Raw genomic sequence first — 56,841 nt, forward strand, 5'->3', positions numbered from 1 at the left:
AGAAGTCGTCGTCGACAGACTCCACCGGCAGATTGAAATGCTGCATCACACCCGGCAGGTCACAGAAACGTACGTCGACGAACTTCACGTCCTCGGTCGCCAGATAGCGCGGAAGCTCCTGCGGGTCGGTGAACATGGAGTCCTCCCACGGTGGTCCGGACATCGGCCAGGTCGGCGGCCTGACCTGCGCGGTCGGCGAGCCGTCACCTGACGGTACGACGACGTGCGGCGTCACGTCGGCCATCCGCCCGGCTTCGCCCGGGCTCAGCCGGTCACGGCGCTACTGGGCCGGTCACGGCGCTGCCGGGCCGGTCGCCGTCAATGGGCCGGTCACGGCGACGCCTGCGGGCCGGTCGTTCGACGGGTACGACTCAGACCCGGGTGGTACGCGGCGCGACGGCCGGGGGCCGACGGCGCGGGTACGGGGCGTCCGGCAGGCCCAGCAGGGCGGTGATCGCCCGCCCGCAGCGCCGGGCGGCGTGGCCGTCGCCGAAGGCCCGGCTCTGCATGGCCGGTGTCGGGTGGTCGAGCCGGTCGCGCACCGCGCGGACGATCCGGTCGGGGTCGGTGCCGACCAGGTCGCCCAGGTGCTGCGCGACGATCTCCGGCCGTTCGGTCGCGGCCCGGGTCACCACGACGGGTACGCCGAGGCTGGCGGCCTCCTCCTGCAGGCCCCCGGAGTCGGTGACGACCACCCGGGCGGCGCGGAGCAGGCCGATCATGTCGGGGTAGGGGAGCGGGTGCAGGAGGCGGACGTTCGACGCGCCCTCGACGCCGGCCCGCACCTGTGCGGCCAGGTGCGGGTTCGGATGGGTGATGAGGGCCAGCTCGACGTCGGTGTGTGTCGCGGTGACCCGGGTCAGCGCCCGCAGCACCTGGCTGATCCCGGTGCCCCAGTTCTCCCGCCGGTGCGCGGTCGCCACGATCAGTCGACGATCGGGGTCCACCCAGGACGGTACGCGGGCCAGGCCCTCGCGGAGCAGGGTGTGCACGGCGTCCACCACGGTGTTGCCGGTGACCACGACGCGGTCGGCGGGTACTCCTTCGGCCAGCAGGTTGTCCCGTGCGGTGGTGGTCGGGGCCAGGTGCAGCGCGGCGATCCGGGCGAGCATGGCCCGGTTGGCCTCCTCGGGGAAGGGCTGCGTGAGGTCGTGGCTGCGGAGGCCGGCTTCCAGATGGATCACCGGTATCCGGTTCCAGAAGGCCACCAGCCCGCCGACCAGCGCGGTGGTGGTGTCCCCGTGCACCACCACCGCGTCCGGCCGGTGGAGGGCGAACAGGCCCTCCACGGCGGTGCTCAACCCGGCGGCGAGCTCGGCGAGCGTGCCGGTGTCCCGGGCGACGCTCAGGGTGGCTGTGGCGTGGAGCCGGAACGGCGCCAACGCCTCGTCCACCCGGCCGGGTTGCTGGCCGGTGTCGACCACCGTCACCGTCAGGCGTGGGTCGTGACAGAGCAGGCGCACCACTGGCGCGATCTTGACACCCTCGGGACGGGTGCCGGCCAGGACCATGATCTGGCGGGGCCCCACTCTGTCACGACCCATCGGTCAGCTCCGGCGCGCGGCGCGGTGACGGCGCAGGAAGAAGCCACCGGCGCCGGCGACGACCGCGCCGAGACCGAGGGCGACCGGAGCGCCGGCCAGCGGGATCACCGGGATGGGCGGCGCCACGGCGTTGACGCCGCAGCTGGAGGTGCCGATGACCACCGAGGCGAGCGCGCCGCCCAGGGCGGACAGGTCCAGGGCGGTGACCGTCAGTTGCCCGGTCGTCGAGCTGGTCTGGCCGTTCAGGGTCAGGTTCAGCAGCCCCGGAACGCTCAACCCGGTGTTGGGCGCCGGGTTGGCGGGCAGGCTGAGCAGCGTCGTCGGGATGCCCAGCAGGGTCGAGACGATGCGCGCGTTGACCAGGGTCGCCGAGCCGCTCGCCGACGGGCTGCTGGTCGCGGTGCACTCGGAGTAGATGGCGTCCGCCACGAGGCTGATCGTGGCGAGCCCGTTGGTGCCCAGCGTGAGGGTCACCTCGGAGCCGGGGGTCACGATGCACGAGCCGCCGGCCCCGATGGTGATGGCGCCACCGGCACCGAGCACGCCGGCACAGGCGGCGGAGGTGCCGTCGTTGTAGGCGCGGACGGACTGCCCGAGCACACCGGCGGTGATGACGGTCTGACCGCCGAGCACGGCCAGCGGCGGGTTCGTGTTGCCCGAGATCGACTCCGTGGTGCCGTCGTTGGTGGCGCTCGCGGTGCCGGAACTCGCCAGACCGCCTCCGACGAGGCTGATCTGCAGTGCGGAGGCGCTGGACTGCGAGGTGTCGGCCATCGCTGGCGACGCGACGGCCAGGGCCATCACCAGACCACCGGCGATCGCCGTCGCAGCCCGGGCGACGCCGGACCTTACTTTGTGCATGTGAGATCTCTCTTTCTGCTTCTGACGGTGACGTCGGGGCGGTCGAACGGGGTGGGCTGCACCGGGGGTTGCGGCACGGAGACCGTGCCGCGCGGGCGGTAGTGCGGGCGCCGAACGGTGGCGGTGCCGATGGCGGTGCCGGAGCCCGTGACAGGGCCGGCGGCCGTGACAGGGCCGGCGGCCGTGACAGGGCCGGCGGCCGTGACAGGGCCGGCGGTCCTGGCAGAGCCCGTGCCGGTGGCGGCGGGTGCCGGTGGGGCGGCCACGTCGTCGGGGGCCGGGGTCTGGTCGGCGTCGCGGGCGGTCTTCTGCCACTCCGAGCGGGAGGTGAGCATCCGGGCGAAGGCGAACCAGACGGCCACCGACTGCACGTAGCTGTAGAGCCAGTGGCTGACCCCGAGGCCGAGCGCGGCGGAGACGGAGAGGTGTGGTTCGGAGCGGTTGCGGTAGACCAGGCCCCAGATCGCGAAGGGCAGGACCCCGAAGACCACGATCAGCGGCAGTACGCCCCAACCACCCGCCGTCCACCAACCCGTCAGGCCGCCCGGTGTCCGGGAGACGTACCAGCCGAGGACGGCGAGGCAGCCGAGGTAGACCGGGGTGCCGAGGAGCTGGAACCACGGTGCCGCGAGGAAGTGGGCGATCTCCAGGGTGGCCGAGTTGCTGACCCGCCGGGAGTGCAGGACGGCGGCGAGATACCGACCGCACTGCATCGACCCCTGGGCCCAGCGGGTCCGCTGACGGATCAGGGGCCGGATCCTGGTCAGCGCCTCCTGGGCGACCCAGCTCTCCGCGCAGTACTCGGTGCGGCTGCCCTGGAGCAGGATGTGCAGGCCGAGTTCGAAGTCCTCCAGCAGGGCCCCGTGCCAGGGTGTGCCGTGCTCGGCGGCGAGCTGCTTGAGCAGCGACACCCGGGTGAACTGGCCGTTGCCGCCCATCGCCACGCTCGCGGTGTAGCGGCGCAGCGACTGCATCGCGGCGATCGGCGCCCGGAACTCCATGTCCTGCAACCGGACCAGCAGCCGGGCCAGGCGGCCCATTCCAGCGGTCGGGCGGGCGCACTGGATCATGCGGACCTCGACCTGGACGGCGGCGACCGCGGTGGAGCCGAAGTAGCGCGGGCCGGCGAGCGCGGAACGGCACCGGGGGTCCAGGTAGCTGTCGGCGTCGAGGACACCGAGGATGACCCGTTCCGGGTCGACGTCCGCCGGCAGGTGGCGTTCGATCGTCTGCCACGCGGCGTTCAGCGCCGCGCCCTTGCCCAGGACGGCGTCGGGCAACCGGCGGGAGACGACCCGGACGCGGGGATCGCCGGAGAAGGACTGCAGGACGGCGTCGGTGCCGTCGTCGGAGGCGTCGTCGACACACCAGACGGTGACGTCCGGCAGGTCACGCAGCAGCCGGTGCAGGGTGTCCGCGATGACGCTGGCCTCGTTGCGGCACGGGATGACGATGTGCCAGTCGAAGCCGGTGTGGTCGCCGCCCTGGGAGCGCGGGGTCCGCAGGTGCAGCACCAGGATGCTCAGCACGTACGCGCAGAAGTAGACGCAGAGCAGGAACGCCGCCGTGTTCAGGACGGCCAGGGACTGGATCTCAACGGGCACCGGCGGACCTCCGTACCCGGCCGCCGCGTCCCACCAGGAAGAGGAAGACGATGGCGACGGCGATCAGCCCGACGGTGCTGATCGCCGAGCCGATCAGGACATGGCTGCGCTGGTAGCCGACCTCGAAGCCCCACAGCCGCATCGAGGCGACGACGGCGGCGAGGCGCATCTGGTTGACCACCACGAGCAGCCCGACGGCGAGTGCCACCGCGACCAGGCCCCGGGTCAGGGTCACCCGCCGGAAGCCGACCAGCAGTGCGGCCAGCACGAACGGCGGTATCAGCAACAGCGCCACCGAACATCCGGTGGAGACCAGGAAACCGACCCAGCGCTGGTCCAGCGGGAAGATGACGGCCGCGCCGATGGAGTCGGTGTCGGCGAGCCCGATCGCGGCGACGAGCCGCGCGTTCAGCCACGCCTCGACCACTGCCACGTCGTGCCACCGCTTGAGCAGCAGGGCGCCCAGGGCGACGCCGCAGACGGCGCCGAGCGCCGCCTGCAGCCAGCTCGCCACGGTGGACCGGGTGGTCGGCCGGTCGTTCATCTGGGTCGGCTCACGAAGGTGGCGAGCCACAGGGCGGCACCGAGCAGGACCAGCCCGATCCCCACGAGCAGCCAGGACTGAATCGCCACTCCGGTCGTCGCGAGACCTCCGCCGATCGCCGGACCTTTCGTCGGGTACATCCGCCGTCACCTCTCCGTTGGAACGCTGCCCCCAAGCGGGCCAAAGCGAACATATCGGACAGAACCGTACGTAGCGGATGTTCCTAGAACGTGACGAAAGCTCGGGACCGGGACGGGCTCCGGGCCCGATCGGCGGGGTGTGCGAAGCGGCCCGGGTCGGCGGCGCCGGGCGGCTGGGCCGGGGCAGCGCGAAGCGCCCGGCCACCGGCCGGCCGGTCGGGCCGCGCGGACGCGGGCCGACCGGCCCGGCCGGGCGCCGGGCGCTACGAGGTGACGGAGATCGGTGAGGCGGTGCGGAAGGTCAGTGGCCGACGCCCACCGGCTGGCCCTGGCGAGGCTGGTAGCTGCGCGGGGCGCCGGTACGCCGCCGCCGTGCCTCCCGCACGGTCAGCTGGACTCCCTCGGTCAGCCCGATGGTCGGACGCCAGCCCAGTTGGGCGAGGGCCTTGCTGCTGTCCAGCGCCATCCGGCGCACCTCCTGCGGGTGTGGATGCGGCGCGTAGTGCGGGTCGCAGTCCGCGCCGACCACCGAGCAGACCAGCTCGAAGAGGTCGTTGACGGTGGTCTCCCGGCCGGTGGCGATGTTGACCAGCCCCGCACCCGGGTAGTGGCAGGCGCGGGCCACCGCGTCGGCCACGTCCACGATGTGCACGTAGTCGCGGGTCTGCTGGCCGTCGCCGTAGATGGTGGGCGGTTGGCCGTTGAGCAGGGCCTCGGTCATCAGCGCCACCACGCTGGTGCCGCCTCCGGTCGGGCGCGGTCCGTAGACGTTGCCGAAGGCCAGGGCGGTGTACGACATGCCGTGTTCGCGCCGGTACCAGTCCAGGTAGCAGATCCCGACGGCCTTGCTGATGCCGTACGGGCTGGTGGCCGCCAGCGGCCGGTCCTCCCGGATGGGCAGGGCGTCCGAGGAGACGTTGCCGTAGATGGCGCTGCTCGCCGCGTGTACGAACAGCCGAACTCCGCTCCGGGCGCAGGCGTCCAGCACGTTGATCGTCCCGAAGGTGTTCACGTCGGCGTCGAACAGCGGCGACTCCCGGGCTGCCTGGAGGCTGCCCTGACCGGCGAGGTGCACCACGACCTCGGGCCTCCATTCGTGGATCACGTCGACTGCCTCGGCGGTGCGGATGTCACCCCGCAGGACATCCGACTGTGACAGCCCGCCGTACGCGGCGTCGGCGAGGTTCTCGACCCGACCGGTCGAGAAGTCGTCGAGCACTTTGACGTGGATCCCCATCAGCATCAGGCGTGCGACGACGTGACTTCCGATGAATCCGGCTCCACCGGTCACCAGCACGCGATTGGGAACCGAGCTGCCTTGCGCGGATGGCTCGGCTCCGTTCAGCGGAACTTCCATCGTGAACTCCTTGGCGGCGGGGTGGTCAGTTCTGGTGGGCATCGGCGGTGTGACCAGCCAATTCCCTACTATCAGCGGGATCATTCTGACATATCACCCGCAAAGGGATGTCGATTACGATAAACGAAAAAGCTTTGTTTTGCGGCAAATGAACTGTTTATGCTGCTGAATCGTTCATAGTGCTGTCGAGGGCATTCAGGGGGAGCGCTCCGCCGCGTGGCGAGGAGGAAAGCCACATGGAGAAACCGTCGGTCGCCGTCCCGTTCGACGAGGACCTGCGAACGGTGGCCCCGGAGCCGGTACGCCGACACGGCCGTGAGTTCCTGCTCAACGGTCATCGACGCGGCTCAGGGCAACATGCGGCACCACCGGCACGCGGTCGCGTCCGCGCGCTGGTGATCGAACCGGTGGAGACACCCGCGCGGCCGGACCGCCTCAACGACGAGTTCGACGTCGTCCTGCGGCTGCCCGTACCCGCCGACGTCGAGCAGCTCACCGCGGTCCTCCGGCGACTGCGGCCCAAACTCCTGCTGCTCAAGAACTCGCTGGACAGCATCGACGAGCCGATCGTGGCCGCCTGCCAGCAACTGGGCGTGGAGATCCTGGTGCTGGCGCGGCCGGTCTACGGGCTGCTGCCCACGCCCAGCCTGCGGCGCTTCGGCGGGCTGCCCTGGATCCGACTCCGGTCGGGACCGCACCGCCGCACCGGTGAACGCGTCAAGCGCTACCTCGACCTCGGCGTCATCGCGCTCAGCGCGATCCTGGTGCTCCCGCTGATCCTCGCCATCACCGTCGTCGTCTCGTTCACCGGGCCACCGTTCTATCGCCAGCAACGCGTCGGTGCGGGCGGGCGACTCTTCTCCATGGTCAAGTTCCGCACCATGCGACCCGGGGCGGAACGCGAGACCGGGCCGGTACTCGCCCAGCCGGACGACCCCCGGATCACCCGCGTCGGCCGCCTGCTGCGGCGTACCCGCCTTGACGAACTGCCGCAACTGTGGAACGTCGTACGCGGGGACATGAGCCTGGTCGGTCCCCGTCCGGAGCGGCCCGAGTTCATCGCCGAGTTCCGGCAGTTGCCGTACTACGACCTGCGCCACCTGGTCCGGCCCGGACTCACCGGGCTCGCCCAGCTCACCGGTGGCTACGCCGCCACGGTCGAGGAGAAGCTGCGCTGCGACCTGCTCTATCTCAACTGTCGATCGCTGCGGGTGGACCTGACCCTGCTGGCGCTGACCGCCCTGGAGTTGGTCCGGGGATTCCCTCGTGGCTAGCGCGGCCGGCACGGTCGGCGCACGCCTGACCCGCAACACGCTGAGCATGCTGGGCGCCCGGATCGTCATGGCGCTGGCCGGCCTGGTCTCGTTGCCCGTCGTCTATCAGCACCTCGGGCCGGAGGCGTTCGGCGTCTGGGTGCTGCTGACCGGACTGCTCGCCGTCGTCGCCCTCTTCGACCTCGGGCTCGGCTCGGCGCTGGTCCGGGAGGTGGCGGCGGCCGAGACCGAGGCCGGCCCCTCCGACGTGCTGCGGCGGCTGCTCGGTCTCGGTCTGACCTGGGGGCTCGTCCTGGGCGGGCTCACCTTCGCCGCCCTCGCCGCCGGCTGGCCCTGGATCGCCCACCTGCTGCGGCTCGGCGAACTGACCCGCGACGCGTGGCACGCCACCCTGTGGCTGCTGCTCGGCGTGGTGGCCGGCGGCGTGGAACTGCCCTGGCGGGCGGTCCTGGAGGGAGTCCAGCGGTACGGCGCGCTCGCCCTGGTGAACGCCGTGACGGCGGTCCTCGGCGCGGTGCTCACGATCGCGGTGGTCCGCCTCGGTGGCGGTCTGGTCGCGCTCGCCGCCGCCGCCGCGTCCACCGGCGCGATCCGGACGATCCTGCTCGCCGCCGCCGCGTACCACCGGCACCGCGACCTGACGCCCCGCTGGGGCCGCCTGGCCGGACCCGACCTGCGCCGGGTCGGCGGGTACGGCCTGCGGGTCCAGGTGTCCAGCGGCGCCGCCGCGGTGAACGTGGAACTCGACCGGCTGGTGCTCGGCGGATTCTTCGGCCCGGCCGTCGCCGGTGACGCCGACCTCGGCACCCGCCTGCTCAACCTGCTGCGCCTGCCGCCCGGCTTCGCGTTGCTGGTGCTCTTTCCCGCGGCCGTGCGACGCGCGGTCACCGGCGGGCGGGCCTGGCTCGACACCTTCTACCTGACCACGGTGCGGTACCTGGCCGTCTTCCTCGCACCGGCCGGAGCGGCGCTGATGGTCAGCGCCGACCCGCTGGTGCGGCTCTGGCTCGGACACCCGGTCTCCTGGGCCGGGGCGACCATCGCCATCCTCGCCCCGGCGTACGCGCTCAACCTGATCATGGGTGCGGCCACCATCGTCGCCCGGGTCGAGGGTCGTCCCGGCCTCGAGACCCGCTACGTCCTGCTGTCGGTCGTGCTCAACGTGGCGCTGACCGTACCGCTGCTGATGCTCGCCGGCCCGCTCGGCGTGCCGACCGCGACGGCGCTCGCGGTGGTGCTCGCCACCGGGTACTTCCTGGCCCACTTCCACCGGGCCACGGGGCGTCCGATCCGGCCGGTGCTGCGCACGCTCTGGCCGCCGATCGCCGCCGCGACCGTGGCGGGCCTCGCCACCGCCGCATTGCTCGGGCATCTGCCGGACGGGCCGGGACGGGTGGGCGCGGCGCTCGCCGTGGCCACCCGCGCCGGCCTGACCCTGACGTTCGCCGCCGCGCTGCTCGTCGGCGGCGGATACCTGAGCACCGACGAGCGGGCCCGGCTGCGCACGCTTGCCCGGCGGGCCCGCGCGCTGACCCCGGGAGTACGCCGATGAGCCTCGACGTCCGCCCCACGGCCTGCCTCAACTGCGGCGACGACCACCCGCACCGGGGTGACCTGGACGGCGTGCTGCGCCGCTGCTCCGGCTGTGGACTCGGTTGGACCGTGCCCGACCCGCACGCCGCTCCGGCCCGCTACGACCTGGACTACTTCACCGGCGGCGGCTACGAGGACTACTTCCTGGCCGCGCCCCGCCGGTTCGAGGCGGGGCGGCGGTTGCGGTGGTTGTCGTCGGTGGTGGGGCCGTCGGTGTTGGTGGAGGCGGGGTGTGCGGGTGGTTATTTCCTGGAGGCGGCGCGGGGTGCCGGTTTCACGGTGACGGGGGTGGAGGTGTCTCGGGTGGCGGCGGCGTTTGCCGTGGATCACCTGGGTGTGCCGGTGCGGCAGGGGTATTTCGAGCAGGTCGCGCCGTCGTTGCGGGCGGATGTGGTGTGTGCGTGGCATGTGTTGGAGCACGTGGATGATCCGCGTCGGTTCCTGCGGGCGGCGCGGCAGGTGTTGACGCCGGGTGGGTGGTTGGCGTTGGAGGTGCCGAACATCGCCTCGCCCGCCGCCGCCCGCCTCGGTCACCGCTGGCCCGGCCTGCAACCGGAGTACCACCCCTGGCACTTCACCCCGACCTCGTTGACCAGGCTCCTGGCCGCCACCGGATTCGAGGTGGTCCGGCAGGACACCACGGTCTTCCGGTTCTACATGCCCGTCGCATACCGGATGCGACACGCGCGGCGGCTGCTGCCGCCGGACCTGATCACCCTGCGCTCGCCGCGCCTGACCCATCGGTGGCGGGGAGACCTCCTGCGGGTGATCGCCCGCAGACCGCGCGACGGACGGAACGGCTGATGAAGCTCAGAGACGACGAACTGACCACCTGCGCGTTGTGCGGCCGGGACGGGCACGCCGCCCCGGCGCTCGACGGAGTGCTGCGCCGCTGCACCGACTGCGACTTCCGGTGGACCGCGGAGGCCGCCCCGCCTCCCGACGAACTGTACGACGAGGACTACTACCTGACCGGCGGCTACCAGGACTACTTCGCCTCCGGCCGGCAGCGCCGGTTCGAGGCGGGGCGGCGGTTGCGGTGGTTGTCGTCGGTGGTGGGGCCGTCGGTGTTGGTGGAGGCGGGGTGTGCGGGTGGTTATTTCCTGGAGGCGGCGCGGGGTGCCGGTTTCACGGTGACGGGGGTGGAGGTGTCTCGGGTGGCGGCGGCGTTTGCCGTGGATCACCTGGGTGTGCCGGTGCGGCAGGGGTATTTCGAGCAGGTCGCGCCGTCGTTGCGGGCGGATGTGGTGTGTGCGTGGCATGTGTTGGAGCACGTGGATGATCCGCGTCGGTTCCTGCGGGCGGCGCGGCAGGTGTTGACGCCGGGTGGGTGGTTGGCGTTGGAGGTGCCGAACATCGCCTCGGCCGCTTCCGGTCGTCTCGGTCACGGCTGGCCCGGCCTGCAACCGGAGTACCACCGCTGGCACTTCACCCCGGCCACCCTGACCCGGATGCTGCGCCAGACCGGCTTCGAGGTCGTCTCGTACGACACGGTCTTCTCCCGGTTCTACTGGCGACCGATGGCGCGCCTGCGGCAGGCCCGGGACCTGCTCGTCGCCGACGTCGCGGCCAGCCGCTCGCCCCGGATGCGCCACCCGCTCCTCGGCGACCTGCTGCGCGTCTTCGCCCGCCGCGACGCCTCGGGGGTGACCCGATGAGCCCCGAGCCCCGCCACCGGGACGCACCGCCGTCCCTCTCCATCCTGCTGACCAGTTGGAACACCCGGGAGCAGACCCGGCAGTGTCTGGAGTCGCTGGCCGCGACCGTGCCACCGGACCTCGACTACGAGGTGGTGGCGGTGGACAACGCCTCCCGCGACGGCTCGGCCGACCTGCTCGCCCGCTCGCCGCGCGTACACCTGATCCGCAACGCCCGCAACGTCGGCTTCGCCGCCGCCGTCAACCAGGCGTACCGGCAGGCGCGCGGCGAGCTGATCCTGCTGCTCAACAGCGACGTCGCCTTCCACCCCGGCGCACTGTCCACCATGGTGACGTTCCTGCGGGACCGGCCCGAGGCGGCCGGTGTCAGCCCGCTCTACCTCAACCCGGACGGCACCTTCCAGCAGCACTACGTGCAGCAGCCCAGCTTCCCGGCGTCGATGGCCCTGGTCACCGCGCTGCGTCGGGTCCCCGGTTTCCGGCAGGCGCTGCACACCTTCCAGATGCGCGGCCAGGACTTCAGCCGCCCCCGACGGCTGGCCTCGGGCAGTTGCATGCTGCTGCGCCGCGCCGCACTGCCCGCGCACCACATCTTCGACGAGCGGTTCCCGGTCTACTGGAACGACGCCATCCTCGCCCGGCAACTCGACCGGGCGGGCCAGCAGTTGTGGATGCTCCCGGACGCCGTGGTGACCCACGTCCGGGGCGCCTCCTGCCGGCTCCTCGGCCCGGCCATCCGCTTCCGCCACCTGCTCGGCAGCCTCGTCGGCTATCTGCGGCTGACCCAGCCCGGTCACCGGGTCGCACTGTTCCGGCTGGTCGTCCTCATCGACCACGCGGTGAAGCGGATCTGCGGACGCCACGTCCAGCTCACCCTCGCCGACCTGCGGGCCGCCCTGCGGGGCGACGTCGGCCCGCTGCCGGACGGCGACATCCGGGACTGGCTGATCGTCTTCACCCGCACCCCCTCCACGGCGGAGGCCGACCAGGCGGTGATCACCGAGTCGCTGCTCGACGACCCGGACCGGCGCCTGCTGCTGGTCGACCCACCGGCGCCCCGCCCACGCTGGCGCAGCCGGATCACCCCCATCGACGACGCCGCCTGGCACCTCACCCCGCCGACCCCGCTGCCCTTCGGCGCACGGTGGCGGACCGCCGACACGGTCAACCGGCGCTTCGCCGCCGCCGCCGTACGACGGTGGCTGGACCGCCAGGCCGGTGCCCGGCTGCTCCGGCTCGACGACGACTCGGCCCGACCCGTGCTCGGCCGCGTCGGTGAGGACGAGGTGCTGCCGGCCGCCCGGCGGGTACCGGTCAGACAGCGGGCCGGTCGTGACTGACCTGGGCAGCCGGGAATCCCGGACCGCCCCGCCCGACGCGGCGGGGGCCGCCGCCGACTGGGTGGTCTACTTCAGCGCCACGCCCTGGCACGGCGGCGCGCACCGGCAGCACGCCCTGGCGCGGCAGCTCGCCACCGGATACCGGGTGCTGTTCGTGGACCCGCCGGGGCTCCGGGTGCGGACCGGCACCACCGTGCGTCGGGTCGAGCCCGCCGTCTGGCACGCCGTGGCGCCCACCCCGGTCCCGTTCGGCCGGCACCTGCCGACGGCCAACGCGGTCAACCGGCGGGTGGCGGTGGCCGCGCTGCGGCGCTGGCTGCGCCACGACCCGGCGGGCGTACGACTGGTCTGGCTGGACGAGGACCTGGCCGCGCCCTGCGCCGACCGGCTCGACGCCGCCGCCGTGGTCTACGACGCGACCGACCTGGACTGGACCTTCACCCGCCGGTGGAACCGGCACCACCTGCGCCGCAGCCTGGACCGGGCGGTCGCCGCCGCCGACCTGGTGCTGGCCTCCTCGGCCGCCCTGCCGACCCGGATGCCGGCCGGTCGACACGCGCCGGTGGTGCTGCCCAACGCCTGCGACCCGGAGCACTTCGCCCCGCAGGGACCGACCGTGCCCCGCCCGGTCGCGGCGTCCCGGCCGCTGATCGGGTACTGCGGTGCCGTCGACACCCGGGCCTTCGACGCCGACCTGGTCGCCACCGTGGCCCGGGCCCACCCCGACTGGACGTTCCTGCTGATCGGCCCGAGCACCGCCGCCGGTCGGGCGCCCCTGGCCGGCCTGGCCAACGTTCTGCTCACCGGCCCGGTCCCGTACGCCGACCTGCCGGCGACGCTGCGCGCCTGCGACGTGACGGTGATCCCGTACCGGATCGGCGGGCTGGTGGACTACGTGCACCCGAAAAAGTGCTACGAGTACCTGGCGCTCGGCAAGCCGGTGGTCGCGACACCGCTGCCGGCGTTGACCGCGCTGACCGACGTGGTCCGCCTCGCCGCCGGTCCCGACGAGTTCGCCAGGGCGATCGCCGGGGCGTTGACCGACGCGACCGCCCCGGACCAGCTCGCCCGCCGCCGCGCGGTGGCGACCGCGAACAGTTGGGCCGCCCGGGGCGAGCACCTGCACCGACTGCTCGCGGGGCTGGCCCGGTGAACCGGGTCGTGGTCGGAGTGGGCGTGGCCACCGTCGGGGCCGCGCTCGGCACCGCCGTCTCGCTGGCCACCATGCTGCCCGGGATCATGGCGTTGGCCGCCACCGGTGCGCTGGTCTTCCTCGCCGTCTTCCTGCTCTGGCCGTGGACCGTACTGCCGGTGGGGATCGTCGGCGGCGCGGTGGCCGGCGGCCTGGTCGGCGGGGGAGACGTCCGCACGTACGTGGCGGCGCACCTGCTGCTGCTGGCCGTCGGCGCGACCGCCCTGCTGATCCGCTACGCCTTCGGCATCGGCCGGGGCGGCCGGCGGACGGCCGCCGACACCGGCATGCTGATGGTGATCGGGCTGACCGTCGCCGCCGCCTGCTACGGCCTCGCCATCGGCAACCTGCCCACCGAGGTCGTCGTCGCCGGATACCAGATCGCGATCCTCCCGCTCTATTTCTTCCTGGCCACGCACACCCTCATCACGGATCGCCGGCTGGTCGCCGCCGGGCTGCTCTACGTCGGTGTCGTGGCGGTCCTGGCCGCCATCTCGATGACCGTCCCCGGTCGGCACGGCGGGCTGCTCACCCTGCTCGCCGTCCCGCCCCTGATCTGGTACGCCGGGCGGGCCCGGGGCTGGCGCCGGGTGGCCTCGGTGCTGCTCGCCGGCTTCTTCACCATCGACGTGGTGCTCGCCTCGTACCGGGGCATCTGGCTCGCCGCCGGGGTGACCCTGCTCGTCATGCTGGTCTTCGGCGGCCGGGCGGTCCGCACCGGACTGGCCGCCGCCGCCGCCACCGGCTGCGTCGTCGCCGCGCTGCTGGCCCTCGATCCCGGCGTACGCGAGCGCGCGCAGGAGATCGCCACCGGGCTCGAACAGTCCGCCGGTTACCGCGCCTCGGAGTCCGTCGTCGGGCTGGACGTCTTCGCCCAGCGGCCGGTCCTCGGCGCCGGGCTCGGACAGTCCACCACCGACGTCTACCTGGCCGACTTCGCCCTCACCGACGTCGGCCCGGTCTACCACGCCTTCTACGTCACGTTGCTGGCCAACGTCGGCCTGCTCGGGCTGGCCCTGGTGCTCTGGCCGGTGCTGCGCGGCATCCGGTCCGGGATCGCCGACCGGGACGGCGCGGCCCTGCCGTTCGCGGCCCTGTGCTGCGGTTTCCTCGGCGCGGCGATCTTCGCCGCCCCCACCGACGGGCACTGGGAACTCGGGCTGCTGCCCGCGCTGGCGCTGCTGACCGTCCGGGCACGCCGGACCCGGGATCCCGGGCTGCTGCCCTCGCCCACGCGGATCCCCGAGGCGGTGTCGTGATGGTCGACGCGACGGCGATCGTGGTGACGTACAACTCGGCGGGGCAGATCGCCGCCGCGCTCACCGCGCTGCGGCAGGCCGGCCTGCCGGTCCGGCTGGTCGACAACGGCTCCACCGACCGGACCGTCGCGCTGGTCCGGTCCGACTTCCCCGAGGTCACTGTCGTGTCCGGCCAGGGCAACGTGGGCTTCGCCGCCGCCGTCAACCGGGCCGCCTGCGGTGTCCGCAGCGAGGTGCTGCTGCTGGTCAACCCGGACTGCGTGGTGCCGCCGGAGACCGCGCGGGCCCTGGTCGGTGCGGTGCTGGGCCGCCCGGACGTCGGCGTCGCGGGGCCACGACTGCACGACGCCGCCGGCCGGGTGGCGGTCAGCGCGCATCCGTTCGAGACGCTCGGCACGGTGGTGGCCAGCCGGTTCGGCGGGCCGCTGGTGCCGGCGCAGGTACGCCGGTGGCTGGGCGGACGGCACCGCCGGGCGGCGTACGAGGCGTGTCAGCGCGGCGCCGAACCCACCCCGGTCGACTGGGTCTCGGGCGCGTGCCTCGCCGTGCGGACCAGCCTCTTCACCGCCGTCGGCGGGCTCGACGAGGCGTACTTCATGTACTACGAGGACGAGGAACTCTGTCTCCAGGCCCGCCGTCGCGGTGCCGAGGTGCTCTATCTGCCGTCGGTGGCCGCGATCCACAGCGGCGGGGCGAGCAGCAGCGACCCGGCCTGGATCTGGCCGCACCTCTACCGCAGCATGCTGGTGTTCTTCAGCCGTCACCGACCCCGGTCACGACAGGCCGTCCGGGCCGTCGTCCTGCTCCGGGCGCTGCTGGGAGTGGCCCTGGCCACCGTACGGCTGTCCCTGCAACCACGGGCCGGCATCGCGCGGATGCGGGCCTGGACCCGGGTGGGCCGGATCGCGGTCACCCGTCTCCACATCGGAGGAAACCACTGATGCACGTACTGATCACGGTCGTCGGAGCGCGCACCGAGCACTGGATCGACCTGTTCGACTCGCTCTGCGAGCGACCCGACCTGCGGCTCACCGTGCTGGCGGCCGACGTGTCACCGACCACCCGCCGGGAGTTCGAGCGCCTGGAGCGGCGGCATCCCGGCTTCCGGGCGCAGATCCTGCCGCACCGGCTGGGGGAGGGCCGGACCGGTCACATGGCCTCGGTCATGTTCCGCTTCGGCGGCCGCAGCGGACCGCCGGTGTCGCCGCCGCCGGACGTGGTGCACATCATCGGCGAGGCCGCGTACCTGTCGACCTGGCAGGTCCTGCGGATGTGCCGCCGGCACTGGCCGACGGTGCCCACGACGTTGTACGCCGCGCAGAACGTGGTGATCCGCTTCCCCATGCCGTTCCCGGTCCTGGAGCGGTACGCGTACCGCCGGGTCGACATGGTCCTGCCGATCACCCCGGCGGCCCGGCAGGTGCTGCAGGTCAAGGGTTACCGGGGCGCGGTCACGACCGTCCCCCTGGGGGTGGACACCAGGATCTTCCGCCCCCGACCCGAGCCGGACACCACCCGGCCCTTCACGGTCGGCTTCGTGGGCCGGTTCGAGGCGCACAAGGGTGTGCTGGACCTGCTGCGCGCGGCCGAACTCGTCGACTGCGACGTGGTGCTGGTCGGCGAGGGTAGCCTGGACGACGACGTGGACCGGGCCGCGCGACGCCGTCCCGGGCGGGTCCGGCGGTACGGCTGGACCGGCCACACCGAGCTGCCCGACGTGCTGGCGCAGACGAGCGTGCTGGTGCTGCCCGCGCTGGAGATCGTGCAGCGCAACGTGCTGCCGTGGGTCGGCATCCCGCTGCGCGAACAGTTCGGCCGGGTGCTGGTCGAGGCGATGGCCAGCGGCGTCCCGGTGATCGGCAGCGACGTCGGCGAGATCCCGTACGTCGTCGGCGACGCCGGGCTGATCTTTCCCGCCGGGGACGTGACCGCGCTCGCCGACCGGCTCGGCCGGCTGCGCGACGACCCGGCGACCGCCCGCGAGATGTCCGAGGCCGGGCTGCGCCGGGCGACCGAGGAGTTCGCCTGGGACCGGATCGCCGACCGGCTGGACCGGGTCTGGCGACAACTGCACGAGGAACGAATGTCCATACCCGTCCCGGCGCGAGCCGGTCAGAAGGTCCGCGACGACGCGGACCGAGAGGTGGCCGCGTGATGCGTACCGTCGACTTCAACGACCTGCTGGACACCGCCCGGCGGCGGATCGCCCTGCCGCTGCTCGGTCTGCTCGCCGGGCTGGCGGCGGCCCAGGCGGTGTCGCCGCTGCTGCCGGCCCGGTACGAGGCGCACGCCTCCGTCCTGGTGGTGGCCGACACCCCCGAGGGCGACCGCCCGGCGGAGATGAGCCTCGCGCTCGCCCAGAACCTGGCACCCACCGTCGCCAAGCTGATCGGCTCGCGGGAGGTGGCCGTCGCCGCCGCCGGCCGCCTGGGTCTGCCCGAGGAGGCGGTCACCGGCAACGTGCACGGCACGTTCGAACCCGGCCTCCAGATCGTCACGGTACGGGCCGACGCGGCCTCCGCCGGCCGGGCCGCCGCGATCGCGAACGCCGTCAGCCAGGCCATGGGCGAGCAGTTGGAACGCCTGAAGCTGGGCGGCGACACGGTGGTCACCACGCGGGTGGTGGACACCGCCAGCGTGCCGACCCGGCCCGCGTTCCCCAAGCCGCTGCTCAACAGCGCCCTGGGCGCGCTCGTCGGCCTGCTCGCCGGCTGGGGGGCGACGGTGCTGCGCGACCGCTTCGACCGCCGGCTGCGCGACATCGCGCAGATGGAGTCCCGCCTCGGCCTGCCTGTCGTCGGCGGCCTCCCGCACCTGCCGAAGCGGTTCGCCCGCCACCACGCCGCCGCGCTGTTCGCCCGGCGGGAGATCGCCACCTCGACCCGGGCCACAGTTTCGGCACTCAGTGTGCTCACTACCTCGTCCCGACGCCGCCTGCTGGTCACCAGCGCGCACGACGACGACGGCGCCACGCTGGTCAGCGCCCTGCTCGGGCTGGCCATGGCGGCCGAGCGACGCAAGGTCACCGTGATCGACGCGGCGGTCCGCGACCCCGCCCTGGCCGGACACTTCCCGGACGCCTCGTTCACCTGGCAGCAGGTCCGGACCGGACAGCACGCCCCGGTGCCGACGCCCGACCTGCCGACGCTGACGGTCCTGCCGACCGAGCCACGGGAGAGCCTGACCACCGTGCACGCGCGGGAACTCGGCCAGTTGCTCGACGTCCTGGCGGACACCGAGGACTGCGTGATCGTGCACGCGCCACCGGTGCTGGCCGGGTGCGACACCGCGACCCTCGCCGACCACGTCGACGGGGTGCTGCTCGTGGTGGCGGCCGGACAGACGAACCTGACCGAGGCGGCGCGGGCGGCCCGGCTGGTGCGCCGCCTGAACCTGCCGCTGGCGGGCATCGTCGCCGTCGGGGCGATCGACCGGGTCGGCCGTCCCGGTGCCGACGAGGTGCCGCCGACGGCCCTGCCGGGCAGCACGAGCCTGCGGCCCGTACGGCGGGTGCCGTCGGGCGCGCACCGGGTCCGCGAGGTGCCCTCGGGCGGGGTGCACCGGGCCCGGGAACTACCGCCGGTGTCCCCGGCGGGTCCGCCGACGTCGCCCGAACCGGCCCGGACCGGCCCGCCGCCCGGCGGTGACCAGACCGTACCCGTCGAGGTGGTCACCGACGTGCGCCCGACGCCCGCCCGCGTCGACCACCTCACCCCGGCACCCGCCCGCGTCGACCACCTCACGCCGACGCCACCCCGACAGGCTCACCCGGACGTCGCGGTCACGGCCCGTTGGCGCTCGGGGCCGCCTTCACCGATCGACGACGTGGTGCCCTGGTCCACCCCGCTGGTGGCGGGCGGACGCGAAGCGGTCGGTTCGGCCCTGGGCCGACCGTTGGCACCGCGCGCGGAGACGTCCGGACGGGTCCACCGGTCCGCCTCGGCGGCACCGATCGAGCCCGCGCCGTTGCGCCGTCCGGCGGACTCGCCGGTGGCCCCGCAGTACGTCCGTGGCGAACCGGTCTCCGACCTCGACCACCACCGACACATCACACCCGACGGTCCCCGCTGGCCGTCCAACTGAACCCGCACCGAGTACCGATCAAGGAGTAACCGATGAGCGAGACGCTCACCCACCTGCCGTCCACTCTCAGCGACCCGCGGGCGTTGTACTGCGACCTGCTGAAGAAGGCGCTGACCCGATACGTCTTCCAGGAGACGTGGATGCCGTACCAGCCCCGGGCGGCGTCGCTGCACGGCCGGGTGTACGCCCGGTACAAGCACCTGCTGCAACGGCGCGGCCTGGAACTGGTGCTGAAGTTCCCGTTCGACGCCGACGCGCGGGCCAACGGTCGGGACTGGCCGCCGGAGGCGGACACGATGATCGGCCTGCGCCGGCTCGACAACCTGGAGCGGTGCCTGCGGGACGTGCTGGCACAGGACGTACCGGGTGACCTGATCGAGACCGGGGTGTGGCGTGGCGGCGCGGTCATCTTCATGCGCGGCATGTTGCAGGCGTACGGCGACCAGAGCCGCTCGGTCTGGGTGGCGGACTCGTTCCGTGGCCTGCCCAAGCCGGAGGCGCACCGCACCGAGGACGTCGAGGACGCGCTCTGGACGCAGCCGTTCCTCGCCGTCTCACTAGACCAGGTCAAGAACAACTTCCGCCGGTACGGGCTCCTCGACGACCGGGTGCACTTCCTGCCCGGATGGTTCAAGGACACCCTGCCCACCGCGCCGGTCGAGCGGCTCTCGCTCATCCGGCTCGACGGCGACCTGTACGACTCGACCATGGTCGCGCTGCGCAGCCTCTACCCGAAGCTCTCCGTCGGCGGATACGTCATCGTGGACGACTACCACGCGGTACGCGGCTGCAAGCAGGCCGTCGACGACTTCCGGGCCGAGCACGGCATCACCGACGAGCTGCACCAGGTCGACTGGACCTGCCGGTACTGGCAGCGCACGAGGTGAACCGCTCAGTTCGGCACTGACGTGGCGGACCGGCTCGCGAACCACTCGTCGAGCCGGTCCTCGCGTACCGCCGTGAACAGGGCGGCGGACCGCTCCTCGTCCAGCAGCACCGACGAGCCGGCCGGGGTGGTCAGGTCGGTGTCGGCGGCGGGGACGGTGACGAACCGCAGGGACGACGCCGAGATCCGCCGGACCGCCAGCACCAGCTCGGTGAGGTCGAGGTCCTGGTCCACGGTCAACGACTCCGCCGTGGTGGTCAGTACCCGGTCCAGTCGGGCCGGATCGGTGAGCAGGTTCTCCGAGGTGACCTTCTCCACGATGGCCCGTACCACGAACTGCTGGTTCTTGATCCGACCGAAGTCGCCGCCGGGCACGTGGTGCCGCTGCCGCATCAGGTCGTCGGTGTTGCGCCCGTCGAGCTGATTGCAGCCGATCGGCCACCGGGTCGCGGTGTCGGTGGAGAGCACCTCGTACGGCAGGCAGACCGTGATGCCGCCGATCGCGTCGACGATCCGCCGGACTGCGGCGAAGTTGGCCACCAGCACACCGTCGATGGTCACGCCGGTGAGCCGGTGCACGGTCTCGGCGGCCAACGAGGCACCGCCGAACGCCAGCGCCGCATTGATCTTGTTCTTGCCTCCGGCCCAGCTGCCCTCCCGCGCCGGTACGTCGACGTAGCTGTCCCGGGGAATCGACACCACCGTGGCGGCGTCGCGCGTGGCGTTCAGGTGCACCAGCATGATGGTGTCCGACCGCTGCCCCGGGTAGAGGCCCTGGTCCGGCTCGCCGTCACGCGAGTCCGAGCCGAGCAGCAGCAGGTTCAGCGGCCCCTCGGCCCACCGCTCGTCGTCGCGGGGCGCGGTGCCCCGACCGAGGATGTCCTCCCGCTGCACCCGGCCCTCGTACCGGTGCTTGAGGCCGACGCCGAGCGTCGCCAGCCCGGCGCAGGCGACCCCGAGCAGCGCGACCAGGGCGATCGTGGCCTTCTGCCACTCCGCCAGCCGTCGTCGGATGCTCGCCGGTGCGATGTCGTTCGTCATGTCGATCAGCGCTTTCTCGTCTCTGGTCCGGGCTCGCGCCGACGCGGCGACCGTCCGTCGGCCGCCCCATGGCGGACCGCCGATCGGTCAATTATCTCCCAAATAGTGCATATCGGTGCAAAAGTGCCGATGCTGCGACGGTGGTCACGACCGCGCCCCGGTGAGGTGGACTCGGGCGTGGACGCGGGTGTGGGGACGCGGGTGTGGACTCGGGCTGGGCTCGGGCGAGAGTGCGTATTGGCGGCGGGCTGCCGGGAGTCGACCTGACCTACCTCGGTCCCTTTGCTCTGCTTACGCGGACGCAACGGCCGGGATGCCGCAAGGGGGCCGTTGCGTGGGTTGAAGCAGAGCAAAGGGGCCGAGGGGGACTGGGGCCGGCGGCGGGATGAGGGCCGGCGGCGGGACAAGAGGACGGCGGGGGAGAAGGTGGCGAGGATGCGGGACGGCGAATGCGGGCGGCGGGATGTGTCGGGCGCTCGCGGACTCGCCGTGCTAATTCGTATTAGCGTCTTGACCGCCGGGTAACCACACGCGCAGACTCATCGATCACATGAACCGGTTCGGGGCGAGTATTCGCAGCGTATCGGCCGCTCGCCGTGGGGTGACTGGCGTCCGCTGACCCGTCCCGCCCGGTCCCGTCCCCCTGCCCCCGTCGTCCATCCTGAACGGAGGGAACGATGACCCGTACCCCTGAGAGCCCCTTCACCCGACGCACGCTGCTGCGCGGTGTGGCGGCGGCCGGTCTCGCGACCGCGACCACCGGTGCCGGCCTCGCCGTCACGTCCGCACCGGCCGCCGCCGCACCCGCCGGTTTCCCCAACTACCGGTACGTCCGGGACGCGCTGCCCGCGTCGTTGCGCTACAACCCGACCCGGGAGTTCATCTTCCCGTGCGTCCGTGGCGTCTACGACAAGGTCAGCAACTATCTCGGCCGCTACTACCTCTACTATGCGCCGCACGACGCGCCGGGCGGCATCTGCCTCGCCTACGCCAACCGGCTCGAAGGCCCCTACACCGAGTATTCCGGCAATCCGGTCATCGACCGGGTGCTGCCGACCACGACGGTGAGCCACGTGTCGTCCCCGCACGTCATCTGGGACGCCCCGACGCGGCAGTTCTACCTGTACTTCCACGGCGAGAACTTCACCACCCGGGTGGCCCGCTCCACCGACGGCGTCCGGTTCACCGACGAGACCCCGATCCTGTCGACCCGGCTGGTGCCGAACACCACCGAGACCTCGTACGCGCGGGTCTTCGAGCACTCGGTGGCGGGCAAGGGCAACCGCTACGTGATGGTCTTCATGGGTGCCCACACCATCGGACCCGGCACCCGGAAGATCTTCTGGGGCTGGTCGCCGAACGGCTGGAGCGGTTGGCAGTTCGCGCCGAACCCGCTGGTGTCGCCCGCCGGTGACGGCCTCACCGACATCTCCGCGCCGCACCTGCTCAAGCGCAACGGCACCGCGTACCTGGCGTACCACGGCAACAACGGCAACATGTACCTCACCGAGGTCGGCAACAACTTCGACCGCGAGGTGCACCTCGGCGTCTTCCACCGGCCGATCGCCTCGGACAACGGTCGGGTGGCGTCACCGGCGTTCGGCACCGACGGCGGCGTGTCGTACATGCTCTACGAGGCCGGACCCCGCCTGAACGCCCGCATCTGCGTGGCCCGCGAGGTCTAGGGACACCGCCGACCGGCCCTTCGCGGGCCGGTCGGCGGGATACCGCTCAGCCCTTGAGGCCGGTGTGCGCCAGGCCCTCGACGAACTGCTTCTGCGCGATCACGAAGACCACCAGCACCGGCAGCGCCGTCATCGACGCCGCCGCGAGCTGCACGTCCCACATCGGACCGCCGTACGCGTCGACGAACTGGGTGAGCGCCTGCGGCAGGGTGAACTTCTCCGGTGTGGAGAGGAACACGATCGGTTCCAGGTAGAGGTTCCAGCTGTGCAGGAAGGTGAAGATGGCGACCGCGCCCAGCGCGGGCCGGGACAGCGGCAGCGCGATCCGCCAGAACGTGGCGAACCGGCCCAGCCCGTCGACCCGGGCCGCCTCCTCCAACTCCCCGGGCAGGGCGAGGAAGAACTGCCGCATGATGAACGTCGCCAGCACGCTCGGCGCGCCGAGGATCGGCACCAGGATCAGCGGCCAGTGCGTGTCGATCAGCCCGAGCCGGAAGAACATCTGGAACAACGGCACGATCGTCACCTCGCTCGGGATGAGCAACCCGGCGAGGACGACCAGGAACAACATGTTCTGGCCACGGAAGCGGATGCGCGCGAAGGCGTACCCGGCCAGGGCCGCCACCGCCAGCGTGCCGACGGTGACCACCAGCGCGATGTAGAGGCTGTTGAGGTACTGCTGCCCGAAGGGTTGCAGGTCGAACACCCGCTGGTAGGCGTCGAGCCGCGGATCGACCGGCAACAGTTGCGGCGGGAAGGCGAAGATGTCCGCCACCGGCTTCAGCGACGAGGTGACCATCCACCAGGTCGGGAAGACGAAGGGCACGGCCAGCACCAGCAGCGCCCCGTAGAGCACGAGCTTGGTCCGGGGCGACAGGTCACGACTCATGGAAGACCCACCTCTTGCGCATCTGCCACTGCGCCACGGTCAGCGCGAGGACGATGCCGAACAGCACGATCGACAGGGTGGCGCCGTAGCCGAAGTGGTGGAACTGGAACGCCTGCTGGTACAGGTAGTAGACGAGCACCGTGGTCGAGGTGCCCGGACCGCCCTGGGTGAGCACCGCGATCTGGGCGAAGACCTGGAGCGAACCCACCACCGTGATGATCGAGGTGAGCAGGATCGTCGGGCTGATCAGTGGCACGGTGATCCGCCAGAACTGGCGCAGTCGGCTGGCCCCGTCCACCTCGGCCGCCTCGTACAGCTCGGCGGGCACGCCCTGGAGGGCGGCCAGGAACAGCACCATGTTCAGGCCGACGTTCTTGAACACCTGCACGACGACGACCGAGAACATGGCGGTGGCCTCGCCGCGCAGCCAGTTCGGTCCGTCGACGCCGATCGTGTCGAGCAGGCCGTTGACGCCGCCGTTGTCCTGCAACAGGAAGCCCCAGACGATCGTCCAGGCCACCAGCGACACCACGACGGGGGAGAAGAACAGCGTGCGGAACACGATCGTGCCGCGCAGCTTCTGGTTGAGCAGGACGGCCAGCAGCAGGGCCAGGGCCAGGTTGAACACCACCAGGCCGACGGAGAAGAGCCCGGTGGCCCGCAGCACCGAGCCGAGGTTCGGGTCGTCGGCGAGCGCCGCGTAGTTGTCGGTGCCGACGAAGTCGAACGTGCCGGCGAGCACGTTCCACTCGTGCAGGCTGTACCAGACGACGAGGGCCAGGGGCAGGATCACGAAGACGGCGCTGCCGAGCAACTGCGGGGCGATGAACAGGTAGCCGGTGAGGTGGTCGCGACGGCGGCCGGTCCAGAACGGCCGGGCCCGGTCCGGGGTGGACCCGGCCGTGGCCGGGTCCACCCTGGTGTCCGTACGGGTCATCGGTCGCCTTACTTCGCCAGCAACGGCTGGATCTTGCCGCAGACCCCGTCCAGGACGGCCCTGACGTCCGCGTCGGCCTTCCACAGCGGGTCCAGACCGGCGCGGACCTGCTGGCTGATCTCGGCCTGCCCGGCGTGACTGGGCTTGACCACGCCGTTGGTGATCCCGTCGATGACGACCTTCTGCAACTGCTCCGGTTCGAGCTTCGGGTTCGTCTTGGCCAGCGTGTCGGCGGTCAACTGGGACTGGCGCGGCGGCGGGAAGAACTGGGCCAGCTTGGCGGAGTTGGTGGGGTTGGTGAGGAAGGCCAGGAAGTCGGCGGCGGCCTCGGCGTTCGGGCTGCGCTTGAGCACCCCGATGCCGGCCTGTCCGACCACCGCGTACGGCCCCTTCGGCCCGGCGGGCAGCGGGACCAGGTCCCAGGCGAACCCGTCGTCCTCGAGCAGTGACGCGCGGGAGATCTGGGTGATGGTCATGGCGGCGTCACCGGCGAAGAAGTCGGCGGTGGTGCCCGGGCCGGGCAACGCCTTGTCGGTGAAGACGGCACGGTGCAGCCGCGTCATCGCCTCGACCATCTCGGGTTCGGCGAAGCCGCAGGTCCTGCCGTCCTCGCTCCAGGCCCGAGCACCCCACCCGGTCCAGATCGTGGACAGGTTGCTCCAGTCCTTGTAGTCGAAGTCGCGGATCACCAGCCCGGCCTTGCCGGTCGCGGCCTGGGTGGCACCGGCCGCGCCGAAGGCGTTGTCCCAGGTCCACTGGCCGGCCTCGATCAGCTCGGCGGGGGTCCGCTGGTCGGCCTGCTTGAGCAGGTCGGTGTTGACGAAGACACCGAACGGCGAGGTGGAGAAGGGGTACGCGTACAGCTTGCCGTCGTCCTGCCAGAGCTTGAGGGTGGCCGGCAGGATGTCGTCGTACTGGTAGCCGTCGGTCTTCTTGAGGGTCTCGTCGAGTGGCAGCAGCGCGCCGGAGGCGACGAAGTCGGGCGCCGAGTTCTCGAACACCCAGGCCAGGTCGGGGGCGTTGCCACCGGCGATCTGGGTGGTCAGCGCCGTGGTGTACGTGTCGAACGGCAGCGGATCGAAGGTGATCTGCGTGACGTCGGGATTGTTCTGGCGGTACTCGTCGGCGATCTCGTTGAACAGCGCCAGATGCGCCTCGTTGGCCGACCAGACGGTGACCCGCAGGGTGGCCGGGCCGCTGTCCTGCGTCTCACCGCCGCCGCAGGCGGACATGGCGAGAACGCCGGTCAGCGCCGTGGCGACAACGCGTATTCCCTTTCCTGATCTCATCGTCTCTCCTCACCGGGGGGTCAGTAGCCCGCGATCTCCGGCCACCGGCATTCGACGCCGGCGGCCGTGACGCGGTCGGTGAACTCGGCCAGCAGCCGGGGGGTGCCGCGGACCGCGCGCGGGGACTCGCCCCGCGCCAGACAGAAGTCGGCGAGCAGACCGGCGACCTCGCCGACGTTCCACTCGACCGGGTGCAGCCGGTAGCTGCCGTTGGTGACGTGCGTGGTGCCGATGTTCTTGCCGGCCGGCAGCAGGTTCTCCATCCGCTGCGGGATCAGCGCGCCGAGTGGGATCTCGAACGGGCAGGACCCGACGTCGATGTAGTTGTCGCCGCCGGTCGACGGGTGCAGGTCGATGCGGTACATCCCGACGCCGATCGAGTCGGGGTACCGCACGGCGCCGTGTGCGCCGCGTACCGCGAGGGAGAGGTCCTGCTCCACCACGGTGTACTCGGCCCTGATCCGGCGCGACTCCCGGATGTAGGGCGCCTGGGCCAGACCGGCCGGGTTGCCGGTCACGTCGCCGCGCAACCGCAGCCCGGGGAAGCCGGTGCCGCCGTCGGGTCGCGGTGCCTCGGTCTGCAACCAGTAGAAGAGGGAGTACGACAGTTCGCGTGCCTTGGCCAGGTGCCACGACGCGTTGGGCACGTCGATGACCGGGCCCTCGAAGTAGTCGATCATCGGCCAGTTGACCAGGGTGATGTCGCTGGCGTACGCGCCGTCGACGAAGTTGCGCCGGGCGGCGATCCGGCGGAACGTCCACAGGTTGCCGTCGCCGGGGTTGACGCGCTGGTCGGCGTTGACCGCCCAGGGCTCGTCGTCCGGGTTCGGGGTGAAGCTGCGCTCCAGGATCTCCAGGGTGCGCGGGTTCGGCGAGCGCCAGGAGAGCAGCCGGTCACCCCAGAAGTCGGGCTTGTAGTCGCGCCAGAAGTCGTAGCCGGCGGGCCGGTCGATGGTGTGATCCCCGTCGACGTGGTCGATGGCGAAGCAGACCGACACGGCCTGCATGTTCATCGGCTGCGCCTCGGCCGGGGCGCTCGGCTCACCGGTCTGTTCCCGCGACTCGAAGCCGGTGACGTACTCGGTGCCGGTCAGCGGCAGCAACTCGCCGGTCTCGGTGGCGTCCAGCACGTACGGCGCGGTGACGTCGATGCGGTCCTCGCGGTCCCGGTGCGCCAGCGTGACGCCGGTGACCCGGTCCCCGTCGGTGGCCGCCGCCACCGGCCGGTACGGCTGGAGCACGGTCAACCGGCCCGAGCCCCGGTACGGCGCGAGCATCTGTTCCAGCACGGCGACGGCCACCCGTGGCTCGTGGCAGAGCCGGCTGACCCAGCCGGCACCCGGATTCAGGTCGGTCCAGGACCGGGAGCGTTCGGTGAGCGGGTAGTGCCGTCGGTAGTAGTCGCGGATGCCGGTGCGTAGCGCCCGGTAGCTGGCGGTGGCACCGAACTGCTCGATCCAGGAGTGCTCGTCGGGCGGGACGGCCTGGCTGGTGAGCTGCCCGCCGAGCCAGTCGAACTCCTCGGTCAGGATCACCGACCGACCGGCCCGGGCCGCCGCGAGCGCGGCGGCGACCCCGCCCAGTCCGCCGCCGACGATGAGGACGTCCGCACGCATCTGTGCCACTTGCTTCCTTCCAGTCGCGCGGGCCGCCTATCGGCGGTCGACCGCCGGTTCGGGGGCGCCGAGGGTGTCGCCCTCGACGAACTCGCAGGGGAGGAGTCGTTGCTGGACGCCGTCGGCGCTGCCGTCGATGACGCCGGTCAGCACCTCGACCGACTGCCGGCCCATCTCCTCGCGCGGGATGTGGAAGCCGGTGAACGCGGTGTCGGTGGGCACCGGCACCGTCGGGTCGCCGAGCGTCAGGATCGACAGGTCACCGGGTACGCGCAGCCCGCGTCGGCGGGCGGCGGACTCCAGGGCGACGGCGGTGGCGAAGTCCTCGACGAAGACGACCGTGCTGCCGTCCCCGGCGAGGTCGTCCAGGACGGCGTCGGCGTCGCGGGTCGGGTCGGCCAGGCGGCGGGCCGACTCGGCGGCCGGTGCGGCGGCGTCGAACCCGTGCCAGCGGTCGGCCGAGGACTCGGCGGTGGCGTCCACGCCCAGGTAGGCCAGGCGCCGGTGGCCGCGTCCCAGGGCCAGTTCGACGAGCTGCCGCACCGCCGCGGCGTAGTCGGCGCCGACGTAGGGGACCGGTCCACCCGCGTCGTCGCGGCGACCCACCGCCACGTACGGGTATCCGTCGCGGTTGAGCCGGAGCAGCTCGGCGGCGTCGATCTCGCGTCCGAGCAGGATGCACCCGTCGGCCAGGCGGAGCCGGTTGTCGCGGTGGAAGATCCGTCGACGCCCGTCGACCACGGGTGCGCTGGTGAACAGCAGCAGGTCGCAGCCGACCCGTTCGGCGTACTCCTCGATGCCGAGCAGGAAGGGGTGGAAAAAGTCCCGGCTGCCGCTGGGGAACGCCGGCTCGTAGGTGAAGACGCCGATGATCCGGTTGAACCGGGACGCGAGCCGACGGGCGACCGGGTCGGCGGCGTACCCGGTCTCGGCGATCACCCGCAGCACCCGGTCCCGGGTCTCGGGGGCGATGCGCACCTCCGCGTCGGCGCGGTTGTTGAGCACCAGCGACACGGTTGCCTGGCTGACGCCGGCCATCCGTGCGATGTCACGTTGTGTGACGCGTCGGGGTGCAGGGGGCACGGGGGAGTCCTTCCACTGCCGCTAATGCGTATTAGCGTTCGGGCTGGGAAGGAGCTTCGCGGCTGAACCCGATCGATGTCAAGGGGGTGACGGCAGATTTCCGTCTGATGAACTCCCTGAACTAATGCGGATTAGCGAGCGTCCTCGGCGGACCTGTGAACGAGGCGCGGCGCCCCACCTGCCCGACGGGGCACCCTCGCCGTCGGCTCTTGACAGCGCCGCCCCGGAGTCGCAGTATTCAAGAACTCGACGGCGCTAATACGTATTACCGCAACGCCTGAACGCCCCGGCGCTCCCCGCTGTCCACGGAGAGCTGCACGGAGCGTGACTGGTGCTGCGGACGCGGCCGGGTGCCCGGCGGCGGGTCGTCTCAGACCCGGCCGCTGACCAGGTACTGCATCTGGTGCTCGTGGTTCGGTGCCACGCCGTACCGGTGGTCCAGCTCGTAGATCGACGTCAGCGGGACGGCCGTGACGTCCGTCAGGCCCGCCTCCTCCAGCACCGCCACGGTCTTGTCGATGGAGGTCGCGGTGGCCAGCGGCAGCTCCGCCTGCACCTGGCTGTCGTAGTGGCCGGTGAAGTTCTCCGAGGCGTTGTCGAGGCCGTGCGGGAACCAGGTGCTGTCCACCACCGCGACCGTGCCGCCGGGGCGCAGCAGGCGGATCCAGTTGGCCACGGCCCTCTGCGGCTCGCGCAGCGTCCACATCAGGTATCGGCTGGTGACGGCGTCGAAGCTGGCGGCCGGGAAGTCCGGCGCCACGGCGTCGCCGAGCCGGATGACCGGGCCGTCGGTGACGGTCGCGGCGTGCCGGCGGGCCTCGGCGAGCATGCCCTCGGCCAGGTCGATGCCGGTGACGCGGTGCCCGAGACCGGCCAGGACCATGGCGACCTGGCCGGTGCCGGTGCCGACGTCGAGCACGTCCAGCGGTGCGGCCGGCAGGGCCTGCGCCCAGATCTGCGCCCAGGCCCGCTGGTCGTCGGCGAGCCGGTCGGGGCGCTGCTGGTACTCGTCGTACTCGGGTGCGCGGCCGGTCCAGTAGGCGTTGATGCGTTCCTGCGTGGTCATGCCGCAGTCCTCTCGTCGGTGCTCTCATGGATCGGGTGGAACAGCAGGTGGACGGTGCCGTCGAGGTCCAGGCGCCGGATGCCGATGCCGTAGACGGGCTCCAGGACGGCGGGGTCGAGGACCTCGTCGACGGTGCCGGCGGCGGCGACCCCGCCCGCGCCGAGCAGCACCAGGTCGTCGCAGTAGCGGGCGGCCAGGTTGAGATCGTGCAGCACGACGACCGAGCAGGTGTCCAGCGTGCGGACCAGGTGCAGGATCTCGTGCTGGTAGCGGATGTCGAGGTGGTTGGTGGGCTCGTCGAGCAGCAGGTGGGTGGCCTGCTGGGCGAGCGCGCGGGCGATCAGCACCCGCTGCCGCTCACCGCCGGAGAGCTGGACGAACGCCCGCCCGCTCAGGTGCGTGGCACCGACCCGGCTCAGGCAGCGGGCGGCGATCTCGTGGTCGGCCCGACCGGTCCGCTGGAACGTCGACAGGTGCGGCCCCCGGCCGAGCAGCACCAGCTCCGCCACGGTCAGGGCGGTCTCCCCGCCGCTCTCCTGCACGACCACGGCCAGCCGCCGCGCGGCCTCCCGGGCGGGCAGGGCGACCAACGCGTCGCCGTCCACCACGACCTGCCCGGTCCGGCTGCGCAGGGCGCCGTAGAGCAACCGCAGCAGCGTGGTCTTGCCGCTGCCGTTGGGCCCGATCAGGCCGAGGACCCGACCCGGCCGGGCGGTCACGCTGACCCCGTCGATGACCGGATTCGCGCCGTAGCGCCACGTGACGTCGGTGGCCTCGATCACGAGCCGTTCCCGAAGCGCTGCACGATCCGCTCCAGACCGTCGATGGACAACGGCGTCGGCGGCTCGGTGAAGTTGAACAACTGGGTCATGACCTGGCCGTTGCGGACCGCGTTGAGCTGCTGCGCGCCCGGCAGCCCGGTGAGCCCCTGCTCGACCGCGCGGGGGTCGCCGTCGCCGTAGAGCAGGATCAGCACGTCCGGGTTGCGGCCGAGCAGTTCCTCGACGGTGACCTCGAAGACCCGCTCCTTGACGTCGCCGAAGACGTTGCGGAAACCGGCGGCCGTCAACTGCGGGTGGGCCATGCTGCCGGTGCCGTACGCGTACGTGGTGCCGCCGCCGACGGTCGGATAGAGCACCGCCGCGGTGCGTCCGGACCCGCTGCCCGCCTCGGCCTGGACCTTCGTCATCCGGTCCTGGAGCGCGGTGACCGCAGTCGACGCCTCGGTCTGGCGGCCGAACACCCGGCCGTACGTCTCCATCTGCCGGTAGATGTCGTCGAAACTCGGCACGGCGGTGCTGTCCGGGCACATCGCCGGCTCCTCCAGCAGCGGGATGTCCACCGCCGCGAGGGTGTCGCGGGAGAGGTTGTCGACCTCGCCGAGGACCAGGTCGGGCTCCTGGCTGATCACCACCTCCTTGGAGATCTGGAGGTGGCCGCTGGTGTCGGTCTTGTCGGTCAGCAACGGGATGCGGTCCAGCTCGCCCTGGGTCGCCGCGTCGTAGTACTCCTTCGGGTACTGCCCCGCCCGCGCGGTGACCCGGTCCAGCACGCCGAGCGCGTGCAGGTACGGCACGGCGGCGCTCTTGAGCAGCACGATCCGCTGCGGAGGGGCGTCGAAGGTGACGTCCACGCCGCAGTTGGTCACGGTGACCGGGTAGCCGGGGGCGGCGTCGGTCGGTCCGTCGGCGCCGCCGCCGCACCCGGCGACGAGCAGCACGCACGCGGAGGCGGCGGCGGTGGCGAGGCGGCGAGCCTTCAACATCGGTTCTCCTTGACGGACGGGCGTTCAGGCGCCGGAGGCGTGCAGACGACGGATCAGGACCAGCAGGAAGGGGGCACCGAGCAGGGAGGTGATGATGCCGATCGGGATCTCCTGCGGTGCCAGCAGCACCCGGGCCAGCACGTCGGCCCAGACCAGGAGGATCGCCCCGAGCAGCGCGGCCACCGGCACCACCCGGACGTGCGGTGCGCCGACGATGCGGCGGGCCAGGTGCGGCACGACCAGGCCGACGAAACCGATGCTGCCGGCGGCGGAGACCAGAATGCCGACGCTGAGCGAGACCAGCACGAGCAGCCGGAGGCGGAACCGGTCCGGCGAGACGCCCAGGGTGTGCGCGGTCTCGTCGCCGATGGCCAGCACGTCGAGCCGCCGTCCGACGACGGTCAGGTATCCGATGGTGCCGATCAGCACCACGGCGGCGATCAGCAGCAGGGCGTTCCAGCGGGCCAGGCCCAGCGACCCGAGGAGCCAGAACATCACCGACCGGGCACCCTCGGCGGATCCGGAGGCGAAGATCAGGAAGCTGGTGGTGGCGTACAGCGCGTACCCGACGGCGACGCCGGCCAGCAGCAGCCGGATGGAGGTGACCCGGCCGCCGCTGCGCGCGATCAGGAAGACCAGCAGCGAGGCGCCGAGCGCGCCGACGAACGCGCTGGTGGAGAGCGCGTACTGGCCGAAGCCGGCGCCGGCGCCGAAGAGGATCGCGGCGGCCGCGCCGCTGGAGGCGCCGGAGTTGATCCCCAGCAGGTACGGGTCGGCGAGCACGTTGCGGACCATGGCCTGCAAGGCCACGCCGCAGACCGCCAGCCCGGCGCCGACCAGCATGCCGAGCAGGACCCGGGGCAGTCGGACCTGCCAGACGATCGCCTGCTGCGGTCCGGTCCAGCTCACCTCGCCCGGCACGCCGACGAGCTGGTGCCCGATGATCCGGGCCACCGTGAGCGGCGGGATGCCGATCGCCCCGGCCCCGACCGCGACCAGGCCGGTCAGGACCAGGCCGAGGGTCAGCGCGAGCAGCCAGAGGCCGGTCCGGCGGCGCTGCGCCGCCACACCGAGCACGTCCGTCGGGCTCGTCGGCAGGGTGGTGACGCTCACCGCTCTCCCACGCAAAGTCGTTGTTCTTGCCAAGTCTTTGCAAAAAGCTAACACCAAGATCACGCCAGCGGAAGCCGGATGAGTCGTTGTTCACGCTCCGCTCGACCCCGTGTCGCCGTGCGGACATCACACCCGCGCGCCGGTCGTCACGCGTGATCCGGACGCTAGGATCCGAGACGGTACTGGTTCGCCCCGGCCGTCCGGTCGAGGCGTCGTAAGAGGGAACCCGGTGTGAGTCCGGGACTGCCCCGCAGCGGTGAGTGGGAACGACCGCCGTCACACGCACTGGACGCCCTGTCGGGTCCGGGAAGCGACGGCCAGTAGGAGACCGGCCCAGCCGGTCGCGCCCACGAGTCCGAAGACCTGCCCGTGCCGCGTGCGCAGCCGCGCACGCCGCCGTCGGCCTCGCGGGAGGGCCCGGGCGAGGTCGGTCGTCGCACCGTGCCCTCCCCAGCCTTCCCCGGAGCCGTACCGCCGGACCTCGAGGGAAGGGAACCCTGGCGACATGACCACTCCGTTCGGCACGAGCACCGTGCTCGGCTATCCGCGCATCGGCCCGCGCCGTGAACTCAAGACCGCAGTCGAGGGCTACTGGGCCGGCCGCATCGACGAGCCGACCCTGCGGGCCACCGCCGCGCAGGTACGCGAGGAGACCTGGCGTACGTTGCACGACGCCGGCCTGTCCGCCGTACCGTCCAACACGTTCTCGCTCTACGACCACGTGCTCGACGCGGCCGTCACGGTCGACGCCGTACCCGACCGGTTCCGCCGGCTCGGCCTCGGTGAGCTGGACACCTACTTCGCCATGGCACGCGGCACCGCCCAGGAGCCGCCGCTGGAGATGACGAAGTGGTTCGACACCAACTACCACTACCTGGTGCCCGAGATCGGCCCGGACACCGCCTTCGCCGCCCGGGCCGACACGCCCCTGACCGAGTACGGGCGGGCGCGGGCGCTCGGCATCACCACCCGTCCGGTGCTGGTCGGCCCGGCCACCCTGCTGCTGCTCGCCAAGCCCACCGCCGACGCGCCGGACGGGTTCCGCCCGTTCGACCGGCTGGACGACCTCGTCGACGTCTACGCCGACCTGCTGACCGCGCTCGCCGACGTCGGGGTGCCGTGGGTGCAGCTCGACGAACCGGCGTACGTCGGCGACCGGTCCGACGCCGAGATCCGCGCCCTCAGCGCCGCCTACGCCCGCCTCGGCGCGCTGACCCACCGGCCCCGCCTGTTCGTCGCCGCCTACTTCGGCGAACTCGGCGATGCGCTGCCCGCCTTGCTGGACACGCCGATCGAGGCGATCGGGTTGGACCTGGTCGCCGGACCGGGTGACCTGGACCGGCTCGCCGGCCACGGCGCGCTGCCGGGCCGGACCGTGGTCGCCGGGCTGGTCGACGGCCGCAACGTGTGGCGGACCGACCTGCGGGCCGCTGCGGCTGTCGGCGCCACCCTCACCGGGCTCGCCGACACCGTCGCGGTGTCCACCTCCTGCTCGCTGCTGCACGTGCCGGTGGACCTGGCCGCCGAGACCGAGCTGGACCCCCGGCTACGGGACCGGTTGGCGTTCGCCCGTCAGAAGGTCGACGAGGTGGTCGCGCTCGGTCGGGTGCTGCGCGACGGGGTGGGCGAGCTGCCCGCCGCGCCTGCGCCGGTGCCGGCACAGTGGCGCGACGACGCGGTCCGTGCCCGCCTGGAGGCCCTGCGGCCCGAGCACACCCGACGCGGCCCGTACCCGCAGCGCGCCGAGGCCCAGCGCCGACGCCTCGGGCTGCCCGCGCTGGCGACCACCACCATCGGGTCGTTCCCGCAGACCGAGGCGTTGCGCCGGGCCCGGGCCGAGCACCGGGCCGGTCGCCTGGACGCGGCCGGCTACGCCGAGCGGATGCGGGCCGAGATCGCCGAGGTGGTGGCCGAACAGGAACGCCTCGGGCTGGACGTGCTGGTGCACGGCGAGCCGGAGCGCAACGACATGGTGCAGTACTTCGCCGAACACCTCGACGGCTTCGCCGCCACCGCCCACGGCTGGGTCCAGTCGTACGGCTCCCGGTGCGTACGCCCGCCGATCCTGTACGGCGACGTGACCCGGCGCGCACCGATCACGGTGACCTGGTCCCGGTACGCCCAGTCCCTCACCGACCGGCCGGTCAAGGGCATGCTCACCGGTCCGGTGACCATCCTGGCCTGGTCGTTCGTCCGGGTGGACCAGCCGCTGGCGGAGACCGCCCGGCAGGTCGCCCTGGCCCTGCGTGACGAGGCGCGGGACCTGGAGGCGGCGGGCATCCGGATCATCCAGGTCGACGAGCCCGCCCTGCGGGAACTGCTGCCACCGCGCCGCCGGGACCACGCCGGCTACCTGGACTGGTCGGTGGCGGCGTTCCGACTGGCGACCAGCGGCGTCGCCGACGCCACGGCGATCCACACCCACCTGTGCTACTCGGAGTTCGGCGAGGTGCTGCCCGCGATCGACGCCCTGGACGCCGACGTGACCAGCATCGAGGCGTCCCGTTCCCGGATGGAGATCCTCGACGACCTGGCCACCGTCGGCTACACCCGGGGCATCGGGCCGGGTGTCTACGACATCCACTCGCCCCGGGTGCCCGACGGCGCCGAGGTGGTCACCGCGCTGCGCCGGGCGGCGGCGGTCGTCGGGCCGGACCGGCTCTGGGTCAACCCCGACTGCGGGCTCAAGACCCGGGGCTACGACGAGGTCCGTCCGGCCCTGACCGCCCTGGTCCGGGCCGCCGCCTCGGTCCGCGCCGAACTGGCCGCCGACGGGCCGACGCCCGCGCCGAGCGACGCCTGACCCGTGGTGCCCGCCGGTGGGAGCCGCCCACCGGCGGGCGCCGCCGACGGACCGCACACCCGAGAGGACCGGAAGGGTCAGGGTGCGGTGGCCTTGACCACGACCGCCTCCGGGGGCGGTGGCTGCTCGGCCGGCGGGAGGCGTCGGGCCAGCCGCCGGACCGCGGTGTTGAGCACGGCGATCAGCGGTACGGCGATGAGCGCGCCGAAGATGCCGTCGAGCACCACACCGGCGGTGACCGCCAGCACCACGGGCAGCGGGTGCAGCGCCACCGCCTTGCCCATGATCCACGGCTGGAGGACGTTCCCCTCGACCTGCTGCACCACGATCACCGCGCCGAGGATGAACAGCGCGGTGACCCAGCCGCCGTCCACCAGGGCGACCAGCACCGCCACCGCGCCGGAGAGCGTGGCACCGACGATCGGGATGAACGCGCCGAGGAAGACCAGCGCGGCCAGGGCGAAGGCGAACGGCACGTCGAACAGCACCAGCGCGATACCGATGCCCACCGCGTCGATGAACGCCACCAGCACGGTGGCCCGCACGTAGGCGACCAGGGTCTGCCACGAGGCCCTGCCCGCGTCGTCGAGGCGCCAGCGGGCGGGGGCCGGGAACATCCCCACGATGAACCGCCAGATGCGCTGGCCGTCGCGGAGGAAGAAGAACATGGCGAAGAGGACCAGCAGCGCACCGGTGAAGATCTCCACCACCGTGCCGGCGGTGGAGAGCGCGCCGGTGGTCAGCGCCTGGGTGTTCTCGTTGATCCAGTTCTGCCCGGCCTGGATGTACTGGTTCAACGTGCCGTCGGAGAGGTTCAGCGGCCCGTCGCGCAGCCAGTTCTGGATCTGACCGATGCCGTCGGCCGCGTTGCGGCTGAGGTCGGGCAGGCCGGTGACGAACTCGCTGACCACCATGGTCAGCGTGCCGACCACGGCGGCCAGTCCACCGATCAGCACCACGGCGGTGGCCAGCGAACGGGGGAAGCGGGCCCGCAGCAGCCAGCCGACGGCGGGTGCCAGCAGTGCGGAGAGCAGCAGCGCCACCAGCAGGGGCACGATCACGACGCGGATGGTGCCCATGAACCGCAGCATCGCCCAGCCGACGATGCCGATGACGATGATCCGCCACGACCAGGCGGCGGCGATCCGCAACGAGTGCGGCACCCCGGCGTCGTCCCGGCTGATCGTCGAGGGATGGCCGTCCTCGCCGTCGTTGCCGGCGCGGGGCTCGGGGATGGGCCGGGCGAACTCCTCCGCACGGTCGGCCTGCCGGGTACGGTCCCGGTCCCTGGCCGCGCGTACCGACTCGCGTCCCCCGTCGTACGCCCGGCGCAGTCGGTGCCGCAGCTGCTCGAACCGGCTCAAGGGAACCCCCAGGTGAAGATCGGTCGGTACACCGTAACGGGTCGGGCCACACGCCGGCACGGTGACCAGCGGCCAGGCCGGAAACGACCGGACCGCCGCCGATCTTCGCCGGTGACGTCGGGTCGCTTCAGCCCTATCCTGGCGCTTCGTGCCCGGGTGTCCGGCCGACGCCGCCCCGGCTCGCGGGTGGGTCCCTCCGGACGCCGAGGGCTCCATCTGCCACGAGGAGGTTCCCGGGTGAGAAGGTTCGCGGTACTCGTCACCGCGGTGACGGCGGCCACGGCGGTCGCCGTACCGGCGCAGGCGCAGTCGACGTCGACCCCGACGGCGGTCACCCTCAAGCCGCCGCTGAGCGGCCTGGTCGACCGGGCCGAGCCGGCCACCGGTGCGTACGCGCCGGTGGTGGACAGCTTCGTCATCCGGGTCAACTGGAGCGACCTGCAACCGCAGCAGCAGGCCGGCACCGACCACGGCGGTGCGCTCGACACCACCGCGATCGACCAGGCGGTCACCGCCGCGAACGCGGCCGGGATGCACGCCCGGCTGCGGGTGGTCGGCGGCATCCACGCCCCGGACTGGGCGAAGACGTTGGGCGGTGCCAGCCCGATCCCGTGGTACACCAGCGGCAGCCTGGCCGGCACGATCGGTGCGTTCTGGACCAGCGAGTACGGAACGGCCTACCAGAACCTCCAGGACCGACTGGCCGCCCGCTACGACGACGAGCCCCGGATCCGGGACGTGGTGATCGCCCGCTGCACCACCGAGTTCGCCGAGCCGTACATCCGGCAGACCGGGCAGCTCCACCTGAACCGGCCCGGCCTGGAGGCGGCCGGCTACACCGGGGCGGCCGACGACCAGTGCCACCGTGACGAGATCGACGCGCACGACGTGTGGGAGCAGACCCGCTCCTACCTGGCCTTCAACCCGTACCAGCGGATCAACGAGGTGACCTGGACGGGCTCGGTGGACATGCCGTACACCCGGCAGATGATCGACTACTGCCGCACCTCACTGGGCGCCCGGTGCGTGCTGGGCAACAACTCGATGTACCCCGACCGCCCGAACAACTACTACGCGATGTGGGCGTACATCGCGGGCAAGGGCGGCCCGATCAGCTTCCAGACCGCGACCGCCGACCTGGTCTGCGCCGACCAGGACCCGTGCCCGGCGTCGACCTGGAACCAGACGCTGGAGCTGGCCCTCACCTACGGGGCGAACGCCGTGGAGCTGCCCAGGACGAAGACCGGCTACCAGAGCTGGTCGATCGCGGACGTGTCGCCGGACCACGGCCTACAGCACTACGACGACCTGCTGGAGGCCGCCGCCGGGCCGTGACGCGGCTGCGCCGGACGCGGCCGTGGGCGGTGCGTAGACTCCGAACCGGACGATCGCCCTGCTCACGGCCGCTCTCGACGCGCTATCCGGCGGCGAGCTGCGGAAGAGGCCCATGACCAAGACGTACGACGTACCCCTGCTGGTGCTGACCGTGGCGACCGGGGCGATCGACGGCGTCAGCTACCTCGCCCTGGACCGGGTCTTCACCGGCAACATGACCGGCAACGTGCTCTTCATCGGTTTCGGCCTGGCTGGGGTTCCCGGGCTGCCGGTGCTCAACAACCTGGTGGCGTTGCTGGCCTTCATGCTCGGCGCGGTGCTCGCCGCCCGGCTGACCCGGGGCGCGACGGGCCCGGCGAAGCTGCCCCGCTCCGGCCTGGTCGTGCTGGTCGCCGGTAGCGCGTCGACGCTGGCGTCGGCCGGGCTCTGGCTCGGCACCGGGTCGCCGGAGGGGATCGCGATGCTGGTCGTCACCGGGTTGTTGGCGCTGGTGCTCGGCGCCCAGGCCGCGGCGGTCCGCCACATCGGCATCCGGGACCTCTCCACGGTGGTGGTGACGATGACCATGGTCAACCTCTCGGCGGACAGCCGGGCTGCCGGAGGCGCGGGCACGGCGTGGGCCCGACGGCTCGCCGCGATCGTCTCGATGGGCCTCGGCGCCCTGGTCGCGGCGCTCCTGACACTGCGGGTCGACGGGTCCTGGGCCCTGCTGATGGCGGGGGTGGTGATGGCGGCCGGCACGGCGATGATCGCGGCGGTCCGCCGCCGGGAGATCACGGCCGCGACGCACGCGCGGGCGGGCGATCCGGCCACCTGACCGCCGCGCGACGGGCGGGCCGGTGACGCGACCTGCGGCCCCGCCGACCGGGTAACCCTGGGCGTGCTCGGTCGACACCGCAATGCCAGCATGACGGCATGGATATCTACGAGGACGAGCGGACCGTGTCGCGGGCGGATCTGGCCGCGTGGCTGCGTCAGGTGGCGAGCCAGGTGGAGGCCGGGCAGGTCTTCTACGGTGCCGCCGGCACCATCGCCGTCGCCGACCAGGTGCACTGCGAGCTGGAGATCGAGCAGGAGGGGAAGGACGAGTACTCGATCGAGATCGAGTTCTCCTGGAAGAACCCGGTGGTCGAGGCGGAGAAGCCGAAGGCCGACGCGGAGAAGACCGACGCCGAGAAGGCGGCGGCGACCGAGGCGGACGAGGAGCCGGAGACGGAGTCCTCGGCGACCGCCTGACGGCGCGCCGACCCCGTTCGGGGAGGGCCGCCGTGACCGGCGTGGGCGGCACGACCCGCTCGTCCGGTGGCGCGGCGCGCCCTCGCCGATGGCAGCGGTCGCCGCGTCGTGCTCACCGCAGCCGGCCGCGCCGACCGAACCAGTCGCGGGAGACCCGGGTGTTCAGCGCCCACAGCACCCAGAGCAGCAGGAGCCCGCCGACGCAGGTGATCGCGCCCCACAGGCCGAGCGAGGCGGTGGCCAACAGGCCGGTCAGCGCGTACGCCGGGTAGGGCGCCCACTGACGGCGGGCGGCCAGGCTCACCGCCACCAGCGTGCACGCCACGGCCATCACGGCGAAGAAGGCGGCGGCGCCGAGCGAACCGCCGTCGACCACCGCGCGGTGCGCGGTCGCCAGCGCGAACAGCAGCGCCAGTACGCCGAAGACGAGCACGGTGATCCGGACGGGTGTGGGCGTCGCGGGGTGTCGGAACGTGTCGCGGTAGCCGCCGTCGTGGACTCGTCCGACCATACCGACAACGATGGGTGTCGACACGCGACCGCAGGCCGCCACTGTCACCAATGCGACACTTTCCCGGCCTCGCTCTAAGCTTCCGGCCATGGCCAGGTACTTCGACGTGCATCCGGACAACCCGCAGCCGCGCATCATCGGTCAGGTGATCGACATCGTCCGGCGCGACGGCCTGATCGCCTACCCGACCGACTCGTGCTTCGCGCTCGGCAGCCGGCTCGGCAACAAGGCGGGCATGGACCGGATCCGGGAGATCCGCCAGCTCGACAGCGGGCACCACTTCACCCTGGTCTGCCGCGACTTCGCCCAGCTCGGCCAGTTCGTGCAGCTCGACAACGCGGTGTTCCGGGCGGTGAAGGCCGCCACCCCGGGCGGTTACACCTTCATCCTGCCGGCCACCCGCGAGGTCCCGCGCAGACTGCTGCACCCGCGCAAGAAGACCGTGGGCGTCCGCATCCCCGCGCATCCGGTCACCCGCGCGCTGCTCGACGAGTGGGGCGAGCCGTTGCTGTCGAGCACCCTGCTGCTGCCCGGCGACGAGGAGCCGATGACCCAGGGCTGGGAGATCAAGGAACGCCTCGACCACGCCGTGGACGCGGTGGTCGACGCGGGGGAGTGCGGCACCGAGCCGACCACGGTGATCGACTTCTCGGACGGTGAGCCGGAGGTCGTCCGGGTCGGCGCCGGTGACCCGGCCCGCTTCTCCTGACCACCCACCGCACCCCGGTCAGGGGCGGTGTCGCCGAACGGCCGACGCCTGACGGGTGGGGCGGCGCAACACCGCGATCCGGTCGCCCCGGGTCCGCACCGACGTGCGCCCACCACGTCGGCGCCGCACCGTCAGGTCGAAGGTGTGCCCACCGACCCGTACCCCCTCCAGCGTGAGGTCCGGCAGCCACGGCGGCAGGTGCGGGTCGAGGAGGATCGCCCGCAGCGGCGCGGCCGGGCGCAGCGCCAGCAGCGCCTGCACCAGCGCGACGACCGCGCTGGCCGACCACGCCTGCGGAGAGCACGAGTTCGGGTAGACCCCGGGATGCGGGAAGGTGTCGCGGGGCAGGCCGCTGAGCACCTCGGGGAGGCGGTGCTCGGCGAAGAGGGCCGACGCCGCGAACGTCCCCTCGGCCAGCCGGTGCAGGTGGTCCCAACAGCCGTACCGGGCGAGCCCGAGGCCGATGGTGCCCGCCTCGACCGGCCAGACACTACCCCGGTGGTAGCTGAACGGGTTGTACGCCGGGTGCGTGGCGGAGAGAGTGCGGATGCCCCACCCGCTGAACATGTCCGGCGCGAGCAGCCGGTCGGCGACCACGGGCGCGATCCGGGCCGGCACGATGCCGGAGGCGAGCAGGTGCCCGTCGTTGGAGTTGACCGAGCGCACCGGCCGCCCGTCCGGGCCGAGGGCCATCGCGTAGCAACCCCGGTCCGGCATCCAGAAGGCGTGGTGGAACCGGCGACGCAGGGCCCGCGCCCGCCGCACCAGGGCCGCGCCCGTCGCGGGATGACCGGTCACCGTGAAGATCACGGCCGCGTGCCGCAGGGCGGCGTACCAGTACGCCTGCAACTCGCTGCTCGCGATCGGGTTCGGCACCGGCCGACCGTGTTCGTCGACCACCGCGTCGTCGGAGTCCTTCCAGCCCTGGTTCTTCACGCCGACCCGGGAGCGGCAGTGGTACTCCAGGAACCCGTCGTGGTCCTGGTCGCCGAACCGGTCGAGCCAGTCCAACGCGCGCCGGGCCGCCGGCAGCAGCGCGCGGACCGTGTCGAGGTCCGCCGTCCAGGCGTAGTACTGGCCGAGGAACATGAGGAGGTCCGGCGCGGTGGACCAGTCACCGTGGTAGTGCGACAGCGGGTCGAGACCGAGCGCGGACACCGGCCCCTGGCGCGCCTCGTGCAGCGGCTTGCCGGGCTCCTCGTCGCGCCAGTCGTCGATGCGCCGTCCGAGGTGGGCGGCGTTGAGTCGCAGACTGTCGGCGAGCATCGTCGGGCCGGCGAGCATCGCCTGCCACGAGGCGGTCATCGTGTCCCGGCCGAAGATCTCCTGATAGATCGGCAGGCCGGCGATGGGTGCGGTCGGGCCGGACGGCTCGCCGAGGGGTAACCCGGCCAGGTCCTCCGTCGCGCATCGCCAGGCCGCCGTCACGTCGAAGTTGGTGCTGGTCAACTGGGTGAACTCGCGTTCCAGCCGGGTGCGGGCCGCACCGGCGAGGTCACCGGAGTCGATGAAGCTCGGCGGTGGCGCGACGAGCCGTTCGCCGTCGAAGACGGGCTCGACGAGGATCTCCACCTGCCGACGTCCGCGGGTCGGCAGCGCCAGGTCGACCTCGAAGCCGTCGTCGGCGTACCGGAGCGGCTGGTCCGTCCGGGCCCGGATCGCCACCGCCCGGTCCAGGCCGTCGCAGCGGTAGATCAGACGGAGCTCCCGCTGCGCCGGGTCCCACCGGCGCTCGACCGTGCCGGACTGCACCCGCCGGCCCCGTTCGGCCTCGCCGGTGTCCGCGAAGTCGGCGTCCAGCTCGATGCGCAGTCGCAGGTCCAGCGCTGTGTCGGCGTAGCTGAGCACGGTCAGCCGGGTCCGCAGCCCCGCCCCCACGAACCGGGCCACGGTCAGGTACGCCGCCCGCGAGGGCAGTTCGTCACCGGCACCCAGCTCGGCGTAGGACAGTTGGGCGTACCCCTGGACGGTGGCCGTGCTGAACGGCACCGGCTCCCGTCCGTCGACGGTGATGCGCTCGGTGTGCAGCACCCGGGTGTTGCGGGCGAAGAATCCCTGCGGCCCGGTGCCGGTGATCCGGCCCCGGACGTCGGTGACCAGCGTGCTCCAGCCGCTGGCCAGATAGAGCAGGTCGGGGCGGACGCGCAGATTGCGGACCCGGCTCATCCGTTCCCCCTGGCCTGCGGTGGACCTGGCGTGGCGACGGTGCGACACGCGGCGGCGTCGGTCGGCGGTTCCTACCCCCTCGCCGCCCGGGTACACCTGTAGGCATGGCGCGGGGGAGGGTTCCGTGGCTCGGAACCCTCCCCCGCAGGTGCGGGTCGGATCAGCCGGTGAATCGGAAGTAGGTGCGGTACTGGAAGCCGTTGTCCAGGGTCAGGACGAACTCACGGCAGGTGCCGGCCCAGGCGGGGTCGGTCTTCCAGACGTAGTTGTACTGGCCTCTGGCATTGGCGGACATGCCGGAGTTGCCGGGATTGGCGGCGGCCACCGGGAGCGGTCGCGGCGTGACCGAACCGTCCGGGTTGACCGTCTGCAGCGTGTCGCAGTCGACCAGGCGGGAGTACGGCGAGTTGCTGGCCAGGATGTCCAGCCCCCGGTTTGCGGCGAGTTGGAACTTCATCGGTGCCGCGTCCCCGGCGGGCAGCGTGTTCAGGCCGGGCGCTGCGGTGCGGCCGACGAAGTCGCCCCGGCAGGACGGGTGCGTGTCGAACGCCTCGGTGTTGTCGTCGCGGTTGGTGGTGCCCTGCACCGCGCTGTAGCCGAGACCCCGGCGGGCGAACGAGGACCAGAGGGTGCAGGCGTTGTCGCCGCCGGTCAGCGCCGCGTCGGCGGCGATGATTGCGTTGCGGCCGACCACGAAGCCCGGCCCGCAGCCCTGCATCTTCAACCCGTCCATCACGAGCTGCATGGCGAGGTTGTTGCCGCCGGTGTTCCAGTCGCCGTAGACGTTCGGGTTCAGACCGTGCCGGTCGATCAGGTCCCAGGTGACGTCCCAGAGGACGGCGGCCCAGCCGTGCCCGATGCCGTGCGGCGCGGCCAGCGAGGTGCCGTTCAGCCAGCCGCCGGTCTTGATGCTGTCGTAGGTGAACGGCTGCGTCTCCATGTTGCGCGAGTACGGCCGGGGGCGCAGCCCGTTGCCGGTGCGGTCGGACTGATAGAGCACGTACGGCACCAGGCCCCGCGAGCCGTCGGCGGTGTCGAGGGCCGGGTCCAGCAACGTGGTGATCGCGAAGAAGTCGCTCCAGCCCTCGCCCATCTGCTCGTTGCCGGTCAGGCAGTTGATTCCCGGGCCGCCGGTCAGCCGCAGCGAGATGCCGTGGCCGTACTCGTGGATGATGATGCCGGCGTCGAGGTCGCCGTCGCGCATACCGGGGTGGCTGGGGTGCTTGCGGACCGACCCGGTGACCGTGCCGTCGGCGATCGCGGCCTTGATGGTGGTGCCGTCGGCCTGGGTGACCGCCACCGCGGGGATGGTGACCGGCGCGGTCGTCATGGCACCGGTGAGCACCGGCGCGGCTCCGGCCGCGTTGTGCGCGACCACCACCGCGTCGGCGCCGAGTGACTCGGCGATCTGGGTGCGCAGCAGGTAGGTGCAGGCGGTGGTGCCGCCGTCGACCACCGCGACCCAGCCGTCCTCGGGCAGCGAGGCCGGGTACGACGAGGCGGCGCAGCCGGTGCCGCCGTGCACGAACGGGCGGGCGGACAGACCGGCGCCAGTCGGTGCCGGGCTGTAGCGCGACCAGGTGGCGTCGAACGACCCGACCCCGTCGACGACGACCTGGTTCTGCGCGCCGAACTGGTTGCCCGGCCACAGGTACATCTGCATCCGGGGTACGCCGACGCCGTCCACCGCCGGGGTGGAGAAGTTGGCGTTGTTCGAGCCGCCGCCGTCGGCCGCCTCGGCGCGGACGTAGTCGCCGCCGACACCGCCGCGACCGTAGTTGTTGGCCTGGAAGTTCCCGGACGCCTCGTCGAAGCCGTAGCGGTACGAGACGTCGTGGATGATGTTGTTCCAGTAGAACAGGTTGGCGGTGGCCGCGTCCCGGTAGCTCTGCGGGTTCTCGCCCAGGTCGAGCGGGAAGTTGAAGGTCAGGTTCGGGCCGCCGTCCGGGCTGCTGCCGAAGTCCGGCGCGTTGTTGTTGTCCTGGTCCTGGTACGCGTGGACGTTGTTGCCCTGGGTGGTGGTGAACTCCGGACCGGGCACGCCGTCGGTGTCGTGCCACCCGTGCGGCGAGGCCAGCGCGTCCGCCGGGTCGGTCACCACGGCGCGGGGGCCGTCGTTCGGGCTCTCCGTCGGGTAGCCGTAGACGTGGTAGCTCGACCCGTCCCGCACCGGGTCGGGCGTGCCGAGTGGCGCGGAGCGCCGAGCCGGCATCGTCCGGCCGGAGACCGGGTGCAGGGTCTCGGCGAGGTCGTCGGTGTGTTCGTGGGTGGTCCAGTCGTCGGCGTCGAGCAGGTCGCCGCTCTCCGCGTCGACGGTGGCGTTCCAGAGATGCGCGTCGGTGGCGTCGTCGATGACGAGTTGCCAGGCGAGGCGGAGCCCGGCGTCGGTGGGCTGCCAGCCGAGCTTGGCCGGGATGGGCTCCTCGGAGATGCCGCTGCCGCTGACGACGGTGCCCTGCGCCGGGCCGCCGGTGCGGCTCATCACCCGGGTGTTGGTGGGTGTGGGCAGGTCCAGGGCGTCGGCGGCGGCCTCGACGGCGTCGACAGCGTCCAGGTCGGGGGTGGTGGCCCCGGCGGTCAGGCCGGCCACGAGGGTGTCGCCGACGAAGACGACGCTGCCGTCGCGGGCGACGTTGACCGTCGCGGTGGCCCCGAAGATCTCCAGCTTCTTGTGGCGCTGGGCGAGGTTGACGTGGGTGACGCCGGTGTGCCGGCTGGTGTAGCTGGACACCACGGCGAGATCACCGAGGTCGGCGGCGGTCACCCCGTGCCGGGTCGGGTCGGCGCGCAGGTAGGCGGCGGCGATGTCCTCCGGGGCGCCCTGGTTCGGGCCGGTCAGGAAGATCTCGTGGGACCTGAGGGGTTCCTCCGGGGCCGCCGCGGCGGGCTTCGCGGCGACCGAGGTCAACGAGGCGACGAGGGCGGTGGACAGCAGCAACGCGCCGCTGCGGCGAGCGCGTGACGAGCGGGGTTGTCGGGGCACTTCTGCTCCTTCGGGGGTGGAAAGGACAGCACGGAGCGCCGATCCACGACCGGGCGGTCCGTCACGGCGGCCGTGACGCTCGCGGTGCGGTCACGGTGCGTGACCGTGTCCGTGCGAGGTGGATCGCGTCGACGCTACGGCGCAGCTCACGGCCGGTCATCCGACGGATGTTCAAATATTTCGATCTATTGCTCCTACGTCTGTCGTGCGACCGTTCCGAGCTGCGGCAATGCGTCGTCGGTCCGTACGTCGCGCGCGTAGACACTGTGTGTATAGCCCGCGTGTATAGTGGCACTCATGTCTGTCGGTTACGCCCTACTGGGTCTGCTGGAGCAGGGCCCGCGACACGGTTACGACCTCAAGCGCTCCTACGACGACCAGTTCGGTCGCGGGCGGTCGCTGCACTACGGCCAGGTCTACGCCACGCTCGCCCGGTTGCTCAAGAACGGTCTCGTCGAGGTCCAGTCCGAGCCCGGCGAGGGCCCGGACCGCAAGCGGTACGCGATCACCGAGGCCGGCGTCACCGACGTCGAGCAGTGGCTGGCCCGACCGGAGCAGCCCGAGGTCTATCTCCAGAGCAAGCTCTACACCAAGGTCGTCCTGGCGCTGCTGACCGACCGTGACGCGGTCGACCTGCTCGACGTGCAGCGCGCCGCCCACCTGGCGCAGATGCGGGAGCTGACCCAGCGCAAGCTCGCCGGTGACCTGGCCGACCAGCTCGTCTGCGACCACGCCCTGTTCCACCTGGAAGCCGACCTGCGCTGGTTGGAGCTGACCGCCGCCCGGCTGGACCAGCTCCGCGCGCAGGTGCGAGAGGAGATGCGATGAACCCCGCAACGGACGCCCCGCTGCTGGAGGCGGAGGAGCTGGTCAAGACGTTCGGCGCCACCACGGCGCTGGACGGCGCGTCGCTGCGGGTGCACGCCGGTGAGGTGCTCGCCCTGATGGGCCCGTCCGGCTCCGGCAAGTCCACCCTGCTGCACTGCCTGGCCGGGATCGTCATGCCGGACTCCGGTCGGGTCCGCTACGCCGGCCAGGATCTGGTCGCCCTGTCCGACCAGCGGCGCAGCGCGCTGCGCCGGACCGAGTTCGGCTTCGTGTTCCAGTTCGGGCAACTCGTGCCGGAGCTGACCTGCCAGGAGAACGTGGCCCTGCCGTTGCGGCTGTCCGGCGTCCGTCGGCGGGAGGCGGCGCGCCGCGCTGCCGAGGCGTTGGCCCGGCTGGAGGTCGGCGACGTGGCGGACAAGCGCCCCGGCGAGGTCTCCGGCGGTCAGGGCCAGCGGGTGGCGGTGGCCCGCGCGCTGATCACCGGTCCTCGGGTGATCTTCGCCGACGAGCCGACCGGTGCGCTCGACTCGCTCAACGGCGAGCGCGTGATGCGCCTCTTCGTCGAGGCGGCCCGGCAGACGGGCGCCGCGGTCGTGCTGGTCACGCACGAGGCGCGGGTGGCCGCGTACTCCGACCGGGAGGTCGTGGTGCGCGACGGCACGGTCCGCACCCCGGCGCAGGTCCGATGAGCGCGGGGACGCGACGTGGCGGGTTGGCCTGGCTGGAAGACCTGGCGCTGGGCGTACGGCTCAGCGTGGCGGGCGGCCGGTCCGGCTGGACCCGACTGGCCCTGATCTCGGTCGGTGTGGGCCTCGGGGTGGTGCTGCTGCTGACCGCCGCCGCCCTGCCCACGCTGGTCGCCGCGCGCGGCGACCGGGAGGCGGCCCGCCTGCCGGGCCCGGCGGTGTCCGCACCCGGGCCGGAGACCCTGCTGACCGTGGATGTGGAGTCGCGCTACCGGGGCACCGACGTCAACGGCTGGCTGGTGCGGCCCGAGGGGGAGCGGTCGCCGCTGCCCCCCGGTGTCGACCGCCGGTTGGCGCCGGGGGAGATGGTCGTCTCGCCGGCCCTGGCCGCAGTGCTCGACTCGCCCGACGGCGCGCTGCTGCGGGAGCGGTGGGGTGGCCGGGTGGTCGGCACCATCGGCCCCGACGGGCTGGCCGGCCCGGGTGAACGACTCTTCTACCTGAACTCGGAGCAGGTGGACGAGGAGTCCCTCGGTGCCCGGCGGATCGACGCGTACGGCGGTGACGGCCCGCAGGAGTCCGGGGGAGTGCCACCGGTGCTGCTGGTGCTGGGCGTGCTGGGCCTGGTGGTCCTGTTGCTGCCGGTGATGATCTTCGTGACCACGGCGGTGCGGTTCGGCAGTGAGGCCCGCGACCGCCAGCTCGCCGCGATCCGGCTGGTCGGTGCGGACAGCGCGATGACCCGGCGGGTGGCGGCGGGGGAGAGCCTCGTCGGCGCGGTGCTCGGGTTGGCGCTCGGGGCGGTCGGATTCGCCGGCGTCCGTGGGGTGGCCGGCGACCTGCTGCCGCCCGGGTTCAGCTTCTTCGCCGCCGACATGCGTCCGGTGCCCGGGTTGGCGCTGCTGGTCGTGGTGCTGGTGCCGACCGTCGCGGTCCTGGTCACCCTCTCCGCGCTGCGGCGGGTGGTGATCGAGCCGCTCGGCGTGGTCCGGCGCGGCAGCGAGCGTCATCGTCGGTTCTGGTGGCGGCCACTGCCGTCACTTGTCGGACTCCTCCTGCTCTACCCGCTGGTCGGCGGTCTCCCCGAGCAGGCCGGCGGCCTGCTGGTGGAGCTGCAACTCGCCGCCGGGGCGACGCTGCTGCTGGTCGGGGTCGTCCTGCTGTTGCCGTGGCTGGTGCAGGCGACGGTGCGGCGGCTGGGTGGCGGCGGCGTCGCGTGGCAGCTCGCGGTCCGCCGGTTGCAACTGGACAGCGACACCGCGGTCCGCGCCGTCTCCGGTATCGCCGTGTCGGTGGCCGGTGTGATCGCCGTGCAGGGAGTGCTCGGCGCGGCGCAGACGCACAGTGCGAGCGACCTGAGCCCGGACGACGACTTCCAGGCCGTGGTCTTCGTCTATGAGCCGGGCGTGCCCGACGGTCCCGCGCGGACCTGGGCCGAGGCGCTGGCCGACACGGTCGGGGTGCGGGCCACCAGCGGGGTGGCGGACCTGGGCACCGCCCCGGACGCGGCACAGGTCCATCGGGTCTACATCGCCGACTGCGTGGCCCTGCGCCAGTACGCCGAGCTGCCCACCTGTGCCGACGGTGACAGCTTCGCCGGCCCTGGTGGCGCGTCGACGGCTGCGGGCACCACACTCACCTTCGACGACGACGGCACGCCGATCCGCTGGACGGTGCCGGCCGAGGTCCCCACGGTGCGGCAGTACTCCACGCTGGTCGTGGCGGACTTCCTGCTCACCCCGGGCGCGGTGGAGGTGCCGCCGGTCAACCCGAGCAGCGTGCTCGTCGCGTACGACCCGGCCGACCGGGACGCGGTGGAGCGGTTGCGCAACACCGTCGCGAGGGTGGACCCGACGGCGGTCGTGCAGACGTTCGAGGAACGCCGTACCTCCTCGGTGCTGGCCGGTTACCAGCAGGCGCTCCAGATCGGCGCGGTCGTCCTGCTGCTGGTCATCGGCGCGAGCATGTTGGTCAACATCCTCGAACAGTTGCGCGAGCGGCGGCGGCCGTTGGCGGTGCTCAGTGCGTTCGGCGCGCGCCGCCGCAGCCTCTCCGGGTCGGTGCTCTATCAGGTGGCGATCCCGGTCTCGCTGGGCATGCTGCTGGCGGTCGTGACCGGAAGCGCGGTGGCGGCCCTGCTCCAGTCGGTCGCCGGCATCGCCGTCGGCGTCAACTGGGGGGCGATCGCCGGGGTGTCCGGCACCGCCGCGGTGCTGGTGCTCGCGGTCACCGCCGCCAGCCTGCCACTGCTGTGGCGGTTGACCCGGGCCGAGGGGCTGCGCAGCGAGTAGCCGGGCAGGACCTGCGGATTCGCGGCGTGCCTCCGGGCGCGCCGCGAATCCGCGGCGAGCGGCTCCTCGCCGCCGCCCGCAGGCTTTCGTGCCCGCCGAGTAAAAGTTCACGCCACTGTGCACGAAAGTATCGACGGTTCGTGATATGCGGGCTACGCTCCGAGCGAATCGTCGTCGATCCGAGGGGTGGCCATGTCCCGTCGCACCGGAAGGCCCTCCTACCTGCAGACCCCGCCGGCCTCGGCGCATCGGACCTCTAGCCTGTCGATCCTCGGCGCCGTCACGGCAGTGCTGGTGGTGGCCCTGGTGGGCGGGCTGGTCGGGTTCACCCTCGGACGGCCGGACGACACCGAGTCGCGGATCGCCGACATGCGCGCCGCGGAGGTCGAACGGGACGCGCGCCAGATCGTCGAACTGACCGACCTGGCACGCCGCACCGGCCAGCAGATGGCGCCGATCCTGGTGGCCGTGCGGGAGAACGGGGAGTCCGGGCGGGCTCCCGAGCCGACGCAACTGGACCAGTGGCGGCAGACCATGCGCCAGCTCACCGAGGCGTACGCCGACCCACCGTCGGGCAGCACGGCCACCAACGTCGCCCGGGGCGGCCTGCGCAGCGCCGTGGCCCAGGCCACCGTCGCGGTCGACGCCGTCGCCCTGGCGGCGTCCGTGCCCGACGCCCTGCGCCGCGACCACCTGACGCTGGCCGCCCGGCAGGCCACCCTCGCCGCGACCACCTGGTCGGTGGCCGCGACGCAACTCGACCAGATCAACATCGACGCCGGCAACGGCCACCAGCACGTGCACCTCGACACCGGTGAGGCCGACGGCGCCCTCACGCCCGACGGCGCCGCCGAGGGCACCGGCGGCTGACGGGCTGTTCGTCCACCGCCGGTACGACTACCGTTGCGGGGCGGCGACGGGCCGCAGACCGGGGGTGGACGAGGACATGGGTGCCGGCACGCTTCTCGCGGTCAGCGACCTGCACGTGGGCTACGCCGAGAACCGGCAGATCGCTGCGGAGCTGCGACCCCGCTCCGACCAGGACTGGCTTCTCGTCGCCGGGGACATCGGTGACGCGTACGCCGATGTGGAGTGGACCCTGCGGACCCTCACCGAACGCTTCCACACCGTGGTCTGGGCACCGGGCAACCACGAACTGTGGACCCCTCGGCACGACCCGGTGGACCTGCGCGGCGAGCAGCGGTACGACCACCTCGTCGAGTTGTGCCGCACGCTCGGCGTGCACACCCCGCAGGACGAGTACCCGGTCTGGCGGGGTCCCGGCGGGCCGGTGGTCGTCGCCCCGCTGTTCGTCGGCTACGACTACTCGTTCCGGGCGCCCGGCACCACCACCAAGGAGGAGTCGCTGGCGCGGGCGTACGCCACCGGGATCGTCTGCACCGACGAGTTCATGCTGCACCCGGATCCGCACCCGAGCCGCGAGGCGTGGTGCTGGGAGCGGGTGGCGTACACCCGGCAGCGCCTGGACGCCTGTGACCCGAGCCTGCCGACCGTCCTGGTCAACCACTACCCGCTGGTCCGCGAACCGACCGACGTGCTGCGCCACCCGGAGTTCGCCCAGTGGTGCGGGACGGAACTGACCGCCGACTGGCACGTCCGGTACCGGGCGGCGGCGGTGGTCTACGGTCACCTGCACATCCCCCGGACGACCTGGCACGACGAGGTGCCGTTCCAGGAGGTGTCGCTGGGCTATCCGCGCGAGTGGAAGCCCCGGGGCGGACGACCCGAGCTGCCGCGCACGGTGGTGTTCGGCGGCGCGTCGGCGACCCGTACGCCGGACGTCGGCAGCGGTCGGGCCGGCTGAGGCTCAGCCCTCGGTCCACCCGTGCCGGGTGGCGATGCGGATCACCTGGTCCCGCAGCCGGACGATCTGACCCGCGGTGAGGTCCGGGGCGGCCTGGATGAACGCCTCGGTCACCTCGGCGCGCAGCGCCGCGGCGGAGAGCACGTCACAGGTGGCGTCCTCGTCGTACTCCTCGGTGTCGGCGGTCGCGACCGGGGCGGCGAGCGGACGGCGCTCCGACGCGACGACCCGGACGTCGTAGCCCTTGAGGCCCCGCTCGCCCTCCTTGATCTGGAACTCCACCCTGGTGCCCGGTGTGATGGCCTGCTTGCCCTCCATCAGGTCGTTGGCGTGGACGAAGACGTCCTCACCACCCTCTTCCGGGGCGATGAACCCGTACCCCTTCACCTCGTCGAACCGGACCACGCGCCCTACCGCCACAGCACTTCCCCTCCACTGACCTGCCACCCGCCGCCGTACCGCCGCATCCCGACCCCGTGCCGGCCCACCGCCGCTTCATCGGCGGCGGTGAAGCGGAAGCCCTCGGTGAGTTCACCCTACGTCCGGTGGCCGGTCCGAACCATCGTCCGGGCCGCGTCCACACCGTCCACTCAGTCCGCGTCCCAGCGGGCGAGATCGCGCAGCCACGCCTGCGCCGAACCGTCCGACGGCGCCCGCCAGTCGCCGCGCGGGGAGAGCGAACCACCGGCGACGACCTTCGGGCCGTTCGGCATCGCCGAGCGCTTGAACTGGGCGAAGCCGAAGAACCGGCGGCAGAAGACCTCCAGCCAGCGGCGGATCTCCGGCAGGTCGTAGGCGACCCGCTTGTGCTCCGGGAAGTGGGGCGGCCACGTGCCCGCCGCCGAGTCGTGCCACGCGTGCCAGGCCAGGAAGGCGATCTTCGACGGTCGGAAGCCGTAGCGCAGCACGTGGAAGAGGGTGAAGTCCTGCAACGCGTACGGGCCGATGCTGCTCTCGGTGGACTGGAGTTCCGCGCCCGGCACCAGCTCCGGGCTGATCTCGGTGTCCAGCACCGCGCGCAGCGTCTCGCCCACCTCCTCGTCGAACTGGCCGCTGCCGATCACCCACCGGATCAGGTGCTGGATGAGGGTCTTCGGCAGGCCCGAGTTGACGTTGTAGTGGCTCATCTGGTCGCCGACGCCGTACGTGCACCAGCCCAGTGCCAACTCGGACAGGTCACCGGTGCCGAGCACGATGCCGCCGCGCTGGTTGGCGAGCCGGAACAGGTAGTCGGTGCGGAGCCCGGCCTGCACGTTCTCGAACGTCACGTCGTAGACCGGTTCGCCGGCACCGAACGGGTGACCGAGTTCCTGGAGCATCAGCCGCGCGGTGGCGGTGATGTCCAGCTCGGTCGCGGTGACCCCGAGCGAGCGCATCAGCTTGTGGGCGTTGTCGCGGGTGTGCGCGCTGGTCGCGAAGCCCGGCATGGTGAACCCGAGGATGTCGCTGCGCGGCCGGCCCGCCCGGTCCATCGCCCGTGCCGCGACGATCAGGGCGTGGGTCGAGTCCAGGCCGCCGGAGACCCCGATGACGACCTTCGGGTCGCCGGTCGCCGCCAGCCGCTGGTGCAGGCCGGCGACCTGGATGTGGTACGCCTCGTAGCAGTCCTGCGCCAGGCGCGCCGCATCCGACGGCACGAACGGGTACCGCTCGACCCGCCGCCGCAGCCCGAGGTCCCGCGTCGGCGGCTCCAGCCGGAACCGCACCTCGCGGAAGCCGCCGGTGCGTCCCGCGTGCGCCCGCCGGTTGTCGTCGAACGTGCCCATCCGGAGCCGTTCCTGCCGCAGCAGGTCCAGGTCGACGTCGGCCACCGCGTGCCGCTCGTCGGCCGGGAACCGGTCGGTCTCGGCGAGCAGGACCCCGTTCTCGTAGATCATCGTCTGGCCGTCCCAGGACAGGTCCGTGGTGGACTCGCCCAGACCGGCCGCCGCGTAGACGTACGCGGCCAGGCAGCGCGCCGACGCCGACCGGCACAGCAGCCGACGGTCCTCGGCCCGACCCACCGTGATCGGGCTACCGGAGAGGTTGACCAGGACGGTCGCGCCCGCCAATGCCGCCTCGGCGCTCGGCGGCACCGGCACCCACAGGTCCTCGCAGACCTCGGCGTAGAGCACCAGGCCGGGCACGTCCTCGGCGGTGAACAGCAGGTCCACCCCGAACGGCACCTCGGCGCCGCCGAGCCGGATCGTCCCGCCGCGCTCGTCGACCCCCGCGCCGATCTGCCGGGCCTCGTAGAACTCCCGGTAGTTCGGGATGTACGACTTCGGCGCCACGCCCAGCACCCGACCCCGGTGCACCAGCACCGCGCAGTTGTAGACCCGGCCCCGGTGCCGCAGCGGCGCACCGACGACGAGCACCGGCAGCAGCTCCGCCGACTCCGCCACCAGGTGCGCCAGCGCCGTCTCCACCTCGTCCAGCACCGCGTCCTGGAGCAGGAGATCCTCGATCGAGTAGCCGCACAGGCCCAGTTCCGGGAAGACCGCCACGGCCACCCCCTCGGCGGCGCACCGGCGGGCCTGCCGCAGGACGGCCTCGGCGTTGGCGGTGGGCTCGGCGATGCGCGTACGCCCGGTGCAGGCGGCGACCCGGACGAACCCGTGCTGGTAGACGGAGCGGAAGTTCACCGCACCATCATCGCCGAACCCGTCCCGGCCCCGGCCGGGACCCGACGCTGCCGCTGACCGACGCTGCCGCTGACCGACGCTGCCGCTGACCGACGCTGCCGCTGACCGACGCTGCCGCTGTGACGCAGGCGACGCGTCGCATCCGGTCACCGACCGTTCGCCTGATTGTGTCCCCCGGGTCCGATCCCCATGATCGGACCGGCCGGACCGCCGACACCGGGGTCCGGCCCGTTCGCGCCGGTCACCGCAGGTCGCGGCGTGTAGGTGCGGCACCGGAGGGGCAGGAATGGGCAGTGACGTCGTGGCGAGTCTCGTCGGCGGGCTGTTCTGCCTGCTGGTGGTCGCCGTACTCGGCGGGGCGACGGTCGCCTACAACCGTCTGGTCCGCCGCCGCAACCAGGTGCGGGCCTCCTGGGCCCAGATCGACGTGCAGCTCAGCCGCCGGCACGACCTGATCCCGAACCTGGTCGAGACCGTCAAGGGGTACGCGGCGCACGAGCGTGACGCGTTGACGGCGGTGTCCGCCGCCCGCAGCGGTGCGCTGGCCGCCGCCACCACGCCCGGCCTGGCGGGCCGGGCCGGTGCCGAGACCGTGCTGACCGAGGCGGTCGGCCGACTGCTCGCGCTCGCCGAGGCGTACCCGGACCTGCGGGCCGACCGGAACTTCGCGGCGTTGCAGGCCGAACTGTCCCGCACCGAGGACCGGATCGCCTACGCCCGGCAGTTCTACAACAGCGCGGTGCAGACGTACAACACCACCGTCGAGTCCGTCCCCACCAACCTGGTCGCCCGCGTGGCCGGCTTCCGGACGCGGGACTACTTCGAGGCCGGGACGGGCGAGCGCGGCACCGTCGGAGTCCGCTTCCCGGGCCCGGGCGCGTGATGGACGGTCGTCTCCTGCTCGACCTGACGGTGGGGCTGGGCGCCCTCGCCGGCTGGCTGCTGCTCTACGGTGTGCTCCGGTGGGTCACCCGGCCCGCCGCCGTGTCGCCCGCGCCGGCCACCCCGGAACTCGGCGCCGAACCGCCCGCCGTGGTCAACCTGCTGGTCAACCGCTGGTCGCTGACCGAGGACGCCGCCGAGGCGACCCTGCTCGACCTCGCCGCCCGGGGCTTCTTCGAGGTACGCCAGCCCGGTGCCGACCCGATGCAGAGCACGGTGCACCTGCCGGCGGCTCCGCCCGACGAGGCCGGGCTGCGTCCGTACGAGCGACTGGTGCTCGACCGGGTGCGGGGGCTCGCGGTGGACGGCGTCCTGCCACTGACCGCGCTGACCTTCCGCGACGAGGCCCGGGCCCGGGCGTGGAACAAGCGGCTGCGCGGGCAGGTGGTCGCCGACGCCCGTGCCGCCGGGCTGTCCCGGCGGCGCTTCGGCCCGCGCGTGACCGCTCTGCTGGTCGGCGCGGCGCTGGTCGCCGCCGTGGTGGTCGGCCTGGCCGCGCTGCACCACGCGAGCTGGCATCCGACGTCGGGCAACTACCCGTTCATCGCCGGGATCGCGGTCTTCGTCCTGCTCTCCACGCTCGCCGGGGCCTCGCCCGGCGAACGCGACACGGTGCTCGGCCGCCAGGCCGCGGCACGGTGGCTCGGTGTCCGGGCCTGGCTGCGCGGGCACGAGCAGTTCGACGAGCTGCCCCCGGCCGCGGTCGCGATCTGGGACCGCTACCTGGGTTACGGGGCTGCCGTCGGCGCCACCCACCTGGCCAGCGCGGTGCTCGACCTCGGCCTCGGCGACCGCACGTCGGTCTGGTCGTCGTACGGCGGCACGTGGCGCCGGGTCCGCGTCCGCTATCCCCGGCTGTTGCTCCGCTACGGCCGCTCGGTGCCGCGCCTGCTGGCCGGCGGCGCGACCGGCGTCGCCGTCGGCGGTTACCTGCTCACCGTCGTCGGGCCGACGTTCACCCTCACTCCGTCGACGGTGAACCAGGCCGCACGGATCTTCGACCTCGTGCGCAACGGCGTCGTCGTGCTGACGGTCCTGGTGCTGCTGTCCGGGATCCACACCCTGGTCCGCACCCTGGTGGACCTGGTCACCGAGCGCACCGTCACCGGTGAGGTGCTCTGGGTCGAGGTGTGGCGCAGCACCACTCAGGGCGAGAACCGCCCGGCCCGGCCCTGGCTGCACTACCTGGCCGTGGACGACGGCACCGCCGACCGCACCACCGCGTGGGGGCTGCCCAGCGAGTGGGCGAGCCGCTGCCACGACGGCGACATGGTGACCCTGCGGGTACGGCCCTGGTCACGGCGGGTCGTCGAGCTGTCGGTGGTCGGGCACGGCCGCTCCCGGCTCCCCACCGGCACGGTCGCGCCCGACCCCGTCGGCCCGCCGTCAGCCGGTGGTGGATCCGGGCCGGTCGCGCCGCCGCCCCCGCCGACCGCCACGCCGTGACGTCGACCGCCGCGCCGACCGGTCGTCGGACCCCGCACCGTCCCCGGTCCGGGCCGCCGCCTCCCGCGCGAGCATGGTCGCCCGCGAGGCCAGCTCGTCCACCCGGCCCCGCAGCCGCTCCACGGTGACGTCGCCCGCGTCGGCGTCGGAGAACTCGCCGAGCAGCCGGGTGTAGTCGCTGACCAGCCGCGCGTATCCCCGGCCCGTGCTGCGGGCGGAGAGCTGGCCGTACCGCTGGTCGAGGTCGACGATCTGCTGTGCCAACCCGGCTGTCGCGGCGCTGAGCGCGCTGCGCTCGTCGGCCCGGTCGTCGCGTCGGCGTCGCCGCGCGGCGGCCAGCCGGCCGGCCCGCCGTCCCGCGAACCAGAGCGACGCGGCACCGGCGACCACGCCGCCGACCGCCGCGCCGGCCAGCAGGTACCGGGGCAGCGAGGGGCTGATCGTGCGTGCCCCGTCCGGGACCGTGCCGGCCCGTACCAGCAGGTCGTAGTTGACCACGATGACCTTGAGCGCCTCCACCGGCTGGTCCACGAACGAGTCGACACCCCGGCCGATGATCGTCTCCGCGACCATCGCCCGGCCGAAGTCCTTGCTGTCGCGCTGGCGGATGCGCGAGCAGCCGTAGGTGTCCCAGTCGTCGCCGTCGCGGCTCATCGCCAGCACCAGCGTCCCCTTCGCGGCCTGCCGGGTCTGGTCGCAGGCGGCCCGCAGGTCGTCGCCGGGCGACATCAACAGCACCACCAGCCGGCGGTTGCCGACGACCCGCTCGGCGGCGGGCCGGTCCAGGTCGACCCCGGGGGCGACGTACAGCGACGAGGCGCGGACCTCGCGGGCGATCGGGCCGTCCAGGATCCCGCCCGACCACAGCGCCCACCCGGCCAGCACCAGGCAGGCCAGCACCGCCCAGCCGAAGGTGGTGCCGACCAGGGCGGCCAGGCCGCGTCGCAGCGTGGCGGTCACGACAGCCTCCCCTGGAGATAGAGGTCGGGGCGGAACTCGGGGATGCCGGTCAGGCGGGCGGTGTCGTCCAGCTCCGCCGTCGCGTCGTCGAGCAACCGCCGGACGTGCTTGTCGGGGAGTCCCTCGTCGAGCGCCTGCCGGGCCGCTTCGAGCTTGCCGATGCCCCGGGTCAGCGCCGGGTTGCTGCGCGCGTCGGTGAGCAGCGACGCCTCGACCGCGAGCGCGGTGAGACCGGCCAGCCGGGCCCGCACGCCACCGCGTTGCGGATCACCCGGGCGGGTGCCCGAGCGGCGCAGCGACCGGATCGACAGCA

The 56,841-nt window shown here is 72.6% G+C and carries 48 protein-coding genes and 1 riboswitch (1 of these 49 only partly in view); of the genes, 24 read left to right on the plus strand and 24 right to left on the minus strand.

Going from position 1 to position 56,841, the window contains the following annotated elements:
* Positions 1-371: 371 nt before the first annotated feature.
* From wecB to ABZ738_RS24515, 6 genes are all read right to left on the minus strand, one after another.
* Entirely contained in the window at positions 372-1,544 is a 1,173-nt protein-coding gene (gene wecB, locus ABZ738_RS24490) for a UDP-N-acetylglucosamine 2-epimerase (non-hydrolyzing) (protein WP_131056405.1), read from the minus strand.
* Positions 1,545-1,547: 3 nt separating this feature from the next.
* Positions 1,548-2,405 carry a choice-of-anchor P family protein gene (locus tag ABZ738_RS24495; RefSeq protein ID WP_131056403.1) on the minus strand — a complete coding sequence of 286 codons (858 nt, stop codon included), beginning with the start codon at positions 2,403-2,405 and terminating at the stop codon, positions 1,548-1,550.
* The gene (locus tag ABZ738_RS24500) at positions 2,393-4,009 is read right to left on the minus strand and encodes a glycosyltransferase family 2 protein (RefSeq protein WP_357216736.1); all 1,617 of its coding nucleotides are present in this window, start codon (positions 4,007-4,009) and stop codon (positions 2,393-2,395) included. Before ABZ738_RS24500 ends, ABZ738_RS24495 begins: the two co-directional genes overlap by 13 nt.
* On the minus strand, positions 3,999-4,553 hold the full coding sequence (locus ABZ738_RS24505; protein ID WP_131056399.1) for a hypothetical protein: 555 nt from the start codon (positions 4,551-4,553) through the stop codon (positions 3,999-4,001). The genes ABZ738_RS24500 and ABZ738_RS24505 overlap by 11 nt, the downstream gene beginning before the upstream one ends.
* Positions 4,550-4,693: a hypothetical protein gene (locus ABZ738_RS24510; RefSeq protein ID WP_161595048.1), complete on the minus strand. Its 144-nt coding sequence runs from the start codon at positions 4,691-4,693 to the stop codon at positions 4,550-4,552. Before ABZ738_RS24510 ends, ABZ738_RS24505 begins: the two co-directional genes overlap by 4 nt.
* A gap of 301 nt (positions 4,694-4,994) precedes the next feature.
* Positions 4,995-6,134, minus strand: coding sequence for a GDP-mannose 4,6-dehydratase (locus ABZ738_RS24515; protein WP_131057586.1), 1,140 nt, complete (start codon positions 6,132-6,134; stop codon positions 4,995-4,997).
* Between the two features lie 152 nt (positions 6,135-6,286).
* Between ABZ738_RS24515 and ABZ738_RS24520 the strand changes: the two genes are divergently transcribed.
* The 11 genes from ABZ738_RS24520 to ABZ738_RS24570 are packed head-to-tail and all read left to right on the plus strand — an operon-like array spanning position 6,287 to position 19,336.
* Positions 6,287-7,324: a sugar transferase gene (locus ABZ738_RS24520; protein WP_131057589.1), complete on the plus strand. Its 1,038-nt coding sequence runs from the start codon at positions 6,287-6,289 to the stop codon at positions 7,322-7,324.
* Positions 7,317-8,876 carry an oligosaccharide flippase family protein gene (locus tag ABZ738_RS24525; RefSeq protein WP_176094947.1) on the plus strand — a complete coding sequence of 520 codons (1,560 nt, stop codon included), beginning with the start codon at positions 7,317-7,319 and terminating at the stop codon, positions 8,874-8,876. Before ABZ738_RS24520 ends, ABZ738_RS24525 begins: the two co-directional genes overlap by 8 nt.
* A complete protein-coding gene (locus tag ABZ738_RS24530; protein ID WP_176094946.1) occupies positions 8,873-9,721 on the plus strand; it encodes a class I SAM-dependent methyltransferase in 849 nt (282 codons plus the stop codon). Before ABZ738_RS24525 ends, ABZ738_RS24530 begins: the two co-directional genes overlap by 4 nt.
* Complete coding sequence (locus tag ABZ738_RS24535) at positions 9,721-10,575, plus strand: class I SAM-dependent methyltransferase (protein ID WP_131052940.1); 855 nt, start codon at positions 9,721-9,723, stop codon at positions 10,573-10,575. The genes ABZ738_RS24530 and ABZ738_RS24535 overlap by 1 nt, the downstream gene beginning before the upstream one ends.
* The gene (locus ABZ738_RS24540) at positions 10,572-11,915 is read left to right on the plus strand and encodes a glycosyltransferase family 2 protein (protein WP_217706030.1); all 1,344 of its coding nucleotides are present in this window, start codon (positions 10,572-10,574) and stop codon (positions 11,913-11,915) included. Before ABZ738_RS24535 ends, ABZ738_RS24540 begins: the two co-directional genes overlap by 4 nt.
* Complete coding sequence (locus ABZ738_RS24545; protein WP_357216744.1) at positions 11,908-13,068, plus strand: glycosyltransferase; 1,161 nt, start codon at positions 11,908-11,910, stop codon at positions 13,066-13,068. The genes ABZ738_RS24540 and ABZ738_RS24545 overlap by 8 nt, the downstream gene beginning before the upstream one ends.
* Positions 13,065-14,366: an O-antigen ligase family protein gene (locus tag ABZ738_RS24550; protein ID WP_357216746.1), complete on the plus strand. Its 1,302-nt coding sequence runs from the start codon at positions 13,065-13,067 to the stop codon at positions 14,364-14,366. Before ABZ738_RS24545 ends, ABZ738_RS24550 begins: the two co-directional genes overlap by 4 nt.
* Complete coding sequence (locus ABZ738_RS24555) at positions 14,366-15,307, plus strand: glycosyltransferase family 2 protein (RefSeq protein ID WP_357216748.1); 942 nt, start codon at positions 14,366-14,368, stop codon at positions 15,305-15,307. Before ABZ738_RS24550 ends, ABZ738_RS24555 begins: the two co-directional genes overlap by 1 nt.
* Positions 15,307-16,521: a glycosyltransferase family 4 protein gene (locus tag ABZ738_RS24560; protein WP_357216751.1), complete on the plus strand. Its 1,215-nt coding sequence runs from the start codon at positions 15,307-15,309 to the stop codon at positions 16,519-16,521. Before ABZ738_RS24555 ends, ABZ738_RS24560 begins: the two co-directional genes overlap by 1 nt.
* A complete protein-coding gene (locus ABZ738_RS24565) occupies positions 16,518-18,449 on the plus strand; it encodes a hypothetical protein (RefSeq protein ID WP_357216754.1) in 1,932 nt (643 codons plus the stop codon). The genes ABZ738_RS24560 and ABZ738_RS24565 overlap by 4 nt, the downstream gene beginning before the upstream one ends.
* 32 nt (positions 18,450-18,481) lie before the next feature.
* Positions 18,482-19,336: a TylF/MycF family methyltransferase gene (locus tag ABZ738_RS24570; protein ID WP_131052933.1), complete on the plus strand. Its 855-nt coding sequence runs from the start codon at positions 18,482-18,484 to the stop codon at positions 19,334-19,336.
* A 5-nt stretch (positions 19,337-19,341) separates the two neighbouring features.
* Here the strand turns inward: ABZ738_RS24570 and ABZ738_RS24575 are convergent, their stop codons facing one another.
* Positions 19,342-20,376, minus strand: a complete 1,035-nt coding sequence (locus ABZ738_RS24575; protein WP_131052932.1) for an LCP family protein — start codon at positions 20,374-20,376, stop codon at positions 19,342-19,344.
* A gap of 677 nt (positions 20,377-21,053) precedes the next feature.
* Between ABZ738_RS24575 and ABZ738_RS24580 the strand changes: the two genes are divergently transcribed.
* A complete protein-coding gene (locus tag ABZ738_RS24580) occupies positions 21,054-22,061 on the plus strand; it encodes a hypothetical protein (RefSeq protein WP_176094496.1) in 1,008 nt (335 codons plus the stop codon).
* A 46-nt stretch (positions 22,062-22,107) separates the two neighbouring features.
* Here the strand turns inward: ABZ738_RS24580 and ABZ738_RS24585 are convergent, their stop codons facing one another.
* From ABZ738_RS24585 to ABZ738_RS24625, 9 genes are all read right to left on the minus strand, one after another.
* Positions 22,108-22,950, minus strand: a complete 843-nt coding sequence (locus tag ABZ738_RS24585; RefSeq protein ID WP_357216759.1) for a carbohydrate ABC transporter permease — start codon at positions 22,948-22,950, stop codon at positions 22,108-22,110.
* The gene (locus tag ABZ738_RS24590; protein ID WP_357216762.1) at positions 22,940-23,887 is read right to left on the minus strand and encodes a sugar ABC transporter permease; all 948 of its coding nucleotides are present in this window, start codon (positions 23,885-23,887) and stop codon (positions 22,940-22,942) included. The genes ABZ738_RS24585 and ABZ738_RS24590 overlap by 11 nt, the downstream gene beginning before the upstream one ends.
* An 8-nt stretch (positions 23,888-23,895) precedes the next feature.
* Entirely contained in the window at positions 23,896-25,176 is a 1,281-nt protein-coding gene (locus ABZ738_RS24595; RefSeq protein ID WP_131052928.1) for a sugar ABC transporter substrate-binding protein, read from the minus strand.
* 20 nt (positions 25,177-25,196) lie between these two features.
* Positions 25,197-26,792 carry an FAD-dependent oxidoreductase gene (locus ABZ738_RS24600; protein ID WP_176095894.1) on the minus strand — a complete coding sequence of 532 codons (1,596 nt, stop codon included), beginning with the start codon at positions 26,790-26,792 and terminating at the stop codon, positions 25,197-25,199.
* A gap of 36 nt (positions 26,793-26,828) precedes the next feature.
* Positions 26,829-27,875 carry a LacI family DNA-binding transcriptional regulator gene (locus ABZ738_RS24605; protein WP_131055470.1) on the minus strand — a complete coding sequence of 349 codons (1,047 nt, stop codon included), beginning with the start codon at positions 27,873-27,875 and terminating at the stop codon, positions 26,829-26,831.
* A 370-nt stretch (positions 27,876-28,245) separates the two neighbouring features.
* Positions 28,246-28,941 carry a class I SAM-dependent methyltransferase gene (locus tag ABZ738_RS24610; protein WP_357216767.1) on the minus strand — a complete coding sequence of 232 codons (696 nt, stop codon included), beginning with the start codon at positions 28,939-28,941 and terminating at the stop codon, positions 28,246-28,248.
* Complete coding sequence (locus ABZ738_RS24615) at positions 28,938-29,723, minus strand: ABC transporter ATP-binding protein (protein ID WP_131055466.1); 786 nt, start codon at positions 29,721-29,723, stop codon at positions 28,938-28,940. Before ABZ738_RS24615 ends, ABZ738_RS24610 begins: the two co-directional genes overlap by 4 nt.
* Complete coding sequence (locus ABZ738_RS24620) at positions 29,720-30,706, minus strand: ABC transporter substrate-binding protein (protein WP_176094495.1); 987 nt, start codon at positions 30,704-30,706, stop codon at positions 29,720-29,722. Before ABZ738_RS24620 ends, ABZ738_RS24615 begins: the two co-directional genes overlap by 4 nt.
* A gap of 24 nt (positions 30,707-30,730) precedes the next feature.
* Positions 30,731-31,819 (minus strand): iron ABC transporter permease, encoded by a 1,089-nt coding sequence (locus ABZ738_RS24625; protein WP_176094494.1) that lies wholly within the window; start codon positions 31,817-31,819, stop codon positions 30,731-30,733.
* Positions 31,820-31,985: 166 nt separating this feature from the next.
* A riboswitch (cobalamin riboswitch) is annotated at positions 31,986-32,205 on the plus strand.
* A 119-nt stretch (positions 32,206-32,324) separates the two neighbouring features.
* On the opposite strand from ABZ738_RS24625, the gene metE reads away from it, so the two are divergent.
* Positions 32,325-34,622 carry a 5-methyltetrahydropteroyltriglutamate--homocysteine S-methyltransferase gene (metE, locus tag ABZ738_RS24630; RefSeq protein ID WP_176094493.1) on the plus strand — a complete coding sequence of 766 codons (2,298 nt, stop codon included), beginning with the start codon at positions 32,325-32,327 and terminating at the stop codon, positions 34,620-34,622.
* 77 nt (positions 34,623-34,699) lie between these two features.
* Here metE and ABZ738_RS24635 read toward each other — a convergent pair whose 3' ends face one another.
* A complete protein-coding gene (locus ABZ738_RS24635; RefSeq protein WP_357216772.1) occupies positions 34,700-35,986 on the minus strand; it encodes an AI-2E family transporter in 1,287 nt (428 codons plus the stop codon).
* A gap of 237 nt (positions 35,987-36,223) precedes the next feature.
* Between ABZ738_RS24635 and ABZ738_RS24640 the strand changes: the two genes are divergently transcribed.
* The 3 genes from ABZ738_RS24640 to ABZ738_RS24650 all read left to right on the plus strand — a co-directional run bounded on the left by ABZ738_RS24640 (position 36,224) and on the right by ABZ738_RS24650 (position 38,557).
* Positions 36,224-37,321, plus strand: a complete 1,098-nt coding sequence (locus tag ABZ738_RS24640) for a hypothetical protein (RefSeq protein WP_357216775.1) — start codon at positions 36,224-36,226, stop codon at positions 37,319-37,321.
* Positions 37,322-37,433: 112 nt separating this feature from the next.
* Positions 37,434-38,138 (plus strand): YoaK family protein, encoded by a 705-nt coding sequence (locus tag ABZ738_RS24645; RefSeq protein ID WP_357216778.1) that lies wholly within the window; start codon positions 37,434-37,436, stop codon positions 38,136-38,138.
* A gap of 98 nt (positions 38,139-38,236) precedes the next feature.
* Positions 38,237-38,557, plus strand: coding sequence for an amphi-Trp domain-containing protein (locus ABZ738_RS24650; RefSeq protein ID WP_131054700.1), 321 nt, complete (start codon positions 38,237-38,239; stop codon positions 38,555-38,557).
* Positions 38,558-38,669: 112 nt separating this feature from the next.
* Here the strand turns inward: ABZ738_RS24650 and ABZ738_RS24655 are convergent, their stop codons facing one another.
* On the minus strand, positions 38,670-39,068 hold the full coding sequence (locus ABZ738_RS24655) for a hypothetical protein (RefSeq protein WP_357216781.1): 399 nt from the start codon (positions 39,066-39,068) through the stop codon (positions 38,670-38,672).
* An 88-nt stretch (positions 39,069-39,156) separates the two neighbouring features.
* Between ABZ738_RS24655 and ABZ738_RS24660 the strand changes: the two genes are divergently transcribed.
* Positions 39,157-39,777 (plus strand): L-threonylcarbamoyladenylate synthase, encoded by a 621-nt coding sequence (locus ABZ738_RS24660; RefSeq protein ID WP_131054702.1) that lies wholly within the window; start codon positions 39,157-39,159, stop codon positions 39,775-39,777.
* Between the two features lie 18 nt (positions 39,778-39,795).
* Here ABZ738_RS24660 and ABZ738_RS24665 read toward each other — a convergent pair whose 3' ends face one another.
* Positions 39,796-41,943, minus strand: coding sequence for a glycogen debranching N-terminal domain-containing protein (locus tag ABZ738_RS24665; protein ID WP_131054703.1), 2,148 nt, complete (start codon positions 41,941-41,943; stop codon positions 39,796-39,798).
* A 160-nt stretch (positions 41,944-42,103) separates the two neighbouring features.
* Complete coding sequence (locus tag ABZ738_RS24670; protein ID WP_357216786.1) at positions 42,104-44,926, minus strand: M36 family metallopeptidase; 2,823 nt, start codon at positions 44,924-44,926, stop codon at positions 42,104-42,106.
* A gap of 297 nt (positions 44,927-45,223) precedes the next feature.
* On the opposite strand from ABZ738_RS24670, the gene ABZ738_RS24675 reads away from it, so the two are divergent.
* The 5 genes from ABZ738_RS24675 (at position 45,224) to ABZ738_RS24695 (ending at position 50,556) form a co-directional block, all read left to right on the plus strand.
* Positions 45,224-45,754, plus strand: coding sequence for a PadR family transcriptional regulator (locus ABZ738_RS24675; protein WP_131054704.1), 531 nt, complete (start codon positions 45,224-45,226; stop codon positions 45,752-45,754).
* Positions 45,751-46,443: an ABC transporter ATP-binding protein gene (locus tag ABZ738_RS24680; RefSeq protein WP_131054705.1), complete on the plus strand. Its 693-nt coding sequence runs from the start codon at positions 45,751-45,753 to the stop codon at positions 46,441-46,443. The genes ABZ738_RS24675 and ABZ738_RS24680 overlap by 4 nt, the downstream gene beginning before the upstream one ends.
* The gene (locus ABZ738_RS24685; protein WP_357216790.1) at positions 46,440-48,731 is read left to right on the plus strand and encodes an ABC transporter permease; all 2,292 of its coding nucleotides are present in this window, start codon (positions 46,440-46,442) and stop codon (positions 48,729-48,731) included. The genes ABZ738_RS24680 and ABZ738_RS24685 overlap by 4 nt, the downstream gene beginning before the upstream one ends.
* Positions 48,732-48,923: 192 nt before the next feature.
* Positions 48,924-49,601 (plus strand): hypothetical protein, encoded by a 678-nt coding sequence (locus tag ABZ738_RS24690; protein ID WP_131055076.1) that lies wholly within the window; start codon positions 48,924-48,926, stop codon positions 49,599-49,601.
* A gap of 76 nt (positions 49,602-49,677) precedes the next feature.
* On the plus strand, positions 49,678-50,556 hold the full coding sequence (locus ABZ738_RS24695; protein WP_131055078.1) for a metallophosphoesterase: 879 nt from the start codon (positions 49,678-49,680) through the stop codon (positions 50,554-50,556).
* Positions 50,557-50,559: 3 nt separating this feature from the next.
* Here ABZ738_RS24695 and ABZ738_RS24700 read toward each other — a convergent pair whose 3' ends face one another.
* Positions 50,560-50,976, minus strand: a complete 417-nt coding sequence (locus ABZ738_RS24700) for a cold shock domain-containing protein (RefSeq protein WP_131055080.1) — start codon at positions 50,974-50,976, stop codon at positions 50,560-50,562.
* Between the two features lie 170 nt (positions 50,977-51,146).
* Positions 51,147-53,180, minus strand: coding sequence for an NAD(+) synthase (locus ABZ738_RS24705; protein WP_176094483.1), 2,034 nt, complete (start codon positions 53,178-53,180; stop codon positions 51,147-51,149).
* A 286-nt stretch (positions 53,181-53,466) separates the two neighbouring features.
* Here ABZ738_RS24705 and ABZ738_RS24710 point away from each other — a divergent pair, with 286 nt between their 5' ends.
* Both ABZ738_RS24710 and ABZ738_RS24715 read left to right on the plus strand, forming a co-directional pair.
* The gene (locus ABZ738_RS24710) at positions 53,467-54,063 is read left to right on the plus strand and encodes a LemA family protein (RefSeq protein ID WP_357216795.1); all 597 of its coding nucleotides are present in this window, start codon (positions 53,467-53,469) and stop codon (positions 54,061-54,063) included.
* Complete coding sequence (locus ABZ738_RS24715; protein ID WP_357216798.1) at positions 54,063-55,568, plus strand: hypothetical protein; 1,506 nt, start codon at positions 54,063-54,065, stop codon at positions 55,566-55,568. The genes ABZ738_RS24710 and ABZ738_RS24715 overlap by 1 nt, the downstream gene beginning before the upstream one ends.
* Here the strand turns inward: ABZ738_RS24715 and ABZ738_RS24720 are convergent.
* Together ABZ738_RS24720 and ABZ738_RS24725 are read right to left on the minus strand one after the other, a co-directional pair.
* Entirely contained in the window at positions 55,509-56,528 is a 1,020-nt protein-coding gene (locus ABZ738_RS24720; protein ID WP_254876912.1) for a hypothetical protein, read from the minus strand. The two genes, ABZ738_RS24715 and ABZ738_RS24720, sit on opposite strands and share 60 nt — an antisense overlap.
* A protein-coding gene (locus tag ABZ738_RS24725) for a hypothetical protein (RefSeq protein WP_357216802.1) crosses the window boundary here: on the minus strand, positions 56,525-56,841 show its 3' end. 1,045 nt of this gene lie beyond the right edge of the window; 317 of the gene's 1,362 nt are visible here — the last part of the coding sequence; its start codon lies beyond the right edge, outside the window; it ends in the stop codon at positions 56,525-56,527. Before ABZ738_RS24725 ends, ABZ738_RS24720 begins: the two co-directional genes overlap by 4 nt.

It is taken from the genome of Micromonospora sp. NPDC047793, assembly GCF_040642635.1.
Lineage (GTDB): Bacteria > Actinomycetota > Actinomycetes > Mycobacteriales > Micromonosporaceae > Micromonospora.

What these genes read in the sequence shown, in the direction of transcription:
- wecB (WP_131056405.1), bottom strand. Translation starts at nt 1,544, where the DNA reads ATGGGTCGTGACAGAGTGGGGCCCCGCCAGATCATGGTCCTGGCCGGC.
- ABZ738_RS24495 (WP_131056403.1), bottom strand. Translation starts at nt 2,405, where the DNA reads ATGCACAAAGTAAGGTCCGGCGTCGCCCGGGCTGCGACGGCGATCGCC.
- ABZ738_RS24505 (WP_131056399.1), bottom strand. Translation starts at nt 4,553, where the DNA reads ATGAACGACCGGCCGACCACCCGGTCCACCGTGGCGAGCTGGCTGCAG.
- ABZ738_RS24510 (WP_161595048.1), bottom strand. Translation starts at nt 4,693, where the DNA reads ATGTACCCGACGAAAGGTCCGGCGATCGGCGGAGGTCTCGCGACGACC.
- ABZ738_RS24515 (WP_131057586.1), bottom strand. Translation starts at nt 6,134, where the DNA reads ATGATCCCGCTGATAGTAGGGAATTGGCTGGTCACACCGCCGATGCCC.
- ABZ738_RS24520 (WP_131057589.1), top strand. Translation starts at nt 6,287, where the DNA reads ATGGAGAAACCGTCGGTCGCCGTCCCGTTCGACGAGGACCTGCGAACG.
- ABZ738_RS24530 (WP_176094946.1), top strand. Translation starts at nt 8,873, where the DNA reads ATGAGCCTCGACGTCCGCCCCACGGCCTGCCTCAACTGCGGCGACGAC.
- ABZ738_RS24535 (WP_131052940.1), top strand. Translation starts at nt 9,721, where the DNA reads ATGAAGCTCAGAGACGACGAACTGACCACCTGCGCGTTGTGCGGCCGG.
- ABZ738_RS24540 (WP_217706030.1), top strand. Translation starts at nt 10,572, where the DNA reads ATGAGCCCCGAGCCCCGCCACCGGGACGCACCGCCGTCCCTCTCCATC.
- ABZ738_RS24555 (WP_357216748.1), top strand. Translation starts at nt 14,366, where the DNA reads ATGGTCGACGCGACGGCGATCGTGGTGACGTACAACTCGGCGGGGCAG.
- ABZ738_RS24560 (WP_357216751.1), top strand. Translation starts at nt 15,307, where the DNA reads ATGCACGTACTGATCACGGTCGTCGGAGCGCGCACCGAGCACTGGATC.
- ABZ738_RS24570 (WP_131052933.1), top strand. Translation starts at nt 18,482, where the DNA reads ATGAGCGAGACGCTCACCCACCTGCCGTCCACTCTCAGCGACCCGCGG.
- ABZ738_RS24575 (WP_131052932.1), bottom strand. Translation starts at nt 20,376, where the DNA reads ATGACGAACGACATCGCACCGGCGAGCATCCGACGACGGCTGGCGGAG.
- ABZ738_RS24580 (WP_176094496.1), top strand. Translation starts at nt 21,054, where the DNA reads ATGACCCGTACCCCTGAGAGCCCCTTCACCCGACGCACGCTGCTGCGC.
- ABZ738_RS24585 (WP_357216759.1), bottom strand. Translation starts at nt 22,950, where the DNA reads ATGAGTCGTGACCTGTCGCCCCGGACCAAGCTCGTGCTCTACGGGGCG.
- ABZ738_RS24590 (WP_357216762.1), bottom strand. Translation starts at nt 23,887, where the DNA reads ATGACCCGTACGGACACCAGGGTGGACCCGGCCACGGCCGGGTCCACC.
- ABZ738_RS24595 (WP_131052928.1), bottom strand. Translation starts at nt 25,176, where the DNA reads ATGAGATCAGGAAAGGGAATACGCGTTGTCGCCACGGCGCTGACCGGC.
- ABZ738_RS24600 (WP_176095894.1), bottom strand. Translation starts at nt 26,792, where the DNA reads ATGCGTGCGGACGTCCTCATCGTCGGCGGCGGACTGGGCGGGGTCGCC.
- ABZ738_RS24610 (WP_357216767.1), bottom strand. Translation starts at nt 28,941, where the DNA reads ATGACCACGCAGGAACGCATCAACGCCTACTGGACCGGCCGCGCACCC.
- ABZ738_RS24620 (WP_176094495.1), bottom strand. Translation starts at nt 30,706, where the DNA reads ATGTTGAAGGCTCGCCGCCTCGCCACCGCCGCCGCCTCCGCGTGCGTG.
- metE (WP_176094493.1), top strand. Translation starts at nt 32,325, where the DNA reads ATGACCACTCCGTTCGGCACGAGCACCGTGCTCGGCTATCCGCGCATC.
- ABZ738_RS24645 (WP_357216778.1), top strand. Translation starts at nt 37,434, where the DNA reads ATGACCAAGACGTACGACGTACCCCTGCTGGTGCTGACCGTGGCGACC.
- ABZ738_RS24650 (WP_131054700.1), top strand. Translation starts at nt 38,237, where the DNA reads ATGGATATCTACGAGGACGAGCGGACCGTGTCGCGGGCGGATCTGGCC.
- ABZ738_RS24655 (WP_357216781.1), bottom strand. Translation starts at nt 39,068, where the DNA reads ATGGTCGGACGAGTCCACGACGGCGGCTACCGCGACACGTTCCGACAC.
- ABZ738_RS24660 (WP_131054702.1), top strand. Translation starts at nt 39,157, where the DNA reads ATGGCCAGGTACTTCGACGTGCATCCGGACAACCCGCAGCCGCGCATC.
- ABZ738_RS24665 (WP_131054703.1), bottom strand. Translation starts at nt 41,943, where the DNA reads ATGAGCCGGGTCCGCAATCTGCGCGTCCGCCCCGACCTGCTCTATCTG.
- ABZ738_RS24675 (WP_131054704.1), top strand. Translation starts at nt 45,224, where the DNA reads ATGTCTGTCGGTTACGCCCTACTGGGTCTGCTGGAGCAGGGCCCGCGA.
- ABZ738_RS24680 (WP_131054705.1), top strand. Translation starts at nt 45,751, where the DNA reads ATGAACCCCGCAACGGACGCCCCGCTGCTGGAGGCGGAGGAGCTGGTC.
- ABZ738_RS24685 (WP_357216790.1), top strand. Translation starts at nt 46,440, where the DNA reads ATGAGCGCGGGGACGCGACGTGGCGGGTTGGCCTGGCTGGAAGACCTG.
- ABZ738_RS24690 (WP_131055076.1), top strand. Translation starts at nt 48,924, where the DNA reads ATGTCCCGTCGCACCGGAAGGCCCTCCTACCTGCAGACCCCGCCGGCC.
- ABZ738_RS24695 (WP_131055078.1), top strand. Translation starts at nt 49,678, where the DNA reads ATGGGTGCCGGCACGCTTCTCGCGGTCAGCGACCTGCACGTGGGCTAC.
- ABZ738_RS24710 (WP_357216795.1), top strand. Translation starts at nt 53,467, where the DNA reads ATGGGCAGTGACGTCGTGGCGAGTCTCGTCGGCGGGCTGTTCTGCCTG.
- ABZ738_RS24715 (WP_357216798.1), top strand. Translation starts at nt 54,063, where the DNA reads ATGGACGGTCGTCTCCTGCTCGACCTGACGGTGGGGCTGGGCGCCCTC.